Annotated in this window: 48 protein-coding genes and 1 pseudogene (2 of these 49 only partly in view); 44 read left to right on the plus strand and 5 right to left on the minus strand. The window is 48.6% G+C overall.

Translation table 11 applies throughout. The features are described 5' to 3' along the window. The 10 genes and pseudogenes from DWZ45_RS05205 to DWZ45_RS05255 all read left to right on the plus strand — a co-directional run. Nucleotides 1–718, plus strand: the 3' portion of a protein-coding gene (locus tag DWZ45_RS05205) for a YegS/Rv2252/BmrU family lipid kinase (RefSeq protein WP_107000161.1). The gene continues 203 nt to the left of window position 1, outside the view; only the last 718 of its 921 coding nucleotides appear in the window; its start codon lies off the left edge, out of view; it ends in the stop codon at nt 716–718. 304 nt (nt 719–1,022) lie between these two features. Continuing rightward, nucleotides 1,023–2,150: an RNA polymerase sigma factor RpoD gene (gene rpoD / locus DWZ45_RS05210; protein WP_022359808.1), complete on the plus strand. Its 1,128-nt coding sequence runs from the start codon at nt 1,023–1,025 to the stop codon at nt 2,148–2,150. A 262-nt stretch (nt 2,151–2,412) separates the two neighbouring features. Further along, nucleotides 2,413–3,105: an epoxyqueuosine reductase QueH gene (locus DWZ45_RS05215; RefSeq protein WP_022359809.1), complete on the plus strand. Its 693-nt coding sequence runs from the start codon at nt 2,413–2,415 to the stop codon at nt 3,103–3,105. A 268-nt stretch (nt 3,106–3,373) separates the two neighbouring features. Further along, nucleotides 3,374–4,057 carry an HAD family hydrolase gene (locus DWZ45_RS05220; protein ID WP_118468006.1) on the plus strand — a complete coding sequence of 228 codons (684 nt, stop codon included), beginning with the start codon at nt 3,374–3,376 and terminating at the stop codon, nt 4,055–4,057. Nucleotides 4,058–4,231: 174 nt separating this feature from the next. Then, a complete protein-coding gene (locus tag DWZ45_RS05225; RefSeq protein ID WP_309402781.1) occupies nt 4,232–5,443 on the plus strand; it encodes a zinc ABC transporter substrate-binding protein in 1,212 nt (403 codons plus the stop codon). Between the two features lie 89 nt (nt 5,444–5,532). Next, a pseudogene (locus tag DWZ45_RS05230) lies at nt 5,533–6,234 on the plus strand (ABC transporter ATP-binding protein); the annotation flags it as partial. Nucleotides 6,235–6,381: 147 nt separating this feature from the next. Next, nucleotides 6,382–7,209, plus strand: a complete 828-nt coding sequence (locus tag DWZ45_RS05235; RefSeq protein WP_107000157.1) for a metal ABC transporter permease — start codon at nt 6,382–6,384, stop codon at nt 7,207–7,209. A gap of 418 nt (nt 7,210–7,627) precedes the next feature. Continuing rightward, nucleotides 7,628–8,962: an MATE family efflux transporter gene (locus tag DWZ45_RS05245; protein ID WP_118468010.1), complete on the plus strand. Its 1,335-nt coding sequence runs from the start codon at nt 7,628–7,630 to the stop codon at nt 8,960–8,962. 244 nt (nt 8,963–9,206) lie between these two features. Continuing rightward, nucleotides 9,207–10,403 (plus strand): CobW family GTP-binding protein, encoded by a 1,197-nt coding sequence (locus DWZ45_RS05250; protein ID WP_118468012.1) that lies wholly within the window; start codon nt 9,207–9,209, stop codon nt 10,401–10,403. A gap of 18 nt (nt 10,404–10,421) precedes the next feature. After that, complete coding sequence (locus DWZ45_RS05255) at nt 10,422–11,357, plus strand: GTP-binding protein (RefSeq protein WP_022359817.1); 936 nt, start codon at nt 10,422–10,424, stop codon at nt 11,355–11,357. 141 nt (nt 11,358–11,498) lie between these two features. Here DWZ45_RS05255 and DWZ45_RS05260 read toward each other — a convergent pair whose 3' ends face one another. Further along, nucleotides 11,499–12,959: a polysaccharide deacetylase family protein gene (locus tag DWZ45_RS05260; protein WP_118468014.1), complete on the minus strand. Its 1,461-nt coding sequence runs from the start codon at nt 12,957–12,959 to the stop codon at nt 11,499–11,501. Nucleotides 12,960–13,182: 223 nt separating this feature from the next. Here DWZ45_RS05260 and DWZ45_RS05265 point away from each other — a divergent pair, with 223 nt between their 5' ends. Further along, entirely contained in the window at nt 13,183–14,649 is a 1,467-nt protein-coding gene (locus DWZ45_RS05265) for a D-alanyl-D-alanine carboxypeptidase family protein (protein ID WP_227589518.1), read from the plus strand. A 192-nt stretch (nt 14,650–14,841) separates the two neighbouring features. Here DWZ45_RS05265 and DWZ45_RS05270 read toward each other — a convergent pair whose 3' ends face one another. Then, nucleotides 14,842–15,858, minus strand: a complete 1,017-nt coding sequence (locus tag DWZ45_RS05270) for an ABC transporter substrate-binding protein (protein WP_118468016.1) — start codon at nt 15,856–15,858, stop codon at nt 14,842–14,844. A gap of 28 nt (nt 15,859–15,886) precedes the next feature. After that, complete coding sequence (gene brnQ / locus DWZ45_RS05275; RefSeq protein ID WP_118468018.1) at nt 15,887–17,272, minus strand: branched-chain amino acid transport system II carrier protein; 1,386 nt, start codon at nt 17,270–17,272, stop codon at nt 15,887–15,889. Between the two features lie 275 nt (nt 17,273–17,547). Between brnQ and DWZ45_RS05280 the strand changes: the two genes are divergently transcribed. From DWZ45_RS05280 to DWZ45_RS05320, 9 genes are all read left to right on the plus strand, one after another. Next, complete coding sequence (locus DWZ45_RS05280; protein ID WP_118293263.1) at nt 17,548–18,450, plus strand: LysR family transcriptional regulator; 903 nt, start codon at nt 17,548–17,550, stop codon at nt 18,448–18,450. 192 nt (nt 18,451–18,642) lie between these two features. Next, nucleotides 18,643–20,058 carry a Wadjet anti-phage system protein JetA family protein gene (locus DWZ45_RS05285; RefSeq protein ID WP_118468020.1) on the plus strand — a complete coding sequence of 472 codons (1,416 nt, stop codon included), beginning with the start codon at nt 18,643–18,645 and terminating at the stop codon, nt 20,056–20,058. 3 nt (nt 20,059–20,061) lie between these two features. Continuing rightward, nucleotides 20,062–20,748, plus strand: coding sequence for a DUF4194 domain-containing protein (locus DWZ45_RS05290; RefSeq protein ID WP_117796428.1), 687 nt, complete (start codon nt 20,062–20,064; stop codon nt 20,746–20,748). Then, on the plus strand, nt 20,723–23,983 hold the full coding sequence (locus tag DWZ45_RS05295; protein WP_118468022.1) for an SbcC/MukB-like Walker B domain-containing protein: 3,261 nt from the start codon (nt 20,723–20,725) through the stop codon (nt 23,981–23,983). Before DWZ45_RS05290 ends, DWZ45_RS05295 begins: the two co-directional genes overlap by 26 nt. A 16-nt stretch (nt 23,984–23,999) precedes the next feature. Next, nucleotides 24,000–25,277 (plus strand): Wadjet anti-phage system protein JetD domain-containing protein, encoded by a 1,278-nt coding sequence (locus tag DWZ45_RS05300; protein WP_118468024.1) that lies wholly within the window; start codon nt 24,000–24,002, stop codon nt 25,275–25,277. 246 nt (nt 25,278–25,523) lie between these two features. Then, on the plus strand, nt 25,524–26,228 hold the full coding sequence (locus DWZ45_RS05305) for an FCD domain-containing protein (RefSeq protein ID WP_118468026.1): 705 nt from the start codon (nt 25,524–25,526) through the stop codon (nt 26,226–26,228). Nucleotides 26,229–26,431: 203 nt separating this feature from the next. Next, nucleotides 26,432–27,220, plus strand: coding sequence for an electron transfer flavoprotein subunit beta/FixA family protein (locus DWZ45_RS05310; protein WP_118468028.1), 789 nt, complete (start codon nt 26,432–26,434; stop codon nt 27,218–27,220). Between the two features lie 11 nt (nt 27,221–27,231). Beyond that, the gene (locus tag DWZ45_RS05315) at nt 27,232–28,419 is read left to right on the plus strand and encodes an electron transfer flavoprotein subunit alpha/FixB family protein (RefSeq protein WP_118468030.1); all 1,188 of its coding nucleotides are present in this window, start codon (nt 27,232–27,234) and stop codon (nt 28,417–28,419) included. A 28-nt stretch (nt 28,420–28,447) separates the two neighbouring features. After that, nucleotides 28,448–29,854, plus strand: a complete 1,407-nt coding sequence (locus tag DWZ45_RS05320; RefSeq protein ID WP_118468031.1) for an FAD-linked oxidase C-terminal domain-containing protein — start codon at nt 28,448–28,450, stop codon at nt 29,852–29,854. Between the two features lie 212 nt (nt 29,855–30,066). On the opposite strand, the gene DWZ45_RS05325 is transcribed toward DWZ45_RS05320, so the two are convergent. After that, nucleotides 30,067–30,669, minus strand: a complete 603-nt coding sequence (locus DWZ45_RS05325) for a YcxB family protein (protein WP_182426634.1) — start codon at nt 30,667–30,669, stop codon at nt 30,067–30,069. 454 nt (nt 30,670–31,123) lie between these two features. On the opposite strand from DWZ45_RS05325, the gene dctP reads away from it, so the two are divergent. From dctP to nadA, 15 genes are all read left to right on the plus strand, one after another. Continuing rightward, on the plus strand, nt 31,124–32,200 hold the full coding sequence (dctP, locus tag DWZ45_RS05330) for a TRAP transporter substrate-binding protein DctP (RefSeq protein ID WP_107000141.1): 1,077 nt from the start codon (nt 31,124–31,126) through the stop codon (nt 32,198–32,200). Nucleotides 32,201–32,597: 397 nt separating this feature from the next. Then, nucleotides 32,598–33,098, plus strand: a complete 501-nt coding sequence (locus DWZ45_RS05335) for a TRAP transporter small permease (RefSeq protein ID WP_107000140.1) — start codon at nt 32,598–32,600, stop codon at nt 33,096–33,098. Then, entirely contained in the window at nt 33,098–34,408 is a 1,311-nt protein-coding gene (locus DWZ45_RS05340) for a TRAP transporter large permease (protein WP_181357154.1), read from the plus strand. Before DWZ45_RS05335 ends, DWZ45_RS05340 begins: the two co-directional genes overlap by 1 nt. Nucleotides 34,409–34,606: 198 nt before the next feature. Beyond that, nucleotides 34,607–35,308: an MgtC/SapB family protein gene (locus tag DWZ45_RS05345; RefSeq protein WP_107000139.1), complete on the plus strand. Its 702-nt coding sequence runs from the start codon at nt 34,607–34,609 to the stop codon at nt 35,306–35,308. A gap of 125 nt (nt 35,309–35,433) precedes the next feature. Beyond that, entirely contained in the window at nt 35,434–36,873 is a 1,440-nt protein-coding gene (locus DWZ45_RS05350; RefSeq protein WP_117796434.1) for an NAD(P)/FAD-dependent oxidoreductase, read from the plus strand. A 2-nt stretch (nt 36,874–36,875) separates the two neighbouring features. Next, the gene (locus DWZ45_RS05355; RefSeq protein ID WP_022359839.1) at nt 36,876–38,141 is read left to right on the plus strand and encodes an FAD-dependent oxidoreductase; all 1,266 of its coding nucleotides are present in this window, start codon (nt 36,876–36,878) and stop codon (nt 38,139–38,141) included. Next, on the plus strand, nt 38,141–38,503 hold the full coding sequence (locus DWZ45_RS05360) for a DUF1667 domain-containing protein (RefSeq protein ID WP_117796435.1): 363 nt from the start codon (nt 38,141–38,143) through the stop codon (nt 38,501–38,503). The genes DWZ45_RS05355 and DWZ45_RS05360 overlap by 1 nt, the downstream gene beginning before the upstream one ends. A gap of 220 nt (nt 38,504–38,723) precedes the next feature. Beyond that, a complete protein-coding gene (locus DWZ45_RS05365; protein WP_118468035.1) occupies nt 38,724–39,536 on the plus strand; it encodes an HAD-IIA family hydrolase in 813 nt (270 codons plus the stop codon). A gap of 1 nt (nt 39,537) precedes the next feature. Continuing rightward, nucleotides 39,538–40,098 carry a glycerol-3-phosphate responsive antiterminator gene (locus tag DWZ45_RS05370; RefSeq protein WP_107000135.1) on the plus strand — a complete coding sequence of 187 codons (561 nt, stop codon included), beginning with the start codon at nt 39,538–39,540 and terminating at the stop codon, nt 40,096–40,098. A 388-nt stretch (nt 40,099–40,486) separates the two neighbouring features. Further along, nucleotides 40,487–42,091, plus strand: coding sequence for a phosphoenolpyruvate carboxykinase (ATP) (gene pckA, locus DWZ45_RS05375; protein ID WP_118468037.1), 1,605 nt, complete (start codon nt 40,487–40,489; stop codon nt 42,089–42,091). Nucleotides 42,092–42,520: 429 nt separating this feature from the next. Beyond that, nucleotides 42,521–44,065: a DNA methylase gene (locus DWZ45_RS05380; RefSeq protein ID WP_118468039.1), complete on the plus strand. Its 1,545-nt coding sequence runs from the start codon at nt 42,521–42,523 to the stop codon at nt 44,063–44,065. Continuing rightward, complete coding sequence (locus DWZ45_RS05385; protein WP_118468041.1) at nt 44,066–44,614, plus strand: hypothetical protein; 549 nt, start codon at nt 44,066–44,068, stop codon at nt 44,612–44,614. Nucleotides 44,615–44,622: 8 nt separating this feature from the next. After that, the gene (locus tag DWZ45_RS05390) at nt 44,623–44,862 is read left to right on the plus strand and encodes a hypothetical protein (protein ID WP_147353101.1); all 240 of its coding nucleotides are present in this window, start codon (nt 44,623–44,625) and stop codon (nt 44,860–44,862) included. Between the two features lie 171 nt (nt 44,863–45,033). Continuing rightward, nucleotides 45,034–45,765, plus strand: coding sequence for a hypothetical protein (locus DWZ45_RS05395; RefSeq protein WP_117796440.1), 732 nt, complete (start codon nt 45,034–45,036; stop codon nt 45,763–45,765). 467 nt (nt 45,766–46,232) lie between these two features. Beyond that, entirely contained in the window at nt 46,233–47,144 is a 912-nt protein-coding gene (gene nadA, locus DWZ45_RS05400; RefSeq protein WP_117796479.1) for a quinolinate synthase NadA, read from the plus strand. Nucleotides 47,145–47,267: 123 nt separating this feature from the next. On the opposite strand, the gene DWZ45_RS05405 is transcribed toward nadA, so the two are convergent. Continuing rightward, entirely contained in the window at nt 47,268–47,774 is a 507-nt protein-coding gene (locus DWZ45_RS05405) for a flavin reductase (RefSeq protein WP_107000129.1), read from the minus strand. A 431-nt stretch (nt 47,775–48,205) separates the two neighbouring features. On the opposite strand from DWZ45_RS05405, the gene DWZ45_RS05410 reads away from it, so the two are divergent. From DWZ45_RS05410 to speD, 9 genes are all read left to right on the plus strand, one after another. Next, the gene (locus tag DWZ45_RS05410; RefSeq protein ID WP_107000128.1) at nt 48,206–48,481 is read left to right on the plus strand and encodes a transcriptional repressor; all 276 of its coding nucleotides are present in this window, start codon (nt 48,206–48,208) and stop codon (nt 48,479–48,481) included. Nucleotides 48,482–48,658: 177 nt separating this feature from the next. Beyond that, nucleotides 48,659–48,973 (plus strand): DUF6110 family protein, encoded by a 315-nt coding sequence (locus DWZ45_RS05415; RefSeq protein ID WP_022359851.1) that lies wholly within the window; start codon nt 48,659–48,661, stop codon nt 48,971–48,973. A gap of 105 nt (nt 48,974–49,078) precedes the next feature. Next, the gene (locus DWZ45_RS05420; RefSeq protein WP_118468044.1) at nt 49,079–51,178 is read left to right on the plus strand and encodes a heavy metal translocating P-type ATPase; all 2,100 of its coding nucleotides are present in this window, start codon (nt 49,079–49,081) and stop codon (nt 51,176–51,178) included. Between the two features lie 327 nt (nt 51,179–51,505). Further along, nucleotides 51,506–52,447: an aminotransferase class IV gene (locus DWZ45_RS05425; protein ID WP_118468046.1), complete on the plus strand. Its 942-nt coding sequence runs from the start codon at nt 51,506–51,508 to the stop codon at nt 52,445–52,447. Nucleotides 52,448–52,574: 127 nt separating this feature from the next. After that, nucleotides 52,575–53,984: a Na+/H+ antiporter NhaC gene (nhaC, locus tag DWZ45_RS05430; protein ID WP_118468048.1), complete on the plus strand. Its 1,410-nt coding sequence runs from the start codon at nt 52,575–52,577 to the stop codon at nt 53,982–53,984. A gap of 118 nt (nt 53,985–54,102) precedes the next feature. Continuing rightward, nucleotides 54,103–55,443 (plus strand): Na+/H+ antiporter NhaC family protein, encoded by a 1,341-nt coding sequence (locus DWZ45_RS05435; protein ID WP_118468049.1) that lies wholly within the window; start codon nt 54,103–54,105, stop codon nt 55,441–55,443. 53 nt (nt 55,444–55,496) lie between these two features. Then, nucleotides 55,497–56,195, plus strand: coding sequence for a FadR/GntR family transcriptional regulator (locus tag DWZ45_RS05440; protein WP_118468051.1), 699 nt, complete (start codon nt 55,497–55,499; stop codon nt 56,193–56,195). Between the two features lie 39 nt (nt 56,196–56,234). After that, entirely contained in the window at nt 56,235–57,002 is a 768-nt protein-coding gene (locus DWZ45_RS05445) for a prolipoprotein diacylglyceryl transferase (RefSeq protein WP_117796442.1), read from the plus strand. Between the two features lie 659 nt (nt 57,003–57,661). Then, nucleotides 57,662–57,671 carry the 5' portion of an adenosylmethionine decarboxylase gene (gene speD, locus DWZ45_RS05450; RefSeq protein ID WP_118468053.1) on the plus strand. It continues 758 nt past the right edge of the window, so only the first 10 of its 768 coding nucleotides appear in the window; it begins with the start codon at nt 57,662–57,664; its stop codon lies off the right edge, out of view.

Consider the following 57,671-nt stretch of genomic DNA (forward strand, 5'->3'; position numbering starts at 1 on the left):
CAACGAGGTGGTATCGGGGCTGATGACGATCACCCCGGAAAAGCGTCCGGAGTTAGGGTATATCCCGTCGGGTTCCACGAATGATTTCGCATCCAGTCTGGGACTTCCGAAAAATATGCGGAAAGCGGCGCAGACAGCTGCGCTGGGAAAACCATTTCTGGTGGATGTCGGTGTATTCGGCAAAAACCGGTATTTCGTCTATGTGGCGGCGTTCGGAGCATTTACGGAGGTATCCTATTCGACCCCGCAGGAGACGAAAAATATTTTGGGGCATCAGGCATATATGCTGGAAGCCATCAAACGCCTGACAGGGCTTAAATCCTACCGGATGCGCCTTACGTGGGAACATCTGGGGGAGCAGAGAGAATTGGAAGAGGAATTTATTCTGGGAATGGTGACCAATACGACCTCGATCGGAGGTTTTAAAGGACTGGTTGGTATGGACGTGGCGCTGGATGACGGGGAGTTTGAGGTGCTTCTGGTCCGGAAACCGCGCACGCCGCTTGACATTGCAAGTATTGCTGCTTATCTGATTCAGAGAGAGGGCGAAAATGAATGCGTATTCAAGTTCCGCACCTCGAAACTGACGGTACAGTCGGAGGAGCTGGTGGACTGGTCGCTGGACGGTGAGTTTGGCGGAAGCCAGACAGAGGTCGTGATTGAAAATAAACCAAGAGAGATTGCGATCAGGGTGCCTGAAGTTACTGTTCGCGGGTAGGCACTTTTGGAACCGAAAGTGCCGTAAGAGAACGTGGTGGCAGCAGGAATTTGCCGTATTTAAATGCGAAGCCACGGCAAATTCCATTACTGTGCACGTATGCGTGAACAGTAATTGCCTAAATAGAAATAGATCGAAAAATTTCGAAAATTGTTGAAAAATAGAATTTAATCGTATATAATGTACTTTCGGGATATTGCAGGGAAAGGTGCAGGGAAATAAAAGCACACAAACAATCGAGGGACAATATCACGTTAGATATAAAGAAACTTCTAAGCGAAATAAATCGAAAGGACGTTAATTCGTGGAGAAAGAAAATTTTTTAGGTAAGTTAAGGAAACTGGTAGAGTTAGCAAAGTCCAAGCAGAACGCGCTGGACGTGACAGAGATCAATAACTTTTTTATGGGCGATAATCTGCAGACAGAGCAGATGGAGCAGATTTACAATTATCTGGAGCAGAATAATATTGATGTCATTCCGGAGGTGATCGATGATTCGATCCTCAAGGAAAATGATTCGATGCTCGATGATGATGTGGATGATGAATTCCTCAAGAACGAGGAAGAGGATATCGATCTGGATGCGATCGATCTGTTAGAGGGAATCGGCACGGAAGATCCGGTCCGCATGTACCTGAAAGAGATCGGTACCGTTCCGCTTCTGAGCGCGGAGGAGGAGATCCGCCTTGCAAAGCGCAAAGCAGAGGGTGATGTGAATGCAAAAGAGCGCCTGATTGAGGCAAACCTGCGCCTGGTTGTCAGCATTGCAAAGCGCTATACAGGACGCGGCATGAGCTTTCTGGATCTGGTTCAGGAAGGCAATCTGGGTCTTATTAAGGGCGTTGAGAAGTTTGATTATACAAAGGGTTATAAGTTAAGTACATATGCGACCTGGTGGATTCGTCAGTCTGTTACAAGGGCTCTGGCGGATCAGGCGAGAACTATCCGTGTCCCGGTGCATATGGTAGAGACGATCAACAAGATGTCCAAGATGCAGCGTAAGCTGACGCTGGAACTGGGCTATGAGCCGTCGGTGGCAGAGCTTTCCGAGGCGCTTGGCATGTCCGAGGATAAGGTCATGGAGATCATGCAGATCGCACGTGAGCCAGCTTCCCTGGAAACCCCGATCGGTGAGGAAGACGATTCCAATCTGGGTGATTTCGTAGCGGACGGCAACGTGGTAACGCCGGAAGGGAATGTAGAATCTGTTATGCTGCGTGAGCATATCGATGCATTGCTTGGAGACCTGAAGGAGAGAGAGCGTCAGGTTATTATTCTCCGGTTTGGTCTGGAGGACGGACATCCGAGAACCCTGGAAGAGGTCGGAAAAGCATTCAACGTAACGAGAGAGCGTATCCGCCAGATCGAGGCAAAAGCACTTCGTAAATTAAGAAATCCGGTCCGGAGCAAGCGGATTCGCGATTTCCTGTAAGAGTTGTATCATTTTGGTAAAAAGGGAAATTTGTTTGGAATTTCCTGAAAGGTTTAATAAAAAGATAAAGCAGTTTGTACCCGTCCGTGGGTACAGGCTGCTTTTTCAAGTTTTGGAGAATATGAATTATTGTGCATATCTTCATATGACGTCTAAGAATGGAAATGATGTTTGTCAGGAAAGAAGCGTTTCGGATAGAAGTATCGTGTGCTGGAAGGAAAATGCACGGACAGATGGGAACTTATAGAAAGAGGAGAGAAAAATGTCGGAACCAATGAAAAATCCGCCAGCCAGAAAGACACAGACGGCGAAACGGAATTATCAGAAAGAAATGGAAAAAGTGCTGGATGCAGCAGTCCGGGACGGTAGAGTTCCGACTTTATTTCTTCACAGCTGTTGTGCGCCGTGCAGCAGCTACGTGCTGGAATATCTGTCGCAGTATTTTTCGATTACGGTGTTCTACTACAATCCGAATATTTCACCGAAAGAGGAATATGAGGCGCGCACGGAGGAGGTACAGCGGCTGATCCGGGAGCTTCCAGCGGTGCATCCGATCCGGTTTGTAGAAGGAAAATACGACCCGGAATGCTACTATGAGGCAGTCCGGGGGCATGAGAAGGATCCGGAGGGCGGCGAGCGCTGCGGTATTTGTTTTGAGATGCGCCTACGGGAAGCGGCGAAGCTGGCAGCCGAGGGCGGCTATGACTGGTTCACGACGACCCTCACGATCAGTCCGCTCAAAAATGCCGGGCGCCTCAATACGATCGGGCAGGCGATGGGAGAAGAGTATCATGTGGCATTTCTGCCGTCGGATTTCAAGAAAAAAGAGGGATATAAGCGCTCGATCGAGCTGTCGGCGCAGTATCATCTATACCGGCAGAATTACTGCGGATGCGTGTTCTCGAAGCGGGAGCGTGAAGAGCAGATGCAGAAGGAGAGGCAGGAAACATCGTGATTTGCGGGGCGATATGTTTGGTTGAAGATGAGTTTGTATGGATGATTGCCTGTAGCTGTGAAAGTATGAACCGGCTGTGAGGGGAAAAAGTGGTACTGTTCACAGGTAGGCACTTTTGGAACCGAAAGTGCCGTAAGAAAACGTGGTGGCAGCAGGAATTTGCCGTATTTAAATGCGAAGCCACGGCAAATTCCGTTACTGAGCACGTATGCGTGAACAGTAACAAAAAAGTTACAAGAAAAGATGGAAACAGAAAGGAAGAAACGCAATGTACCGCTTATGTATATTTGATTTGGATGGAACTCTTTTAAATACGGTTTATGCGCTGACTTATGTGACAAATTTAACATTGGATGCATTCGGACTGCGCCATGTTACACCGGAGGAAACGAAACGGATCGTGGGAAATGGATACCGGATGCAGATGAAGCGCGCGCTGGTGCTGGCGGGGGATGAGAAGCTGGTTCATTATGAAGCGTCGCTTCCGATGTATATGGAGAATTTCTCTAAATATTGCCTGAAAGACGTAGAGCCATATGACGGTATCCGGGAACTGCTGGCGTCGTTAAAAGAGGTGGGTGTACATGTGGCTGTCCTTTCGAACAAGCCGCATGAGCAGGCAATTGTGAATATTGAGACATTCTTTGGGAAAGGATATTTTGATGTGGTGCGCGGCGAGCAGGCGGGAACGCCGAAAAAACCGGCTCCAGACGGGGCGTTCGCCATTTGCCGGGAACTGGGTATAAAACAGGAAGAGTGTCTGTATCTGGGCGATACGAATACAGATATGGAAACTGGGCTGAATGCCGGAATGGACACGGTCGGCGTGCTCTGGGGCTTCCGTGACCGGGAAGAGCTGGAAGGCTGCCATCCGCAGTATATTGTGGCACATCCGTCGGAAGTAGCGGAGATTGTGAAGAAAAAGAATGAGTCACATGGAAGAATGGAGTAGTGTCTGTGTTTGTTCATAGCTGTGAAAAGAGAAACAGTTGTGAAAGAAAATGATATTTGAAATAGTAATTCGAAATGTTTATTGAAAAACATTTACTGAAATAGAAGAAGTTAAGGGTAAAAAAGAAATATGGTAAAACACAAGAATGGATTTAAATGTAAATGGATATCATGGATGCTTGCTTTTTTGCTTGTCTTTTCCTGTGTTCTTACAGCGTGTACGCCACGGCGGGGAACTGCATCGTCTGATTCATCGTCGAATCCGTTAAAAGGGGCAGATGTGTCTGGTGATACGCGCTTAAACGTTGTGACAACGCTATTTCCGTATTACGATTTTCTCCGGCAGATTGCCGGGGATTCGATCCGGCTGACGATGGTTGTTCCGGCGGGCATGGACAGCCATTCGTTCGAGCCGACGCCGGCGGACATGATCACGATCCAGAATGCAGATCTGTTAGTCTGCAACGGCGGTACGATGGAACAGTGGCTTTCGCAGGTGCTTGATTCCTTCGGGGAAGGCACTGGACCGAAGCGCGTCGTGACGATGATGGACTGCGTGGATGTAGTGCAGGAGGAGATCGTCGAGGGCATGGAAGATGGAGAGGCGCACGGTCATGGACATACGCATGTTCATGCGGATGGAACAGTTCATGCGGGTGATCACGATCATGAGTCGGAAGATCATGCTCACAGTGAAGAAGAACATGAGCCAGAGGACCATGTTTACAGTGAAGAAGAACACGACACAGAAGAGCATATTCACAGCGAGGATGAGCATGATATGGAAGATGTGGCGGTTCATGATGAAGATCACGCTCAAGAGTATCTGGATGAGGACGATGGTCACGGCGTCGAGATTGAATATGACGAGCACATCTGGACATCCCCGGTCAATGCGAAAAAGCTGGCCGGAGTGCTGGCGGAGGTGCTGGCACAGGAAGATCCGGCGCACGCGGCTTACTATGCGGAAAACTGCGCGTCCTATCAGGATAAATTGACGGAATTGGATGCAGAATTCAGAGAAGTTGTCTCCCATGCCAAGCGCCGTCTCGTCGTTTTCGGTGATAAATTTCCACTCCGGTACTTTTTCGATGAGTATGGGCTGGAATACAGGGCAGCATTTTCAGGATGCAGTACGGATACGGAGCCGAGTGCCAAGACCATCGCCTACCTGATCGATAAGGTGCGGGAGGAACAGATACCAGCCGTCTATTACCTGGAGCTTTCCAGCCCGCGCGTGGCGGAGATCATCGGGGAAGAGACGGGCGCGGAACCACTGTTGTTCCACTCCTGCCACAATGTGACGAGACACCAGTTTGATTCGGGCGTTACCTATCTGGAATTGATGGAGCAGAACGTAAAGAACTTGAAAAAGGGATTGTCATAAAAAGAATAGATGATTATGGGAAAAAGTCTTTAGCCATGGTGAATGTTTATGACAATAGAAGAGTAGAGCAGTAGTGAAAGGAATTATAGATGGGATTACTCTTAAAATGTGAGCATGTAGGTTTTGGTTATGAAAACCAGGATGCGGTGCTGGATGTGAACCTGGAGGTAAATGAGGGCGATTATATTTGCATTGTCGGGGAAAATGGTTCGGGAAAAAGTACCCTGATGAAGGGTATTCTGGGACTTTTAAAACCGACTTCGGGCAGGATTGAATATTCAGAAGAATTAAAAAAAGCCGGTATTGGTTACCTGCCGCAGCAGACCGACGCGCAGAAGGACTTTCCAGCGACTGTGTTTGAGGTGGTTATCTCCGGGTGCCTGGGAAAACGCGGCAGCCGCCCGTTTTATTCGATGAAAGAAAAGAAAGAGGCGCGGGCAAATCTGGATCGTCTGGGAATCCGCGATCTGGAAAAAAGCTGTTTCAGAGAGCTTTCCGGCGGTCAGAAACAGCGTGTTCTGATCGCGCGGGCGCTCTGTGCGACGGATAAGCTGCTGATTCTCGATGAGCCGATCACGGGACTCGATCCGTCGGCGATTCTGGACTTTTACCAGCTGATCCGGAAACTGAATCAGGAAGAAAAGGTTGCAATCCTGATGGTTTCCCATGATATGGCAAATATTGTGCATCAGGGAGGAAAAATTTTGCAGATGCGGCAGAAGCCGCTGTTCTGGGGTACGATGAAAGAATATGTGAAGAGTGAGATTGCTCATTCTTTCCTGGGACGGGAAGAGCTGGCAACTCTGGGGCACAGATGCGGAGTGCCGATGCAGAAGGATGGAATCAGGAAGATGCAGAAGCCGGAAATGGGTTCGGAAACTGATTCTGAAACGAAACAGCATTTGAAAGACAGGAATGCGGAGAAGGAGGTGTAGAAGATGGGAATTATATCTGAAATGTTATCATACCCGTTTATGGTGCGGGCGCTGATCGGCGGTCTTTTAGTCTCTCTCTGCGCCTCTCTGCTGGGTGTCAGCCTGGTGCTCAAACGCTACTCAATGATTGGAGACGGTTTATCCCATGTTTCGTTCGGATCCCTTTCGATCGCACTGGCGGCAGGCTGGTCGCCTTTAAAGGTTTCGATTCCGGTGGTCGTGCTGGCGGCATTTTTCCTGCTGCGGATCACGGAACATGGAAAAGTAAAGAGTGACGCTGCGATTGCGATGATCTCGGCCAGTGCGCTTGCAATCGGTATTATCGTAACTTCCCTGACAACCGGTATGACGACCGATGTCAGCAGCTATATGTTTGGAAGTATTCTCGCGATGAGCCGGGAAGATGTCCAGTTTGCGGCGGTGCTTTCCATGGTGGTGCTTGGATTATATCTTTTTTGCTATAACAAAGTATTTGCGGTTACCTTTGATGAGAGCTTTGCCAAGGCGACCGGCGTCAATGTGTCGCTCTATAACGTGCTGATAGCGGTTCTGACCGCGATCACGATCGTGATTGGAATGCGGATGATGGGCGCGATGCTGATCTCCAGTCTGATTATTTTCCCGGCTCTGACCTCCATGCGGGTGTTCAAGAGCTTCCGGGGCGTGGTCGTCGCATCGGGGATTCTGTCGCTGATCTGTTTCTTTGGAGGAATGGTGATGTCCTACACGTACTCAACACCGGCGGGCGCGAGCGTTGTTGTGGTGGATCTGGCGGCGTTTCTGCTCTTTTCGCTGATACAGAGAGGGATAGCTGCTACTGCCCGCAAATAGGATGTTTTTTGTAGAACATACACATTCTGTATGCTCATGTTTCTGTTCACGGGTAGGCACTTTTGGAACCGAAAGTGCCGTAAGAAAACGTGGTGGCAGCAGGAATTTGCCGGGGAGTGGTTGACAAATAAAATGGCTTGCGGTTATAATAATATCCGGTTGCCGGAATGGGCAGATCGCCAGCAAAAGCTTGCAGAGTTGCTGGTCGGCGATAGAAAACGAAAATCGAATAGCTTGTCTAAGCGTTAAAGAGACTATAGGGTTTGTACTGTTTCTGAGATAAACAGTAAAGTCCGTAGTCTCTTTTTTATTTGATAAGAAATGCTTTGCAGAAGAAACCCAGGTGTTTTTTCTGCGAAGAATGTGTCAGAAACGTTCATGAAAAGTGAAAAATAAAAAAGGGAATGGAGATGGAAAAATGGATCAGACCTACATGAAAGAAAAACCAGTTGTCCCGCTGCTGCTTTCGATGGGAATCCCGGTCATCATATCGATGATCGTCGGGGCACTCTACAATATCGTGGACAGCATTTTCGTGGCAATGATCAGTGAGGACGCGATGACGGCGGTTTCGCTTGTCTATCCGATCCAGAACCTTGCGCACGCAGCCGGGGTTGGGTTTGGCGTTGGTATCAATGCGATGGTGGCGAGACGCCTTGGCGAAGGAAAAACACGGATGGCGAACCAGACAGCATCGCAGGGAGTATTTTTAAGTGCCTTACATGGAATGATTTTAACGATTTTAGGAATGGCGGTGATTCCGTATTTCCTGCGGATGTTTACGAGCGATGAGGTAACGATTTCCTACGGACTGACGTATTTTCGCAATGTGTTTCTGTTTTCAACGATCGACACGATGGGAATGGCATATGAAAAGGTCTACCAGTCGGTTGGAAAGATGAAAATATCGATGGCAGCCGTCTTGATTGGATGCGGCGTCAATATCGTGCTGGACCCGATCTTTATCTTTGGATTAGGCCCCATGCCGGAACTGGGAATCCGCGGTGCGGCGTGGGCGACAGGAATCGGGCAGACGGCGTCGCTGCTGTTTTATTTGATTTTAAACCATGTGAAACCGTTAAATGTGGAGATTTCGCTGCGGGAAATGCGTCCGTCGAAGGAGATCTGCGGCGGTATGTATTCAGTCGGAATCGCGGCAACACTCAATATGGCGCTGACATCCCTGCTTCTGACGGCGCTCAATGCGATTCTGGCACCATTTTCGCAGGTATATATTCTGGTGCTGGGTGTTTACTACAAGCTGCAGGCACTGCTTTATCAGGGAGCCAGCGGCGTGGTGCAGGGAATGCGCCCGCTGATCGGTTACAATTACGGTGCAGGCGAGCAGGAGAGGGTGAAAAAGATCTTCCGCGCGGCCTTCATGATTGTTGGCATTATCATGACAGCGGGAACCCTGCTTGGCGAGCTGGTGCCGGATTTCCTGATGGGGCTGTTTACGCAGACGCCTTCGACGGTGGAGATCGGCAGAACGGCGCTCCGGCTAATCAGCCCGGGCTTTGTCATGTCAACGGTTTCCGTCATTGCTTCTGGCGCGTTTGAGGGACTTGGAATGGGACTTAAATCTCTGAAAATTTCCCTGATGCGCTATGCTGTGATTATCATTCCGATCGCATTTGTGCTCAGCCGGATCATCGGTCCTATCGGTGTCTGGCACGCGTTCTGGCTGGCAGAGCTTATCACGGCAGTGTATGCTGGGGCGAGCTGGAAGCGGACGATTACTGTGTCTTTATAGGGCGTTTTTGGTCTCAAAAAGGCTGCATATATGTGAGGCTAAAAAAGTTACTGTTCACACGCGCCCAGTAACGGGATTTTGCCGATGCTTGACTTTACTAGGTATTTGTGTAAAATAATAAGTGGCTGATCGGAACTTCGGCAGATTCGGGCGATGTAAAGCTATGCATTGCCGGGATGCCAGGTACCGGGCGGACAATGATTTACAGTCAGTACACATTTGTACAGAAAAGAAGGTAAGTAAAATGACAAAGATTGATATTATTTCCGGTTTCCTGGGTGCAGGAAAGACTACGTTTATTAAACAGCTTTTAAAAGAAGCAATTTCAGGCGAGAAAGTCGTTCTGATTGAAAATGAATTTGGACAGATCGGCATTGACGGCGGTTTTTTAAAAGACGCTGGCATCGAGATCCGTGAGATGAACTCCGGCTGTATCTGCTGCTCTCTGGTCGGCGATTTTGGACGTTCCCTCGAGGAAGTTCTGACCAAATATCAGCCGGATCGTGTTATCATCGAGCCGTCAGGCGTCGGCAAGCTGTCTGATGTTATGAATGCAGTAAAAAATGTAGCTTCTGAGATTGAGGTTATGTTAAACAGTGCGGTTACCGTGGTAGATGTCAACAAATGCCGTATGTATATGAAGAACTTCGGTGAGTTTTTCAACAACCAGATCGAAAATGCAGGCACGATCGTGTTAAGCCGTACCGATGTAGCGGATCCGAAGAAGGTACAGGGCGCGGTTGAGATGCTTCGCCAGCACAATGCAAAGGCAACCATCGTGACCACTCCATGCAGCGAGCTGACCGGCGCACAGCTTCTTGAGATGATCGAGCAGGAAGATGATATGGCAGAGGAGCTGATGAAAGAGGCAAGAGAGCATATGCATGAGCATCATCACCATCATGATCATGACGATGACTGCGATTGCGGCTGCCATGACCACGATCATGAGCATCACCACCATGACGATGACTGCGACTGTGGCTGCCATGATCATGATCACGAGCATCATCACCATGACGATGACTGCGATTGTGACTGTCATGATCACGATCATGAGCACCATCATCATGACCATGAGCATCATCATCACGACCATGATGACGAGTGTGGCTGTGGCTGCCATGACCACCACCACGATCACGAAGGACACCATCATGCAGATGATGTATTTACAAGCTGGGGCTTGGAGAATGTCGGCGTGATGAAGAAAGAAGATCTGCAGAAGATTCTGGATGATCTGGCTTATGGTGATAAATACGGCGAGGTTCTGCGTGCGAAAGGCATGGTTCCGAGTGAAGAAAAGGGCGTATGGCTGCATTTTGATATGGTTCCGGAGCAGGCTGAGATCCGTGAGGGAGCACCGGATTTTACCGGAAAGGTGTGCGTGATCGGTGCCGAGCTGGACGAAGAGGGTCTGAAGGCAGCGTTCAACGCGTAAATACAAGGAGAATGAACTATGAATGAAGATAAGATGCCGTTGTTTCTCATCAATGGTTTTCTGGAAGCTGGAAAAACCCAGTTTATTAAATTTACAATGCAGCAGGATTATTTCCAGACCGAAGGAAAGACACTTCTGATTGTCTGCGAAGAGGGCGAGGAAGAGTATGATGAGGAGCTTTTAAAGCAGACTCATACAGCGGTTGTCTATATAGAGGAAGCGGAAAAGCTGACGCCGGAATACCTACAGGATCTGGAGCTCCTTTACAATCCGGAGCGAGTTCTGATGGAGTGGAACGGTATGTGGAATCTGGATGCCCTGAAACTTCCGAACGATTGGGATCTGTATCAGCAGATCACGATCATCGATGGTTCCACATTTGATTTATACCTGCAGAACATGAAACCATTGATTGGTGCCATGGTCCGCAACACGGAAATGATTATCATGAACCGTTGCGACGAGATCGAGGATCTGGATGTATACCGCCGTACTTTAAAGGGCATGAACCCGCAGGTTCAGATCGTATTTGAGGACGCAGAGGGCGAAATTGAGGAAGTGACCGAAGCGGATCTTCCATTTGATGTCAATGCCGAAGTGATCGAGATTCCGCCGGAGGCATATGGTATCTGGTATATTGATGCGATGGATAAACCGGACCGTTACCGTGGAAAGACCGTTGAATTTACCGGCATGGTACTGAAAACCCCGGATTTCCCGAAGAACAACTTTGTTCCTGGACGTATGGCGATGACCTGTTGCGAGGCAGATATGACGTTCTTAGGTTTCATGTGCAAGGCAAAAAATGCCCGTCTGCTTGAGACGAAAGACTGGGTCAAAGTACGTGCCCGCGTAGAATATGAGTATATGCCGGAGTATGAGGGTGAAGGTCCGATGCTTTATGCAGATTACGTGGAAAAGGCAGAGCCGATTGAGGAGATTGTGCAGTTCTAAGATTTGCAACAGAAAGCTGTGCTTGAAAGAAAAGGTGTGCCCCGGAGTGTGGAAGACTCCGGGGTTTTTAAAAAAGAAAGAGAAATCGAACAAATGCTCGATTTCTCTTTCTTTTATTTAAAATTGGATTACAGCTTTATCTTACTCCGTCATCTTCGGCACCGGAGTAGGTCTTGACCGGTCAAATACCTCGTTGACATCAAACAGGTCACTCAAATGGTCGCCGCCGACTCCACTTTCCGGAAGGTCATAATACATCCGGTAGCCGTCGAGGTTCCGGCGCCCCTGTCGCATATAATCGTCGCCGATCTGGACGAAATACTGGGAGGAATCTACGTTACAGAAGTAACGGAATCCCTTGTTGTACAGGTACTGGAAGCGCTCGCTGCTTGTATCATACGGATGCCAGTCCCCAATATCGCTTCCAAACGGGAAGAGGATGATATCACACGGACCGGTCAGCGTTTCGACTTCATTTGCCCATTTATCGGTATCTTCACGGAATTTATCCATGGAGATCGTACCCATGTTGCGGTGTCCCCAGCTGTGGGAGGCAATTTCAAAACCGTCGTCGCGCAGGCACTGGACGACTTTTGCTGCGTTGGCGCGTTCTTCCTCAAAGTTGAAATCCGGGTGTTCCGCTTTGTACTCGTCAGTATTGTAGGCGGAATCGGTGCGGTAGCCCAGGATGCCATTGTAACCGGTAAAAGCAATGCACGCTTTTGCGCCGCGGTAGGAGAAATCCGGGTGCTCTTTGATGAAATCATCCAGTAACGGCACCAGATCATAGGAACCGACGGAAACAGAACCGTCGTCCATCTTCATCTCGTTCGTTGGCTTGCCATCCTCGCCGATAATCATACGGGAGGCAAAGCCATCGCCATCCATGTATTCGTAGTAGCAGACATCATCCTGTGACATGACGAACGGCTTCTTACCTTCCGGAAGCATGATATCGCCCTCCTGGAAATGTTTGGAACCGTCCTCTGCGGTCACCTCATATGCTACATCGTGCAGACGTACCAGAACGAAACCGCGCTCATACATCGACTGGAGAATCTTCATAAATTCATCCTTGGTCGTCATGACCTGATTATAACCCTTTTCGCGGCTGTCGCCGTCAAATGCTTTCGAGGTATCCATAATCAGTGTATGGAAGAATACATGCGTTACCTTACGCGGATCAGCGCGCACCAGTGTTTCTTTGGTGGCGTTGTATTCGTCGATCGCTGCCGTCACGGACTCGTCAGATGCGTATGTACTGCTGGACAGGAGATTGATTGCCCCGTCATAGTCATAACCGTCTGCCAGAAGCTTTGCCTGAGCGATGACACCCTCGAGGCTGTCATCAGCAGGTGCAGATGCATTATCAAGGGAAATTACTCCATTTTCAGAATCCGTTTCGGTTGTCGCTGGAACCGAAGATACATGTGCTGCCGGAGAGCGGCGCACCCAGAGGAACGCGGCAATTCCAAGCAGTACAATCAGAATGCCGATTAAAATTAAATACGGAAGTTTGGAGGAACTGCCGTGCCGTCGCCTGGAACGTCCGCCACGTGCAGAAAATCCAACGCTTCCAAGGGAGGAATTTCTTCTCATCATAGTTTTCACCTTTTGTTTATTCATATTTATCTGTCGTTTTTTGCGTCAGATAGTAATAACAGGCCGAGAAAGTTTGCCACCGACTCGACACAGCAAGAAAGAGAGCGGAAAACGTTTTTATAAGCCTGTCTGTGTTCTTATAGTATACCATAAAAAGGAAAGGTGGTCTATGACAGTTTCTTACAATTCTCTTTGGCATAGGGACGGGCGGATATGCCATATCTTGAGAAGAGAGTATGTGCAGACGGAGGAAGATATGAATGAAAAATGTATCATGCAGGGAGAGGCGTGGTATTTGAAATGGAAGCGTGTGGAAAAATGGTGTTGGTTTGTGAAAAAGAAGCTGTTTCGGGAAAAAGGATGTATGTGTTGGGACGAAGGGGGCAGAGACAGGAGAAGAGTGTATTTAAACAAAAATGCTTGGAGAGGGCTGACAGCGATTGGTGTAGTGGTTGTGCTTACGATGGGAGAATGTGTGTCAGGCATACAGCTTGGAATTGGTAAATTGGGGGGAAATGGTATGCTCACATCTTACGCGGAGGAACTGTGGATTCCCGTTTCAGTAACCGCAGAGACAGCGCAGGCAGCAGAAAATGCCGCTGAGCTTCCCGTCCAGGCACCGGAGGCGATCCTTATGGAGGCCTCCACCGGAACTATTTTGTACGAAAAAAATGCGGACGAGGCGCGAAATCCAGCCAGCGTGACGAAGATTATGACGCTGCTTCTGATTTTTGATGCGTTACATTCGGAAAAAATTCATTTGCAGGATGAGGTCACGACCAGCGCGCATGCGAAATCCATGGGGGGATCCCAGGTGTTTTTGGAAGAAGGGGAGGTACAGACGGTCGAAACGCTGATCAAGTGCATCGTCATTGCATCGGGAAATGATGCCAGTGTGGCAATGGCAGAGTATATCGGCGGCAGTGAAGAGGCATTTGTTGCGATGATGAACGAGCGGGCGAAAGGGCTTGGAATGGAGACAGCAAAGTTTGAGGATTGCTGCGGTCTGACGGCGTCTACGACGCACGCGATGTCGGCGCGCGACATTGCCCTAATGTCGCGGGAATTGATCACGAAGTATCCGGAAATTTTTCAGTATTCAACGATCTGGATGGAAAATATAACGCACCGGACCAAGCAGGGAGAGAAAGAATTTGGACTTTCCAATACGAATAAGCTGCTGAAAATGGTGACAAATTTTGAGGTGACGGGACTGAAAACAGGTTCTACATCGCTGGCAAAATATTGCCTGTCCGCAACCGGGCGGAAAGATGGCGTTGATCTGATTGCCGTCATTCTGGCAGCACCGGATTATAAGGCGCGGTTTGCGGATGCGGTCACATTATTAAATTATGGGTTTGCAAATTGTCATCTTTACAAAGATGAAAATCCGGGAGCTGTGCCGGAAACGACGGTGGCAGGCGGCATCCAGGAACAGGTTGCAGGGCGTCTGCGGGGAACCTTTTCTTACCTTTCGATGGGAGGAGAGAATCTGGATGGAATCGAAAAAGAGTGGATGATGGAAGAATCCCGCAAAGCGCCGGTTCGGGAAGGTGATGTGATCGGACATCTGGTCTACCGGTTGGATGGACGGGAATTGGGAAGTGTGGAGATAGAAGCGGCAGAAACGGTGGAGAAAGCGGGACTCTGGGACTATTTTAAGAAGGTAATGGGAGTGTTTGCGGCATAGAAATAAAGAGCTGTCATGTTTGAATAGTGATACATGACAGCTCTTTTTTGTGTAATAGGAAATTCCTTGGAATTTCCTATTACACAAAAAGGCACTAACGTGCCAATGATGCGCACTCGCGCGAAGATGTAGGTTGTCGCAAGCGACCGCGCGAGACGCCCGGATGTGCCAAGGCACATTCTTTTTTGCTGGTTATTCATTCTGCAATCCAGCCGCTTTTTCAGAATACGTGGTCGTTACCAGTTTTTCATAAGGAATCCGTTCCTTGAGTTCACCTGCTTCTTCCAGAATATTTTCCAGAAGCTCAAAGCTGTCCCTGTGGAAAATGGTATCATTTTTCCAGGTGTCCTGCGCTTTGTAGCGGTCAACGATGCGGGCGATTGCCGCGCGGTCTGTTTCCGGAAACTGAGGTTGGATTGTCTCGGCGATTTCATCCGCACTGTGGGAGTTGACGTAAGCTAAGCCCTTCTGGATGGCATTCGTGAACGACTGGATAATTTCCGGATGCCTATTTAGATAGCTCTGCTTTGCACAGTAGGCGGTGTAGGGGACATAACCGGAATCGACGCCGAGCGAGGCGACAACGGTGCCATTTCCTTCGGTTTCAAGGGTGGTGGCGAAGGGCTCGAACTCGACCGTGTAATCCGCATCATTACTCGTAAACGCCGCCGCTGTCAGCCCGAAATTGATACTCTGATCGATGGTCAGGTCATTTTTTGGATCGATGCCATTTTTCTTTAAAATATACTCAAAGACCATTTCCGGCATTCCACCCGCGCGCCCGCCAAGCACCTTTTTGCCTTTCAGATCCTGCCAGGAAAAGTCTGGTTCGGCACTTCGTCCAACGAGAAAGTTTCCGGCACGCTGGGTCAGCTGGGCAAAATTGACAGCATAATCGGCGGAACCTTCCTGGTAGACATAGATACTTGCCTCTGAGCCCATGAATCCGATATCGGCATCCCCGGAGATGAGCGAGGTCATAACCTTGTCGGCACCGGCACCGTTTACGAGTGTCAGAGCGATGCCTTCATCCTTAAAATAGCCCAGCTCGATCGCGGCGTACTGTGGCGCATAAAAAATCGAGTGGGCTACCTCATTGAGTGTGACCGGTTCAAGCGCCCCGTCCGCCTCCTTCGCCTGTCCACACCCGGTCAGGGTGGTAAGCAGAGTGAGCACAGCCAGGGCAGCTGCAAATTTAGTTCGTTTCATGGTTGCCTCCTGCGGTTCGTTCATACTATTAAGATATGGGGAATACAGGAAGGTGTGAGCGGTCTGCTGATTTTTCTTTCTGTCTCCAGAGAAGTCCAATACAAAGCCCGACAAGCGACGGCAGAATCCATCCGAGGTTCAAATTAAACAGCGGAAGCGTCTGTCTGGCAAATGCGATGACGGGTTCCAGATGTAGGGCAGACTGCATTTCGTCCGGCAGAGCTGCTAAAAAGTCAAAGATGGAAGCTGCCCAGGAACAAATGGTAACGCAGACATAGACTTTTTTGTTATGCTGGAATGCATTTCCAACCAGCGCGAGGAGAATCAGCGTGATGGCTGGCGGGTAAATCAGCATCAAAACAGGAACCGAGTAAGTGATGATAGCGGACAGCCCCACATTTGACACAATGAGTGAAAAAAGGGTAAAAACGACCGCCCATGCACGGTAGGAAAGGGTATGGGGAAACAGTTTCACAAAGGTTTCCGCACAGCTCGTTACAAGCCCGATGGAGGTCTTGAGGCAGGCGAACGTGATCGCGATGGCGAGGATCCAGGTGCCCATCCGTCCAAGGTAGTAGTCTGCAATCTGGGAGAGGGCGATGCCGCCGTTTTCTGAAAGTTCGAATTGTCCCAGTGACTGTACTCCAATCAGGATGGTAAGCAGATAGATAAATGCCATCAGAAGCCCAGCCAGCATACCGGAATGCAGAACCTCTTTTGCAATGGTTGAATCTTCCCGCACGCCCATCTGGCGGATAACCGAAATGACCACGATCCCGAATGCGAGTCCGGCAATCGCATCCATGGTTTCATAGCCCTGGGAGAGCGCGGAAAAGAAAGCTCCATTCTGATAAGAGGCATCGGGAACTGCCGCTGAAACCTCGATGCTCGGATGAAGCAGGGCAGTCACAATCAGAACGCCTAGAAACAGAAGAAACAGCGGATTGATGATTTTTCCGATCCAGAGCGTGATGCTGCCTGGACGAATGGAAAATACAAACACCAGCGCAAAGAAGATCAGCGAAAACAAAAGCAGCATAGTCTGTTCGGAAAGCTGTGTTCCTAAAAGGGGTCTGACTCCGGCGGTAAAGGAGGTCGTAGCGCACCGCGGAATAGCGAAAAACGGTCCGATTGTCAGGTAGAGCAGACAGGTAAAGAAATAGCTATATCTGTGTCCGACGCGGCGGGACAGATCCTGAAGTCCCTCCGAATGCGTGCTTCCGATCGCGGCAACACCCAGGATCGGAATGCCGACGGCAGTCAGAATAAATCCAATCGCTGCCGGTAGAAACTGGCGTCCGGCAAGCTGACCGAGGTGCACCGGAAAAATCAGATTTCCGGCGCCGAAGAACATGCCGAATAAAGTTCCGGCAACTAAAAGCCGCTGCTTATGGGAAAGACAGGTCTGCGTCATAGATGCTCACTCCTTTTACATGAAAATTGAAAGTTACTGTTCACGCATACGTGTCCAGTAACGGAATTTGCCGTGGCTTCGCATTTAAATACGGCAAATTCCTGCTGCCACCACGTTTTCTTACGGCACTTTCGGTTCCAAAAGTGCCTACCCGTGAACAGTAACAATTGAAAACTCTTTTCTAATCATCATTATAAAGCCTTCCTTGTGGTTTGTGAAAATCTAGTTTATAATAGAAATATGACAAAATGTAATATTCTAAAAGGAGGTGCGGCATGGATGCCAAAAAACTGGAAATATTGATGACGGCGGTAGATCTTGGAAGTTTTTCGAAAGCATCCGAGGTAGTTGGCTACACGCAGTCGGGGCTGACCCATCTGGTGGACAGCCTGGAGCGGGAGATTGGATTTCCGTTGATCCGCCGCAGTTACAGCGGCATCGCGCTGACGGAGGCGGGAGAAAACCTGTTGCCGGATATCCGCCAGTTTTTGCAGGCAAATGCCACCCTGGAAAATAAGATTCAGGCGGTGCGGGAACAGCAGGAGGAGTCGATCCGTGTGGCGGCATATGCGAGCATCGCGATGTACTGGATGCCGGAGATTTTATACCGGTTCCGCCGCCTCTGCCCGAAGGTGGACGTTGATCTCCGCATGGTCGATCATGCGCTGGAACCATTTGAATTATTACAGAGCGGAAAGACGGATGTCATTTTTGCGAGCAGACAGAAAGAACCGAAATGCGAGTGGATTCCGCTGTATCATGAACTTTTGTATGCGATTCTGCCAAAGCAGTATCCCTTAAATGGGCGCAAAGAATTTCCGCTGCGTGAATTTGAAGGAAAAGATTTCCTGATGCCGTACGGGCGGTTTGACATCGATGTACACGCCGCATTTGCAAAAGAGGGAGTCAGGGCAAAGGAGCAGTCCGTCTATGTGGATGACGAGACGGTGATCCGCATGGTGGGAAAAGGACTGGGCATTTCAATGATGTCTGAACTGATGATCCGCGGAAATACCGAAGATGTCTACTGCGTTCCGGTTTCCCCGACCTGCATCCGGGAAATAGGAATGGGTATGAAGCCGGGGGCGGAGGAAAGTGAAAGCATTGCGAAGCTGACGAAATGTGTGATGCAGTTTGTGAGTACGTTAAATAAAGGGGGAAACGTCTCTTTGAAATAACCGGAATCAAAGTCCAAACAGTCCCAGCCTTGCCATTTTCCCGGTATAGAGTATATAATTATTAAGAAGAAACGACTGAGACTGCCGGCTTTTCGTTTTTTGGAAGAGCTGGTAGTTAGGTGTTTTCAGATATTGAAATATTCAGGAAAATCAGAAACATAAATACAGATAAATATATGGAAGGAATACACCGTGAGCATAAATAAAAACCTTTTTGACGCTCTTCCAATCGGCTTTTTCAACTGCCTGGCAAGCGGTAGCAGCAACCGCATTTATTCGGACTGCCTTCTGCTCATTTATCATGAGTATGACCGGGAGATCACCTACCGCATTGCCCGCAGCCGCATCCGGGATGCGCTTGCCATTTATCTTCTGGAAAATCACATTGATTATTTGGACGATGAGATGACAACCGACCGGAATTACAACCAGCTTGCCAATTCCGTGATCCGCAAATTCTGCTCGAAAGAGGTCGGATGGCTGGAGGAGGACACGGACGATGCGACGTATGAGAAGCATATCATGATGACGGAGCAGGGCGTCTTTCTGGCAGAATTTCTCCAGAAGATGATGAAGCCGGAGTGGGAAGAATTTTCAAGTTATATTTTCAATATTTATAATATTTTGCAGAATCCCGACCAGTGGGAACCGGATATCTATGTCAATGCGCTGCGCTCGGTCTACCGCAACGCGAAACAGCTCTCCGGTGCGCTCAAGCGCCTGGCGACCTTTATCAAAAAAATCATCGAGCGGATGGTGCGCGAGGAAAGCCTGGAAAGTCTGACCGAGAACGTCCTCGAATACTGTGAGGGCGATTTTATCCGCGAGTACGCGCGTCTGACAAAACAGCAGAATATTCATATGTACCGTTCCTTTATACGGTCAAAGCTGGAAGCGATGCAGAACCGGCAGGAGCTGTTTGAGGGTCTGGTGGCGGGATGCGCGAAGGAAGAAGAACTGGAACACATTGAGGCGGAGAATAAGGTGCTGGATATGATCCAGACGATTCTGCAGTTTTTCTCAGTCGATTACGACCAGATCATGCGGGATATCAAGCATAAAATTAATATCTATTTACAGATTGCGATTGGACGCGCGAGATTTCTTCAAAACCGGGACAGCGATGTGCGCGGGCATGTCGAGCAGACGATCCGCGTGATTGCGGCGGAGATGAACACACTCGGTTGGAAGGAAGAACTGCCGGAGTCGATGAACGGGTTGTTTTTGCTGGAAAATAATGAGTTTATCGATACCGACTCGATCCGCTATCCGCGACGGGAGCAGATGATCCGCGAGGCAACCTATGCAAAGCTGGAAGAAATGACACAGGAGGACATCGATCGTGCGAGGGAGGCACAGGAGAGGGAGGCAGAGAACCCGTATTCGAAGGATAAGATGAAGAATTATCTGGAGGCGCTTTTAGGAGATCGGACGGAGATATCCAGCGAGGAGGTTCCGATGAAGAGCAAGCGGGATCTTTTAAGCGTGCTCTCGGCGGTTGCCTATGGTTCGGAAAATGGGTATGAGATACAGGCGGAGGATGGTTATCTGGAAACGCAGCAGATGCTTCTGCGGCGCTTTAAAATCGAACGCCGGAAGGAGAAATAAAACATGGGATTTGAAGAAATATGGAATGAATATACATCCTCTGAGAAGGACATGTTCCAGAAAAGTGTCAGGCGTCTTCTGAAGCAGACCTTTATCGTGCGCGACCGTGACGAGGACAGCAAAAAAGCGTACTATTTTGTCTCCAAGCGTTCGGAACCATTTTCAGCGTACCTGGGATATATCGGATACGATATTGTAATTGACCGGGAAAATGGTGTGATTATGCTGCAGAACTGCCGGGATCTCGGCGAGAATGGAAAACTGCAGATCAACCATGTGACACTCAAAAAGATGGAGAGTGTGGTTTTATGCTGCCTCTGGACTCTCTATGCGGACCGGGTGCGTTCTGGAAGTCTTTCGAAAAATATTGAGATTTCGGTGACCGATCTGCGCTATGAGATGGAAAAATACGGCATTCGGGATCAGATTGACAAGAGCAGTTTTGCATCGATTCTGACGCTGTTTACCAAATATCAGCTTCTGCAGGTGATTGGAAAGCTCGGCGAGGAGGACTGCCGGATCTGTCTTTATCCGTCGATGCAGTTTGTGCTGGAACCACAGGAGTTTGGCAAATTTGTGGAAAATGTCAACCGGCGGATGCAGGAAAAGTGGAGCCGTGAGGACGAATGGGAAACGGAGCTGACAAAAGAGGAGGAAGACGGCGATGAAGAATCAGACGATCATGAATAGGAAATCGGCGAAAAAACTTTTGATGGTCCAGTGGTCGCGTTTCCAGAATGTCTGTATCGAGCTGGAAGGTTCGACCCTGGTGACCGGTGTCAACGGAAGCGGAAAATCGACGGTGCTTGATGCGATGACCTATCTCCTGACGGGCAACACGCAGTTTAACAAGGCGGCGAAGGACCGAGACCGGACGGTGCTTGGCTATGTGCGCGGCGACACGCGCAGTAATGGCGAGGCGCGTTATTTGAGAAATGGCAGCGTTGTCAGCTATATTGCGATGGAATTTTCCGATCCGACGCTGGGAGTGCCGCTCACGGTCGGAGTATGCATTGAGTCTCCAAGTGAGTCTGGCAAGCCGGTCAGCAGCTGGTTTATCTGTCCTGGGGCGGCGATTGACGATATCGATTTTACACGGATTGAGGGAAATGCACTCCGCATCACGCCGAAAAATGAGCTGACAGTGAATGGCGAGGCGATGAAGCTTTCCTCTTTTATGGGACGGGACCGCGGCACGGAGGCGGTACTCCGGGCACTGGGACTCCGCGTGGACGCAGTCAAATACCGGACAAAGCTTCTGAAAATGATGGCATTTAACCCGGAAAATAATATCGACCAGTTTATTCAGGACTGTGTCCTGGAACCGGGAAAAGTCCAGTCGCTGGAGGAACTGCGCGAGCAGAAGCGCCAGTTTGAGCGCCTGCGGGAACTCTATGAGAGTCTCAGACAGGGCAAAATCCAGCTCGAAGAGGTGCTTCGCCAGAGTGACGAATACGAGAAGAAAAAGCGGGTACTCCGCATCCGGGAGCTGATGCTTTCGTACCAGGCACTCCGGGAGAAGGAAGAGGAAGAAAAGCAGACGAAAAACCGTTATCAGGCTTTAAAAGACCAGTACGGGCGCCTGACCGAGCGGGCGGGAGAGCTCGCAAGACAGCAGGAAGCCGCACAGGAACGCCTGCGAATTGCAGAAAATAACGATATGGTCAAGGGAATGCAGGAAAGCCTGGATTCCCTGAAACGCCAGATCGAGGAAGCGGATCGTGAGAAAAAGAACTGGGAGGACAAGCTGGCGCAGATTTTGAAATTGAAGAAGAAGATAAGCGCGCTTATCAAGCTTCTGGAAGCAGATCTTCCGTCCTTATCCTCGGAAAACACCTATCTGGAGACACTGGAACAGGCGGATGGGGAGACGGCGAAGAAGCGGGAGGCGTTTGACGCATTCCGCGAGAAGGTTCACCGTCAGGACGGCATCTATGAGGAAAATAAGATCCACCTGCAGGATCAGTGTAAAGAGCGTGAAAAAGAGATAGGGGCGCTGCAGGAGAAGATCCGCCGTCTGGAATCGAATATCCTTGTGTTCCCGGCGGAGGTGGAAAATGCCCGGAATAAGATTCAGAGAGGGTTAGAAAAACAGGGTATCCAGACCGAGGTCCACATTTTTGCCGAATTGGTCCAGGAGGTGACCGCTCCGGAGTGGAGAAAGGCGGTTGAGACATTTCTGGGAAGAAAGCGTTTCTATATCATCGTGGACGGCGCGCACTGCCATAAGGCGATGCAGATTTTACAGAAAGAGCGGATCTATGATGGAAATGTCGTGATCACGGATAAGCTTCCGGAAACAGAGGCGGTGGAAGGTTCCGCGGCGGAGATTCTGCGGATCCCGAACGTCTATGCGAGACGTTACGCCAATTATCTGTTAAACGGCATTCATCTCTGTGAAAATCTGGAAGAGCTGCATGAATACCCGAAGGGCGGACTCATGCGGGATGGCATGCTGGCGAAGAGCTATGCGGTTGCGATGATGGATATGAGACGGACCGAGCTGTGTCTCGGCGCAGACGCGATCCGCTGCCAGCTGGAACAGTCCAGAAAAGAACTGGAAGAATTACAGGTGGTTCAGCGGGCCGATAAAGAGGCACTTTCACAGGTTATCAAATACCGTGATGCGATCAAGGAGATCGACTGGGACGGCGGACACTACGATTTCGGCGCGGCATATGGGCTGAAGGACTGCAAAAAGCGCAGGGACAGCCTGGTAAAGGACCGCGAGGAGATCGAGGCAAATCCGGACTTTACCGCAGTCCTGAAAGAACTGGAGACGGCGGGACGGCTGGCACGCGAGGCAAATGAGAGTGTGAACCAGAACCAGAGTGAGCTTGGCGGCTGTAAGAATGATTTAAAGGGCTGCGAAGGAACACTGAGCCGTATCAGCACGGAGATCTATTTATGCCAGAAGGCATATGAGGAAAAATGCCTTGTCAACATGGAACTCAAAGAGGCGATGCTGGAGGAATATAACCGCGAAAGCGAGAAGCGCGGCACGATCCGCGTGACGACACAGCTTTCCATCGACAAGAGCAAAAATATGCTGGCAGAGCGGGAGCGCCAGCTGGAGGACGCACAGCTGGCGTATTGCCGCCTGGCGGGAATCGACGTCGGAAAGCGCGGCATTGGTTACATCCCGTGGTACCGGGAAGAATACCGGAACCTGGCGCACGTCAAGGTGGAGGAAGCCCAGCAGAAGCTGCAGGAGCAGGCAGGACGGCTGGAGAGCGCGTTTATGAACGATTTCGTGGCGGAGATTGACGAGAATGTCCGCGAGGCAAAACGTGAGATGGACGCGATCAACCGTGAACTGCGCCATATGCCGTTTGGCAACGATACCTACAAGTTTGTGATGAAAGAAAAGCCAGACCGCGCTCTCTTCTTCCGCATCTGCAGGCGTCTGGAAAAATATATGAGTTCCCCGCAGGTCTATATGAATTCGGCGCGCGACGACGAGGAGATGGAGAATGATATTCAGGAGTTTATGAGTATCATTCTGGCGGAAGAAGATGAGTGGGAATACACGGATTACAGGAGATATTTCTCTTACGATATGGAGATCAGCAGCCGTCAGGGACAGACTGAGATCACGGCAGAGTTATCAAAAAAACAGGGTTCCGCCAGCAACGGCGAGAAGCAGACCCCGTATTTCATCATTCTGGCGGCGAGTCTTTTGCAGTGCTACCCGGCAAACACCTGCTGCGCCCGTCTGGCATTCATTGACGAGGCGTTCTCGGCATTGTCGAGAGAGCGGATCGAGCAGATGGTCCATTATTTCGAAGAAAATCACTTCCAGGTATTCTATGCAGCCCCGCCGGAGAAGATCAACAGTATCGGTCAGTTCATCGATTCAACTGTCAGCCTGATCGTGACAGGACGGTATACGAATGCGGTAGAAGGATTGGTGAAGCAGGCATAGGAAACGAGGAGAAAAAATGGCGGATCGGAAAGAGTGGAAAGAACAGCTTTTAAGTAAATTGCTGGATCAATACGAAAAAAGCGTCACCTACGCCGGTGAAAACAAGGTAAAACAAGTGTTTTCGGTCAAACCATCCGATATTTTCAAGGGCTACAACAAAGATTTTCTCCCGCCGGAACAGCTTTTCCAAGAAAAAGAATTTGAACGACTGATCCGTCAGATGGAATCGGAGGGACTTATTCATGTAGTTCCTCCGAATACTGGTATTCTCCGTCAGATCTGTGCTGTCCCGGAACGTTGGGAAGATTACTATGCCTGCCTGAACCGGACAGAAAAGAATATTCTAAAAAAACGGCTGGAAGAGGTTTATCATCGCTTCTGCCAATGCGATTTATTGGAGGCATATGGAAAAGAAAAGCTTCAGACACTGAAAAACAGCCGTGCGAGAAAGCTGGATGAAAAGAGGGTAGAAAAAGAGATAACCGAGGCAGAAGCTATCTGGAATCTGGTGCAATTTTTAAAAGAAAATCAGGAAAAGCAGAGAACTACGCTGGAGCGGGAAATGTCAGAGGCAGTTCTGCATGACAGTAAACAGTGGGAAAAGATATACCGGAAAAAAGTGTGTGGAATTTTGGAGCACACGGGGCGGTATGATGAACCGCTTGCGGAGCTGGAAGAAGAACGGGAGCGGCAGACGGCGCTTCTGGAGGAATTTTACATTTATTCCAATCCGGCGTATATCTATCTGAAAGGGGATGCGCGGATCTGCCTTGAAGACGGACGCGAACTTCGGATTTATCACGATCTGCCGATGTCGATCCCTTTTGAGACATTCCAGAAGGCAAAAAGCATCCAGATCCGGGATGCGGCGTTGATGACGGTGGAAAATCTGACCTCGTTTCACCGGCTGGAGCGGGAACATATATTTTATCTGTTTCTGAGCGGCTACCATACCCGCACGAAACAGGCGCTATTGCAGCGGATCGCCAGAGAAAATCCGGGACTTTCCTGGCATCATTTTGGCGATCTCGATCCAGATGGTCTGGCGATCGCGGGGCATCTGATCCGAAAGACGGGACTGCCGTTTCAGCTGTGCGCGATGGGTGTGCAGGAATTGCAGCGGTTTCAGACATATGCGAAGCCATTGGAAGCACCCGATCGGGCGAAGGCGGAAGCAATGATAAAACAGGGCAGCAGCTATGCGGGAATATTGCGGTATATGCTGGAGCACAACTGTAAATTGGAGCAGGAGATTATAAGCTGGCAGGAGACGAGATTGGAGAGTTTTCTGTAAAAAGAATCTTTTCGGTTCAATCCGGATTTTTATCTCAGTCGAGAAGACTCCCACCTCTTCAGGTGGTGAGTAATAGCAAATTTGTCTCAGTGGGAGTTGGGTCTCCGACTGAGATAAACGCTCCGCGAGGATGCGCAGTGATTCTGATAGGAATATGTCAGCTTCGCTGACCAGAATCACGCGCCAAGTCTCACGGACGTTCGACTTGAAATATGATAAAGACAAAGTGAAAGGAATGCAGTGTCTATGGAAAAACAGGAAAAAGCCTACAAAGGCGTCATCGAATATTTCAAGAATCGCATCATGGCGGGCGAGCTGCGTCCGGGGGAGAAGCTTCCTCCGGAGCGGGAGATTGCGCAGATGCTGGAAGTCAGCCGCAATTCCGTCCGGGAAGCGCTGCGGATCATGGATATGACGGGAGTGATTTCCTCCCAGCAGGGCTCGGGGAATTACATCACTTGTGAATTTCAGAAAAGCATTGCGGAGACGATGGGGATGATGTTTGCGATGTCCCAGATTAATTATCAGCAGATCAGCCAGATCCGCTATGCGCTGGAACAGCAGGCGTTTTCCCTGGCGGTTGAACATGCGTCGGAGAGCCAGATGGACGCGCTGGAAGAACTGGTAAAACGTCTTGACCGGAGCATGGACGAGCAGGAAAACGCCCGGATTGATAAACAGATCCATTTTACACTGGCACAGGCGTCGGGAAATGTGCTGCTGCTCAATATTTTAGAGGCGTGTTCCGGCGTGATCGATACCTTCATCCGGAATATGCGCGCGGAAATTCTGCGGACAAAAGAGGCGAAAGAAGCACTGAATCTCTGTCACCGGCAGATTGCGGAAGCGCTGCGGAACAAAGATAATGCAGCGGGGAAGGATGCACTGGACCGGCATTTCCGGATGATAGATGAAATTTTGGAAAAAAATGAAAAAACACATTCTATGTGAAAAGATAAACAATCGTTGACAACCAGAACGCAGCCCACTATACTAACGAATAAAGAAAATTGGTTCTACCAAAATTCTTTTTCTTTTCAATAAATTGGTAGAACCAATATGCGGATTAAAAATTCTTTAAAATTTGTGAGGACCTGAAGAGCATCCATCATTTAAAGATTTTTACAAAGCATCCATATGAAGGAGGAAACAGAATGAAGATTCTTGTCTGTATCAAACAGGTACCGGAAAGCAATAAAGTAGAAGTCGATCCGGTTACCGGCGTGCTGAAACGAGACGGCGCGGCTTCGAAGATGAACCCATACGATCTGTACGCGCTGGAGACGGCGTTCCGGATCCGGGAAGAAGTGGGCGGAAGTGTTCACGTCATTTCCATGGGACCGCCGCAGGCGCAGCAGGTGATCCGCGAGGCATTTGCGATGGGCGCGGACGGCGGAACGCTTTTATCGGATCGCAAATTTGGCGGTGCGGATGTACTGGCGACCAGCTATACACTTGCGCAGGGCATCAAGAGCTGCGGCGATTTTGACCTGATCCTCTGCGGCAAACAGACAACGGACGGCGACACCGCGCAGGTTGGTCCGGAGATCTCCGAGTGGCTGAATATCCCGAGTGTGGCAGATGTTGTCAAGATCAATCAGATTGCTGAGGACGGCATCACCGTCAGCATGGATCTGCCGGAAGAGGTCGAGGTGGCGAAAGTGCAGTTTCCGTGTCTCTTAGCCGTTGACAAGGACATTTTTCAGCCAAGACTTCCTTCGTATGTCCGGAAAATGAACACGAAAGACCGTGAAATCCGGATTCTTTCCCTGGCGGATATGGACGATAAAGACGCGATGCACTATGGACTCAATGGTTCCCCGACGCAGGTTCAGCGCATTTTTCCACCAGCTGTCAATGACAAAAAGGAAATGTGGGACGGAAGCGGCGAAGAGCTGGCAGACCGGCTGTATCAGAAGATCGTGGATATGAAATTCGTGTAGGAGGTGGAAGCATGGCTGAGTTAATCATACATCAGGACAAAATCCCGGATAATCAGGAACTTATCAAGCTCTGTCCGTTCGGGGCGATGGAAGAAAAAGACGGAAAGGTGACGATCAGCGCCGCCTGTAAAATGTGCCGTCTCTGCGTGAGAAAAGGTCCGAAGGGCGCGGTTGAATATGTAGAAGACGCGGTAAAACCGAGCGTCGATAAGAGTGCATGGAAGGGCATTGCCGTTTACGTAGATCACGTGGATGGAAAGGTGCATCCGGTTACATTGGAGCTTCTTGGAAAAGCGAGAGAACTTTCCAAGGTAACGGGACATCCGGTTTACGCCCTGTTTATGGGAAATGGAATCAATGCGGCTGCACACGAACTGCTTCATTATAATGTAGATAAAGTATTCGTCTATGATGCACCGGAACTGGCACGTTTCCAGATCGAGCCGTACACGGCTGTTTTTGAAAACTTCATCCAGACAGTAAAACCATCGTCTATTCTCGTCGGTGCGACCACGGTCGGCAGACAGCTGGCGCCGCGTGTGGCTGCCCGTATGAAGACAGGCCTGACCGCGGATTGTACGATCCTGGAAATGGATGAAAATACTGATTTATCCCAGATCCGACCGGCTTTTGGCGGCAATATCATGGCGCACATCAAGACTCCGAACCACCGTCCGCAGATGGCGACCGTGCGCTATAAGATCATGAACGCACCGGAGCGTGCCGAGAAAGAGAGCGGTGAGATTGTGGTCTGTACAATTGAGAAGGAAAAACTGCTTTCCCACGTGAGGGTTCTGGATATCGTAGAAAAGCCGAAGGAAACCTTTATCGAAAATGCTGACGTCCTGGTGGTAGCCGGACGAGGCGTGAAGAAGCCGGAAGATTTGAAAATGCTGGAAAAACTGGCAGATCTGCTGGGAGGTCAGCTTGCCTGCACCCGTCCGATGGTGGAAGCCGGATGGCTGGATGCCAAGTGCCAGATCGGTCTGAGTGGCCGTACGGTCCGCCCAAAACTCATCATCACCTGCGGCGTGTCCGGTGCGGTCCAGTTTACTGCCGGCATGAATCACGCGGAGACGATCGTCGCGATCAATAAAGATCCGAAAGCGCCGATTTTCAAGACGGCACATTACTGCCTGACTGGTGATCTCTATGAGATTCTCCCGAGACTGATTGAGAAGATTGAGATGGGAAGATAAAGATTCACAGGAAGGAGAGCAGGATATCATGGGAAATTACAAGAAAATAGATAAAGATGATATTTTATATATAAAAAACACAATTCAGGATGACGAGCGTGTTCTCGTAGGTGAAAATATCAACGAAGAGTACAGCCACGATGAGCTGAGCGGCACCAGCAGTTATCCGGATGTGGTGGTAAAGGCAAAATCAGCCGAAGAGATCGCGGCGATCATGAAATATGCATACGAAAATACGATTCCGGTGACACCGAGGGGCGCCGGAACGGGGCTGGTTGGTTCTTCGGTTCCGATGGAACATGGCATCATGATCGATACCACCCTGATGAACCAGATTCTCGAATTGGATGAGGAAAACCTGACGGTCACGGTGGAACCGGGCGTCCTTTTGATGGAATTGTCCGCCTATGTAGAAGATCACGATTTCTTCTACCCGCCGGATCCGGGTGAGAAATCAGCGACCATCGGCGGCAACATCAGCACGAATGCGGGCGGTATGCGTGCGGTCAAATACGGTGTGACGAGAGACTATGTCATGGGGCTGGAAGTGGTTCTGCCGGATGGCACGATCACTCAGTTTGGAGGCAAAGTCGTAAAGAATAGTTCAGGCTATGACTTGAAAGATCTGATTATTGGTTCCGAGGGAACGCTTGGCTTTATTACCAAGGCGATCTTAAAGCTTCTGCCGCTTCCGAAGCGTGTCATCAGCCTTCTGATCCCGTTCCCGACCCTGAAACAGGCGATCGACACCGTCCCGGTTATCATCAAATCTAAGACGATCCCGACCGCGATCGAGTTCATGCAGCGGGAAGTGATTGAAGACGCCGAGGAGTATTTAGGAAAAGCGTTCCCGGATAAACAGTCGGATGCGTATCTGCTTTTGAAATTTGATGGGAATTCCACCGAGGAGATCGAAGAAGCGTATGACAAGGTGGTCAAACTCTGCCTGGAACAGGGCGCACTGGACGTGCTGATTTCCGATACCCAGGAGCGGGAGGAATCCATCTGGAAAGCCAGAGGCGCTTTCCTGGAGGCAATCAAGGGATCCACGACTTACATGGATGAGGTCGATATGGTTGTTCCGAGAAGCCGTGTCAATGAGATGGTGACGTATCTGCACGATCTCCACAATGAAATTGATATCCGCATCAAGAGCTTCGGTCATGCGGGCGACGGAAATCTGCACGCCTACATCCTGAAAGACGATTTGAGTGATGAAGAGTGGGAAAAACGGATGTCTGCTGCAATGGAGAAGATCTATCAGAAAGCCCATGAACTCGAAGGTCAGGTGTCCGGCGAGCACGGCATCGGATATGCGAAAAAGCCGTATTTAAGAGAATCCCTGCCGGAGAAGAACCTGGATCTGATGAACGGAATCAAGAAAGTGTTTGATCCGAAGAATATTCTGAATCCGCATAAGGTGGCGCAGAGATAGAAGAAAATAACTGCATTGATATTTTTTAGCCACAAGTGTTGCAAAAACGTTTGAGCACCACGCGGTAAGGCTGATTCTAGGAACTGCAGAAGATTTTTGGCAGAAAAACAGAATAGAACAGCAGGTTTTTGAGAAAGCCACGATCTGAATCAAAGAGTTCAAATCGTGGCTTTTTATAGTTGTTGAACTATTTTATAGTTTATATCTATCGACTATCTTTTCTTCTTCAACGCCTGCATCACCCGAACCAGCGGAATCGTCTTCCTGTAAATCCGTTTCCCACTCTTATTTTCCAAAAATTCCCGAAACGCGCCAATTGATTTCAAATTCTGGCTCTCATCCGAATTTGAACGGGACCCCGCGCTTGCGTCAATCCCCTTTTTCGGCACCATATACCCGCCGTAGGAATCGCGGAACAGATAGAAATAATCGCGGTCCTCACCCAGCTTTTCAAATTCATTGTAAGCCAGTGTGCTTTCGCGGGTGTTTTTCGGAAGAGAATAGACTTCCAGATGATTTTCACGGAATTCATAGCGGGACGCCGGGAACGGCATGCCGCTTTTTTTGATCTGTTCGGCGAGCTTGTGGGCGGTGTGGTTGGCGGAGCTGTAGGTGCTGGTCGTCAGATAGCAGCCGTAGGCGGCTAAGAGGATGCCCCACCACTCGCTTAGATTGATGATACCTCCGGCGATGAACAGGATGCTTAAGATCGTCCGCGTGATCCGGTTGGAAGCGCAGAAGAGATCGTACTGCATCCGGGACAGGGATTCGAAGGTTTTTTCGTTGTGGTGCATTTCTATCTTATAGTAAATCATGGTAAGCCCTTTCATATAAAAAATCAATCATCACCTATATAAAAACAGTATATAGAAGCATAGAAAATATCTTAAGAAGTAGTATACTGTTTCTTCCCTGTTTCCGCAACTGGATCTGTTAAATCTGTAATGTTGATAAAAAATAAACAAGATTGTTACAAAAATATCACATAAAAATCGACTAAAATCGAGAAAAATTATATAATTTCGACAAAATAGCTTGCCTAATCGTAAAATAAGTGTTAAAATTAGGTAAAAGATGAATAAAGGACCAAAAGCAGAGACGAAGAGATGCGCCATGGTTAGAAACAGCTGGAAAAGACTGTTTTTTAAAAATGGTGCTATTTTTTTGCCTAAATGCTGAAATGGTAATTTATTTAGAAAGTAGTAGAAACTGTTGATGAACCGGTCAGAAAGATGACTGGGGGAGGTTAAGAAAAAGGAGAGAAAACGTATGAGAAAAGTATTATCAGTAGTACTGGCAGCAACGATGGCGATGAGCCTGGCGGCCTGCGGCGGCAGCGGCGCAAAGACTGACACAAAGGCAGCAGACGCAGGAACGGCAGCAGGTGACGAGGCATCTGCGGATGATTACTACATCACCATCAAGTTTTCCAACGTATTTCAGCCGGCAGAGTGGAACTACAAAGCCAGCGAATATCTGGCAGACCTGGTAAAAGAGAAGACCGATGGTCATATCACTCTGGAGTATTACGGACAGAACCAGCTTGACTGCTACGCGGAGTCTGTAGCACAGGCACACAACGGCGCTGTCTGGATGGGTCTGGAGGAGCCGTCCTACTTTGCTGATTACATCGGCGATTACAACGTATTAGTTGGACCGATGCTTTACAAGAACAATGCAGAGTATAATGCAGTGATGGATTCTGATATTGTAAAAGATCTGAATGCAAAACTGGCAAGCGAGCACAACATCCACGTTCTGGATACACATTATTCGTTCGGATTCAGAAGCGTATGTACGAACAAGGTAGTTGAGAAACCGGCTGACTTAAATGGTCTGATCATGCGTTCGACCGAGTCTCCGCTGTTTGTTAAGACGATCACCTGTCTGGGTGCTACCCCGTCTGCAATGAGCTTTACGGAGTGCTTATCTGCTATGTCCAGTGGTGTTGTTGATGGTTTCGAAGGTTCCATCTCCACCCTGAAGGATACAGGTGCTTATGAGTACACCAAGAAAGTTGCAAACACGAACCACTTCATCGCAACCCGTTGGTTATTCATGGCTGAGGACGTATATCAGTCCATCCCGGAAAAATGGAGAAACATTCTGGATGAGTGCTGTGTAGAAGCTGGTAAGTGGGAGCAGGAAAATGCTGAGAACGACGAAGCTTCCATGATCGAGTTCCTGAAAGACAAAGGCGTTGAGTGGAACGATGTAGATATTGACGCATTCACAGAGGCTTGTGCTCCGGTTTATGACTGGATCGTAGACGAGTACGGCGCAGATCCGGAACTTCATCAGAAACTGGTTGATTTCCTGAATGACTACCGTGCAAAGAACGAATAATGTAGATTGTTCCGAGCAAATACAGTATTTTAAAGCAATTATGAAATGGTAAAACGTAACGGTTATCAGAACCGCTGCAAAGAAGAAAGTATATCTGCCCGGGCTGTCAGAACAAAGAAGATTGTCTGAGGTCCGGGCAGACTTCCGACAAACGTATAGTGCCGGAAATATGAAACTGCTGGTAACTGTTCAGTAGGTCTGCGCATTTACTGCGCTGACCGTACGAAAACATGGGCCAGCAGGCAAAAATCCCATTGCCGTAGGCAATTTTTAATGGATTTTTGCGCGTGACTGTGAAGGTACTGAACAGTTACAACTGCTGGAAAGATGGCTGTATGACAGAACAGTCGTCGGTTATGCAAAACTGACTGCCATTATGAATGCATGAGGATAGACTATGGAAAAGAAAAAAATCACACTGGGGTCGGTGCTGGTAAACCTGGATGCAATTATTACCTGCGTGACACTGACACTCTGTACAATCGTTGTAAACGCAAACGTCCTTATGCGCTATTTCCTGAAAAGACCGTTGTATTGGTCGGAAGAGGTCGCTACGGGGCTCTTCGTCTGGACCGTCTTTATTGGAAGCGCATATGCGTACCGTAAGCACGCACATCTGGGCGTAGACATCCTGATCAACATTCTTCCGGAGAAGATAAGAAAAGTTGTTAAGGTTATTATGGATCTTCTGGAGCTTGTTACTCTGATTATGCTGACCAGAACAAGCGTCCAGTATGTGATGAACACGATGGATAAGCTGACGAATACGCTGCGTGTTCCGAGTTGGTATATTTCCGGCGCGGTTCCGATCGGATTTGGGCTTTCACTGATTTTCTGTATTTACTTTTTGGTTAAGGATATTATCAAGGTATTTAAAGGGAAAGGGGGAAATAACTGATGGGACTCGAATTAATTGAACTCGTTCCGATTTTTATGGTATTTATTCTCTATTTCCTGGGAATGCCGATTGTATATGCACTGTTTGGTTCAACCTTCTTTTATTTTACATTTATTGATACAACCAGTAAAAACTGGCTGATCTTACAGAAGGTTATGACCTCTACACAGTCGTTCTCGATGTTAGCGATTCCATTTTTCGTTATGGCTGGTTCCGTCATGAACTACGGCGGCATCAGTGACAAGATGATGGATTTCGCGGAAGTGCTGACCGGTCATATGAAAGGCGGTCTGGCACAGGTAAACGTAGTACTTAGTATGCTGATGGGCGGATGCTCCGGTTCGGCCAACGCAGATTGTGCGATGCAGTCCAAGATGCTGGTTCCGGAGATGGAGAAGAGAGGTTACTCCAAGGCGTTCTCCGCAGCGATCACAGCGGCTTCCTCGGCTGCTACACCGGTTATTCCGCCGGGAGTAAACCTGATCGTTTTTACACTGATTGCACAGATTTCCCTGGGTCGTACGTTTGCGGCTGGTTATATTCCGGGTATTCTGATGGCAATCTCGATGATGATCGTTGTTTCGATTATTGCACATAAGAGAAACTACCCGACCACCCGTGAAAAATTCCCGTCTCTGAAAGAGATCGTGAAACAGGGTATTACCTCTTTCTGGGGTCTGTTCTTCCCATTTGGTATCATCCTGGGAATGCGTTTTGGCATGTTTACCCCGTCTGAGGGCGGTGCGGTAGCCGTTCTTTACTGTATTATTATCGGACGTTTCGTTTACAAGAAACTATCCCTGAAAGAGCATCTGGTTCCGATCCTGCTTGACAGTATCGCCGGTACTTCCAGCGTTGTCCTGATCATGGTTGCAGCGAATGTATTCGGTTACTACATGACCTGGATTAACCTGCCGAGAGTCGTGGCAACTGGTATGTTAAGCCTGACAACCAACAAGTGGCTGTTCCTTATGGCATGCAACGTAATTCTTCTGATTATGGGTATGTTCCTGGAAGGCGGCGCGGCGCTGATGATTATTACACCTCTGCTGCTTCCGGTTGCAAGACAGCTTGGAATCAATGATTACCACTTTGGACTGGTAGCGATCGTTAACATCATGATCGGTGGTATTACACCTCCGTTCGGTTCGATGATGTTCACGACCTGTGGTATCACGGGATGTCCGATCAGTGAGTTCCTGAAGGAAGTATGGCCATTTATCGTGTCCCTTCTGGTTGTTCTTCTGCTTCTGACCTTCTGCCCGTTCTTAATTACATGTGTACCGGATCTTCTGTACGGCGCAGCATAGAAACAGATTGACAAAACGTTAATAAATTGGATATAATAAAGCCTGTGAGATTAAGAGCAGAAAGGCAAACGTAGAAATACGGATGCTTTCTGCTCTTTTTTGTTCCATAAAAGATACCGGTATCGGTCATGGAAGAGTCTTGTGGAGCGAAAAAGAGCTGTGTTCTAGAAGCTTTACGGGCTTGCAGAGGGAGAAAAAATGGCAGTTTGGAAATGGATTGTGGAGACGGCGGCGACCTGGACAGCGGTCGGCATCTGGATTCGCCTGCTGTTTTCGCTGGCGGTGGGAATGTTCATTGGAATTGACCGTGGCCTGAAACGGCGCGGTGCGGGCATCAAGACGCATGTGCTGGTCTGCCTGGGTTCAGCGCTTGTCATGTTGACGAGTGAATATATGTTCCGGACATTTCCATCTGCAAAAGCGGACATGGCGCGGATGGGCGCGCAGGTTATCAGCGGTGTCGGATTTTTAGGGGTTGGCACGATCATGGTAACCGGGCGTAATCAGGTGCGTGGATTGACTACAGCGGCGTGTCTCTGGGTCTGCGCCTGTGAAGGACTGGCAGCCGGTATCGGATTTGTGGACGGTGCGGTTTACGGTCTGATTCTGATTGCGGTTACCTTGAAACTCCTGACACGTGTGGATACAATGATTCATGAGCATGCAAAGGTGTTCGATTTCTATCTGGAATTTACCAGCAGCCGGTGTGTTGGGGCGTTCATGGATACCATGCGTTCTAAGAATGTGAAAATCGTGTCTTTTGATATTGCCAAGAATAAGTTAAAGGGCGAGGGTCCCTCCGCGACGATGTCGGTGGAAGTGCAGGACAAGTCGCTTCGAAAAACACTTCTGAGCGATATTCAGGCGATGGAGGAGATCCGGTTTGCAGAGGAGCTGTAGCAGCTAAAGGGTTCAGATGGGCTTACGCACGAAATGCAGCAGAAATAGGATGAATTGTCTAAACAAACAGGATAGTTGAAACGAGAACAAGAAAACATTTAGTATAAATAATGGAGGATCACAGTATGAACGGAAATACATACGACGTAGTGATTATCGGAGGTGGCGTCATCGGCAGCAGCATCGCCAGAGCGCTTTCGAAATATGAGTGCCGCACCGTGCTTCTGGAAAAAGAAGAGGATGTCTGCTCCGGCACATCGAAGGCAAACAGTGCTATCGTCCATGCGGGCTATGACGCAAAGACAGGTTCTTTAAAAGCAAAGCTCAATGTAAAAGGCAACGCCATGATGGGAGATTTATCCAAAGAACTCGATTTTGATTTCAAGCGGAATTCCTCCCTGGTACTCTGCTTCGCGCAGGAGGACCTCCCGGCGCTGCAGGCACTCTATGAGAGAGGCGTGGCAAACGGTGTGCCGGATATTTCCATTCTGACCGGCGATGAGGTCCGCAAGATGGAGCCGAACGTCAGCGGGGAGGTTGTGGCAGCGCTCTATGCACCGACTGGCGGCATCGTATGTCCATTTGGTCTGACGATCGCGCTGGCAGAGAATGCCTGTGATAACGGCGTTGAATTTGTATTCAACACAAAAGCAGAAAAAGTTGAAAAAACGACAGAAGGATACCGTGTGATAACCAACAACGGTGTCTTCGAGACAAAATATGTCGTGAACGCAGCCGGCGTGTATTCTGACGAGATCCACAACATGGTTTCGGAAAAGAAGCTTCACATTGTGCCGCGCCGCGGCGAGTACTGCCTGCTCGATAAAGAGGCAGGCAACCACGTATCAGCGACTGTCTTCCAGCTTCCGGGCAAGTATGGCAAGGGAATCCTCGTCAGCCCGACGATTCACGGAAATCTCTTAGTCGGACCGACCGCGGTGGATCAGGAAGATAAGGACGGAACCTACACGACCGCCGAGGGACTGGCAGAGGCATGTGAGAAGGCAGCCAAGAGTGTCAACAACATTCCGTTCCGTCAGGTCATCACTTCCTTCTCCGGCCTGCGTGCCCATGAGGACGGCGATGATTTCATCATCGGTGAGGCGGAGGACGCACCGGGCTTCTTTGATGCAGCCGGAATCGAGTCTCCGGGACTTTCCTGCGCACCGGCGATCGGTGAATATCTGGCTGGGATGATCGAGGAAAAAGCTGGATTTGGCAAGAATCCGAATTTCAATCCGATCCGCAAGGGCATCGTGAAAGCAGCACGTTTAAATACGGAAGAACGCGCAGAACTGATCCGCAAGAACCCGGCATACGGCGCAATCGTCTGCCGTTGCGAGACAATCAGCGAGGGGGAGATCGTGGATGCGATCACCCGTACACTCGGCGCACGCTCGATGGATGGCATCAAACGACGCGTCCGTCAGGGTATGGGACGGTGTCAGGCAGGCTTCTGCACTCCGAGAGCGATGGAAATTCTCTCCCGTGAGACGGGAATCCCGATCACAGAGATCTGCAAAAACCGCAAAGGTTCCGAAATGATAAAAGGTGAGGAGGCATAACCATGATTCAGCATGACATTGTAATTATCGGCGGAGGTCCGGCTGGACTGGCAGCGGCAGCAGCGGCAAAGAAAAGCGGCGCAGAGGATATTCTGATTCTGGAGCGCGACAGCGTGCTGGGCGGTATCTTAAATCAGTGTATCCACAATGGTTTTGGTCTTCATACCTTTAAAGAAGAACTGACCGGACCGGAGTATGCGGCACGTTATGAGGAAGAAGTGAAAAAGCTGGAAATTCCGTACCGCTTAAACAGCATGGTACTGGATATCAATAAAGACAAAGAGATCACAGTCGTAAGCCGCAGCGAGGGACTGGAGCTCATCAAGGCAAAAGCGATTATCCTGGCGATGGGATGCCGCGAACGTCCGAGAGGCGCCCTGAACATTCCGGGGTATCGTCCGGCAGGTATCTACACTGCTGGTACGGCACAGCGTCTCATGAACATCGAGGGACATATGGTCGGTAAAGAGGTTGTCATCCTCGGTTCCGGCGATATCGGACTGATCATGGCGAGACGTATGACACTGGAGGGCGCAAAGGTTAAGGTTGTAGCGGAGCTGATGCCGTATTCGGGCGGTCTGAAGAGAAATATCGTACAGTGCTTAAATGACTTTGATATTCCGTTGAAGTTAAGCCATACGGTTGTGAATATCGAGGGAAAAGAGCGCGTGAAAGGCATTACGCTGGCACAGGTCGGACCGGACCGCAAACCGATTCCGGGTACCGAAGAGCACTATGACTGTGATACGCTTCTGTTATCCTGTGGCCTGATTCCGGAGAATGAGCTGACGAGAAATATGGGCGTGGCGATGAACCCGGTTACCTCCGGCCCAATGGTCAATGACCGTCTGGAAACAGGCATCGAGGGTGTATTTGCCTGCGGCAACGTGCTTCATGTACATGATCTGGTTGACTATGTATCCGAGGAGGCGGCGCTGGCAGGACAGAACGCAGCGAAATATGTGAAATCCGGCGAGACGAAGAAAGGTCACAGCGTGACACTCAAGGCAGAAAATGGCGTCCGCTACACGGTACCGCAGTCGATCGATACCGAGGCGATGGCAGACAAGCTGACGGTTCGTTTCCGTGTGGCAGATGTTTATAAAAACCGCAGCATTTCCGTTTATTTTGACGGAGAGCGTGTGAGCAGCCGCAAAAAACGCGTGCTGGCACCGGGTGAGATGGAGCAGGTAATCCTGACGAAGGAAAGTCTGGAGAAATATCCGGATCTGAAAGAAATAACCATTTGCACGGAGGTGGATGAGTGATGGAAGTAAGAGAACTGACCTGTATCGGATGTCCGCTGGGCTGTCAGCTCACTGTGACGATGGGAAATGACGAGATCAAGGTAGAAGGAAATACATGCCCGCGCGGCGAGGCGTATGCAAAGAAAGAGGTAACCAATCCGACGAGAATCGTTACCTCAACGGTACGCGTCGAGGGCGGCACGATCGAGAGAACAGCGGTCAAGACGGCTTCGGATATCCCGAAGGGCAAAATCTTTGATTGCATGAAGGAGATCCGCGCCGTGAAGGTGGCTGCTCCGGTGCATATCGGGGATGTGATCATTGATGACTGCGCTGGAACTGGGATTGCAGTTGTGGCGAGCAAGAATGTAGAGCGGGCGTAAGGAATCGTGAAGGTGACACCGACAGCCCCGACACAGAATATAGGATGAGAGATGGGAGGTTGTACAGACTCATAGAAAAAGTTTGTGCAGCTTCCCATTTTTGAAATTGAAATATATGAAAAACCTGCTTGCATATTTGGGCAGGATTGGATAAAGTTGTTTTGAAGAAAATCTTTTTTACAGGTACATATTTACAGAGATAAATTACAAGGAGAGAGGCATGGAAAAACGTGAAATTTTAAAGGAGACAGAGCTGTTTGTCCTCGATATGGACGGGACGTTTTATCTGGATACGGATGTGCTCGACGGGGCGTTGGATTTCCTGGAGGAAGTGAAGAAAGCAGGGAAGAGATATGTGTTTTTTACGAATAATTCGTCGAAATCTCCGAAAACATATATTGACAAACTGGCAAAAATGGGGTGTTATATTAAAAGAAATCAGATCATTACATCCGGGGATGTGATGATTCAGTATCTGAAAGAGTATTATCCTGAAAAGAAAGTCTATCTGGTGGGAACGCCGGACCTGGAGGAGAATTTCCGTGAAAATGGCATTCTTCTGACAAGGGAGATGCCGGATGTGGTCGTGATTGGCTTTGATATGACATTGACCTATGAGAAGCTGGAGCGCGCCTGCACGTATATCCGCAACGGCGCTGTGTTCCTGGCAACGCATCTGGATATCAACTGCCCGACGAAGGATGGTTTTATCCCGGACTGCGGCGCAATGTGCGCGGCAATCTCCTTATCGACTGGAAAGAAGCCGAAGTATGTCGGAAAACCATTCAAGGAGACCGTGGATATGGTTCTGGAGATGACCGGGGCAAAGCGCGAGGCAATGTCGTTTGTCGGCGACCGGATCTACACGGATGTGAAAACCGGCGTGGTAAATGGGGCACACGGAATCCTGGTGCTGACCGGCGAGACGAAGCTGGAGGATGTACCGAAGGCGGATGTCGTGCCGGATGCGATTTTCACAGGGCTGAAAGAGATGGGAGAAATACTCAAGACTATGAGAGAAGAGGAAGCATAGAATGACAATGCTTGAATTACTGGAGGAATCTCCGATAATCGCAGCGATTAAGAGCTGGGAAGGGCTGGAAAAAAGTCTTAAATCTGAATGTAAGGTAGTATTTGTGCTGTTTGGCACGATCTGTGATATTGATCAGATTGTAGCGCGCATCAAGGACGCCGGGAAGGTGGCGATCGTCCACGTGGATATGATCCAGGGACTGAGCACCAAGAGGGTGGCGGTCGATTTTATCGCCCACAATACGCGGGCGGACGGTATTATCAGCACAAAAAATACACTGGTGGAGCGCGCGAAGGAGATGGGACTTTATGCGATCCAGAGAACCTTTGTTGTGGATTCGATCGCACTCGATACATTGAAAAAACAGATCGAAATGTTCCGACCGGATGCAGTCGAGATCATGCCGGGGGTGATGCCGAAGATTCTTAAGATCATGCGCGAGTACACCGATATTCCGCTGATCGCCGGGGGACTGCTGTCTGACAAAAAAGATGTGATGGCGGCCTTTGAGGCGGGTACGGATGCCATTTCAGCGACGAATGAAGCGGTGTGGTACGTGTGATTTTAAAACTTAAACGATTTAGACGCTGTGAGTGACAGATATATTTGAAATAATGAAATTGATAAAAAAATATCAATCATTTCGCGATTTCGCTTGATTTTTTACCATGAATGCATTAGAATGATGAAGTAATCTCTTTTGGTAAAAATAGATAAAGAGAAGAAAAGGCGAGTTTTCGCATTGTACAAAATATAAGAACCGTGAAAAGGTAAAGCGGTTGCAAACTATACACATGTACAGTGGGGGACACTGAAATCCCCGGTTCGGTGAGAAATGTCAGACAAAATTTAAGTCGAACGTCCGTGAGACTTGGCGCATGATTCTGGTCAGCGAAGCTGACAATTTCACACAGACGGGAGCCGCCGGATAACAGGAAAGGGGTATTAAGATGGCTAAGATCGATTTAAGCAAGTACGGAATCACAGGAACAACGGAGATTGTTTACAACCCTTCTTATGAGATGCTGTTTGAAGAAGAAACCAAACCGGAGCTGGAGGGCTATGAAAAAGGTCAGGTCAGCGAGCTTGGTGCAGTAAACGTTATGACAGGTATTTATACCGGACGTTCCCCGAAAGACAAATTCATCGTTATGGATGAGAACTCTAAGGACACAGTATGGTGGACTTCAGACGAGTACAAGAACGACAACCATGTAGCATCCAAAGAGACCTGGAACGCAGTAAAGGATATCGCTTTAAATGAGCTCTCCAACAAGAGACTGTTTGTAGTAGATGCTTTCTGTGGCGCAAATAAAGACACCCGTATGGCGATCCGTTTTATTGTGGAGGTTGCTTGGCAGGCTCATTTCGTAAAGAATATGTTCATCGTTCCGACCGACGAAGAACTGGCTAATTTCGAACCGGACTTCGTAGTATACAACGCTTCCAAGGCTAAAGTTGAGAACTACAAAGAGCTTGGATTAAACTCTGAGACAGCTGTTGTCTTCAATATCACAAGCCGCGAGCAGGTTATCATCAACACCTGGTACGGTGGAGAGATGAAGAAAGGTATGTTCTCCATGATGAACTACTACCTTCCGTTAAAGGGCATCGCTGCTATGCACTGCTCTGCTAACACCGACTTAAATGGCGAGAACACCGCTATCTTCTTCGGACTTTCCGGAACCGGCAAGACTACCCTTTCTACCGACCCGAAACGTCTTCTCATCGGTGATGACGAGCACGGCTGGGATGACAACGGTGTATTCAACTTCGAGGGCGGCTGCTACGCGAAGGTTATCAACCTGGATAAAGAGTCTGAGCCAGATATCTACAACGCTATCAGACGTGATGCACTGCTTGAGAACGTTACCCTGGATGAGAACGGCAAGATCGATTTCGCTGATAAGAGCGTAACCGAGAACACCCGTGTATCCTACCCGATCGATCATATTCAGAATATTGTACGTCCGGTATCCTCTGCACCGGCAGCTAATAACGTTATCTTCCTGTCTGCAGACGCATTCGGAGTACTTCCGCCGGTATCTATCCTGACACCGGAGCAGACACAGTACTACTTCTTATCCGGATTTACAGCAAAACTGGCTGGTACCGAGCGCGGCATTACCGAGCCGACCCCGACCTTCTCCGCTTGCTTCGGACAGGCTTTCCTGGAGCTGCATCCGACCAAATACGCAGAAGAGCTGGTTAAGAGAATGGAGAAGAGCGGAGCAAAAGCTTACCTCGTAAATACAGGCTGGAACGGAACCGGCAAACGTATCTCCATCAAAGATACCCGTGGTATCATCGATGCTATCTTAAACGGCGATATCCAGAAAGCTCCGACCAAGAAAATCCCGTACTTCAACTTCGAAGTACCGACCGAGCTTCCGGGCGTAGATCCGGCTATCCTGGATACCCGCGATACCTATGCAAACGAGGCTGAGTGGGAAGAGAAAGCAAAAGATCTGGCAAGCCGTTTCATCAAGAACTTCGCTAAATACGAAGGAAACGAAGCTGGCAAGGCTCTGGTAAAGGCTGGTCCGCAGTTATAATGCCAGAAATAAATGGTAAATAAATCCAAGAGGTAAACTTGGTGAGATAGAAAACCTCCAGTTTGTTTGGATGAGAAATGTGATTCTCATTCGAATGGACTGGAGGTTTTTTGTTTCATAGGAAATACGTCCTATGAAACCCAAAATGCTCCGCGAGGATGCACACTCGCGCGAAGCAGAAACATGTCGCAAGCGACCGCGCGAGACGCCCGGATGTGCCAAGGCACATTTTTTATTGCTGCTGCAAAACACATGTTTGGATTTGAGTATTTCGTGAAGCTGATGGTTATGCTATAATAGAAGCACTTAGTGAGTTTTTAACTGGATTTTCATGTGTACGCTCGGAATCTTTCTGTGCTTGATTTTGTGAGATGATTTTTTACCAGTGGCGCTCAAATTTTAAATTCATAGAGAAGGGAGGAGCCTGCCATGCAGAAAACAGTTTCCAGGCGCGCGTACATTGCCATTGATTTAAAATCGTTCTACGCATCGGTCGAGTGCGTCGAGCGAGGTCTGGATCCGTTGACGACGAATCTGGTCGTGGCGAATCCATCGCGGACGGAGAAAACGATCTGTCTGGCGGTATCGCCGCCGCTGAAATCCTATGGTGTGCCGGGGCGTCCCAGGTTATTTGAGGTGATTCAGCGGATTAGGGAAGTCAATGAGGAACGCCGCAGACGAGCGCTGGGACGCCAGTTCCGGGATAAATCGTGGAGAAATGATGAATTAAAGGCGGATCCGTCGCTGGCGGTCAGCTATCTGGTTGCGCCGCCGAGAATGGCGCACTATATGAAATGGAGCACGCAGATCTACCAGATTTATCTCCGGTATGTGGCACCGGAGGACATCCATGTGTATTCGATCGACGAGGTATTCATGGATGTTACGGAATATCTGGGAATTTACAAGGTTTCGCCGCGCGAGCTGGCAAAGCGCATCATCCGCACGGTGTTAAAGGAAACAGGCATCACGGCGACGGCGGGGATCGGGACGAATCTGTATCTGTGCAAGGTGGCGATGGATATTGTGGCGAAGCGCGTGGAAGCGGACAAGGACGGCGTGCGGATTGCCGAGCTGGATGAGCAGAGTTATCGGGAGCTTTTGTGGACGCATGAGCCGCTGACTGATTTCTGGCGGGTTGGACCGGGCTATCAGAAGAAACTCTGGCAGGCGGGACTTCGGACAATGGGCGATATTGCGCGTTGTTCACTGGGAAAACCGGGCGAGTTTTACAGCGAGGAACTGCTGTACCAGATGTTCGGCATCAACGCCGAGCTTCTGATTGACCATGCGTGGGGCTATGAGTCGTGCACGATCGCACAGATACGGGCGTACAAGCCGCAGAGCAGCAGCCTGGGCTGCGGACAGGTGCTTCACTGTCCGTACACGGCGGACAAGGCGCGGATCGTGGTTCAGGAGATGATTGACGGGATCTCGCTGGAGCTGGTGGAAAAACGGCTGGTGACCGATCAGCTCGTTCTAACGGTCGGATATGACATCGAAAACCTGACCCGCCCGGAGATACGGAAAGTATACAAGGGACCGGTAACAACCGATCGCTACGGGCGGCGTGTGCCGAAGCATGCACATGGAACGTGGAATCTGCCGCGTGCGACTTCGTCCTCAAGCGAGCTTCTGGAGGCGATGGCGGCTCTGTATGATAAGATTGTCAACCCGGCGCTTCTCATCCGCCGGATGTCGCTCTCGGCATGCCATGTGGTAAATGAGAAAATGGCGAAAGAGCGTGAACAGAAGGAAACATTTGAACAGCTTGATTTGTTTACCGATTACGCAAAAAAGGAAGCAAAAGAGAAGGAAGAACAGAAAAAACGCGAGCGGGAGCGCCGGATGCAGGAAGCGCTTCTGACGATCAAGAAAAAATATGGAAAAAATGCGGTGCTGCGCGGGATGAACTTTGAGGAAGGCGCGACCGCCAAGGAGCGGAACGGGCAGATCGGGGGGCATCAGGCATAGATGGAAGATCAATATAGAGTGAATGAATTTGAAAACTTAAAAGGTGGACGAAGCCAAACCCAAAAAGGGCAGGAAAGTGACGCCCAGCGCCGCTACGGCGATATCCTCGGTCATTCTTACCCATTTCCCTTGCGCCATGCACGGATGCCGGTGGAGGACCGGGCGGCGCAGTTCGCCTCGTTTGCCGCACTGAATGGCTATGAGGAGGCGGTAGAGGAGGAGGCGCGTCTGACCGAGCGGGAGATCGATCTGGATGACAGCGTGCGTGAGATGATCAATCAGACGCTTGTGGAAGCGGAGGAGCAGCTGATGCGTGGCGAGACGGTTCGGCTTTCTGTGACCTGGTTCCAACCGGACGTGCACAAGGATGGCGGCGCTTACCGAACGGCAGTAGGACGATTGAAGAAAATCGACTATTACCAGCAGGTTTTGTGGTTGGCGGAAATAAGGAGTGGAAATCAGCCTGGACTTGAAAATATAGGCGGGGAGATCGCGGTAAATTTTCCACAGATCTGCCGTGTGGAGCTGATAGAAGAGGAAGTGGAGTGAAATGTTACATGGCAGCACAGTTGCTGAAGCTTTGTATGGACCTCCTGACCGGCAAAGGAAAATATCGTTACTGTAGGCACTTTTGGAACCGAAAGTGCCGTAAGAAAACGTGGTGGCAGCAGGAATTTGCCGTATTTAAATGCGAAGCCACGGCAAATTCCGTTACTGGGCATGTATGCGTGAACAGTAATAAAATATCAGAAATCCGTAAGAAAAAAGCACTTTTACTTTTGAATGAAATAGGGTAGACTGTTAGAACAGAGAAAACCAGATAGAAGAGCTGAATACAGAGTATAAAGAAAAATATTTCACTGGTTTTAGAAACTAAAAAGTGCCTGGGAAGTTTTGAAAAATTTCAGAGAAGTCCCTGGGAACAGATAGGGAGCAGGCATAAGAACAGTCGGAAGGAGATTCAAATTATGAAAAAAAAATCGTTATATATTGCGGGGATTTGTGCAGCACTGTCGGTAGGTGCGCTTGGGTGCGCTTCCAGTGCAAAAGCGGGCGATGAGGAGAATAAGACGGCTGTCGAAGATACGAAGGCAGCTGGGGAGACTACTGCAGCGGAAACCAGCGAGAGTAATACGGTTATCGAGAAAAACGCCCCGTCCGGCCCGGCATCCGGTACAGGAAAGAAGGTTTCATCCGAATTTATTTGTGTTTATGGTCCGGTTTCGGAGGTTACCAGTGATTCCGTCACGATTGACAATCAGTCGGGAATCAGCAGTGCCGGCGAGATGGTGATCACATTTTCACCGGAAACGCCGATTTTTGACGCAGAGACAGGCAATCCGGTCGATATGACCGAGGCGGAGACGGGAACCGTTGTATATGCCTACATCGGGGAGGCGATGACGATGAGCGAGCCGCCTATCACGAACGGACAGCTCTTCTTCGTCCATGTAACCGATGTGAGCGCCGTGCCGGTTTACACAGAGATCGAGTCGGTGAAAAAGAGTGCCGAGAATGATGATACCGTCTATGTGAAAGCAGAGGATGGCGTGACTTATACTATCAGCGCTGAGACACATATTCTGCCGTATTTAACCCGGAACATCGTGACCGCAGACGATCTGGAATCGGGAAAGAAATGCGCGATCTGGGCGGATGCGGAAGGAAAGGTATCGAGATTGGTGCTGTTTCAGCAATAAGGGCGGATGTGCATAAAGCGATAAAATTATAAATATGTCATGTAGATCGGACGGTTTGAACAGTGAAAAACACAGCGAAAAACCGTCCGATTTTTGGTTTGACTTTTTGTTGCACAGTAAAATACATTTGTGAAACAAAAAAATTGCATAAATGCATATTGGCTGCTCTGGTTGAAGCGCCGGAAAAGCAGACGTTCAGTCTGTATGTAGATGAATTGCTATATGACAAGACAGATGTAATAAAAAGTGTCAAAATTTCATTGACACAGCTTTTCTCTTAGAGGTATAATCACAGAAGTTTACCGTGTGGAAGCTATATGGACAGAGAAATATGGCGTGGCAAAGATGTCGGATACATAGTAAAGAAGAAAATGAACCGCAGCTGTCGGAAAAATGGTATGGTTTCTGTCAATCGATGGGGATTCGGAAGCGTGAACAGAGCGGTGAAAAAAGGAGAGGGAAAAGAGATGGATCAGGAGATAAAGCAGCGGATCGAGACATTAAAAAAAGAGAAGGATGCCGTGATTCTGGCACATTATTACGTAGATGGAGAAGTGCAGGAGATTGCCGATTATGTGGGCGATTCGTATTATCTGGCGGAGCTGGCGACGACGGTGCCGCAGAAGACGATCATTTTCTGTGGCGTGTCATTTATGGGCGAGAGTGCGAAGATTTTAAGCCCGGAGAAGACGGTTATCATGGCAGACCGGAGCGCGGACTGTCCGATGGCTCACATGGTTGAGGTGGAGAAGATCCGCGAAGTACGCAAAGAGTATCCGGATGTAGCCGTTGTCTGTTATGTGAACTCGATGGCGGAGATCAAGGCAGAATCGGATGTCTGTGTTACCTCATCGAATGCACTCAAAATCGTGAAAAAACTGCCGAACAAGGATATTTTCTTTATTCCGGATGAGAATCTGGGACGTTTTATCGCAAAAAAAGTGCCGGAGAAACATTTTATTTTCAATGACGGTTTCTGCCATGTACATAAGAGTATTCATGCGGAAGATGTAAAGAAAGCAAAAGAGCTGCATCCGGAGGCAGTTGTGCTGGCGCATCCGGAGTGTACCGGCGATGTGCTGGAGCTGGCAGATTTTGTCGGAAGTACCTCCCAGATTATTGATTATGCGACGAATTCGGATGAGAAAGTCTTCCTGATCTGCACCGAGATGGGCGTGTTCTATGAACTGCTGCAGAAGAACCCGGAGAAGAAGTTTTTCTCCGTAGGTCACCGTCAGTTTTGCCCGAATATGAAGAAGATTCATCTGGACAGCGTACTGCGGGCGCTGGAAAATCCGGAAGAGGAAGTGGAGATGGATGAGGCGATGCGGCAGAGGGCGGTTGGTCCGCTGGCGCGGATGCTGGAATTGGCAAAATAAAGGAATAAATAAAGACACAATATAAACAAATAGACCCAAAAGGATCATTCAAAGGATTCCCACAGAAAATGCTGCAAATCAGCGTTTCCTGTGGGATTTAAATTTTAAATGGAGCGGCTCTGCTTATTCAGCCACAACCGCTTTCACAATCTCCGCAATATACATATCATGATAGTCCTTCTCCGGATAGAACTTGCTGTCAGCGTCCTTATCGATAAAATCTGCCGGATTCATGGATGTGCGGTACATTTTGCGGCAGATGAGGATGGTGTCAGCTTCTTCAAATGCCGGTACGCCGTCGATGAAGACCGGGGTCAGGCCGGCTTCCTTGATTTTGTCGTGGTCACGGCCGGATACGGAGCCGCAGAGTTTGAGGGCATCGCGGTGTCCGTCTTTTAAAAAGCTGACGGAGAAGAGTTCTTCTTTGTCTATAAATTCTTTGGTGTAGCGCTGGGGACGGATATAGCAGGTAACAGCCGGTTTGCCCCAGAATACGCCTGCGCCGCCCCAGCTGGCAGTCATGGTGTTGAATTTATCCTCGGTGCCGGCGGTTAAAAGCATCCAGTCGGAACCGATGCGGGTAAACGGGTTAAAATTTAATTCTTCTGGCTTTATTTCTTTGAAGCTCATCGAAAAATCCTTCCTTTCCTGTCTGAATTGATTATTCTGTGAGTACCTTACCATTATCAGAGAAGAAAATCAAATATATTTTCGAAAATTCATTGACAGATGAGAAAAAAAGAGGTAGTCTTTAAATTAAGGTTAGAGACATCTAACTTGAGTTGCGGCATTCTAACCTGAGTTTGTTCATGCTAATTATGTTTTGTTTTTGATGAAACACAATATAATATGAGCACTTAGTGCGAGTCGTATCTAAGGACTTAATGAGGCTGAGCCAGAGGCAAAAGCGGAATTTAGTACTTGCAAAAAGAGTGGCAAGCAGAGTATGCTATATATTTTAAACGAACAGTTAGTCTGCGCTAATAAAAAGCCGGGTTGTGGACGGAAACGGCAGATGTGCGGAAAAATAATTTAGAAGATATGGAAAGAGAGATGATACGATGCAGCAGAGAGAGCAGATTATCAGCGAACTGAAGAGACGGGGGAAACGGATGACCGATCAAAGAAAGATCATGTTGGATGTGATCCTGGAGGGAAGATGGAGCAGTTGTAAGGAGATCTACTACGAGGCATCCAAGCGCGACCCGGGGATCGGCAAGGCAACGGTGTACCGGATGATTGCAGTGCTGGAAGAAATCGGCGTTTTAAACCGTTGCCGCCAGTATTCTCTGCGGAATGAGGATGAGCTGTCAAGTATAACTTCGGATGCCAGTTGATAAAAAATCTCAATAAGGAAAGTTAGGTTTGACTATCATGGGGGTAAGCTGTTACCATCTACTTGTACCTCAGAAATGAGTCATTAAACGCAGCTATATTCGCATTTGAAATGGAATAAATAGTTTTCAAAAATCATATGTGAATATAATTTAGATAATATCAGAGGAGGAGTAATCATGATGGACATTTTCAAATTAAAAAAATTAGGTTTATTTGCAGGCGGCGTTTTGTTCGGAACAGCAGGTGTTAAGATTCTTGGCAGCGAGGATGCAAAGAAATTTTACGTAAACTGCGTAGCAGCCGGACTTCGTGCACGTGATTGTGTGATGACCACCGCTACCAATATTCAGGAGAACGCTGAGGACATCCTGGCTGAGGCAAAGCAGATCAACGAGGCTCGCGGCTATGAGAGCTTTGGTGAGGATGAGGATTTCAACGAGACTGCTGAGGCAACCGAGGCCGCACCGGAGGCTGAGAAGGCAGAGCAGTAATAGCAACTCCAAGAATACATGAATCTAAATAACAGGGGGGCTGCCGCAAGATAGCATGGGATGCTGTCTCGCGGCAGCTCTTCTATAACCGGAGGAAGATGAATCATGAAATTCATTATAAAGCATGAAATCAAAGGAAGAATCCGTATCAGCCTTGCCCGGAAATTCCATACCGTGCGCGAAGCGGATGTTCTGGAACAGTATCTGCTTGGTCTGGACGGCGTGACGGCGGCTAAGGTGTATGAGCGGACAGCAGATGCGGTTATCTATTATAAGGAGGATCGGGAGGCGGTACTCGTACAGGTAGCGGCGTTTGATGGTCAGATTACCGAAAAACAGGAGATGGCAGTTAAAAGCAGCGGACGCGCCCTGAATCAGGAGTACAAAGAAAAGCTGATTCAGAAGGTACTGACCCGCTTTGCGACGAAGACATTTCTCCCGGCGCCGGTCCGTGCGGTATACACGTCCGTGCAGGCGATCCGTTATATCGTGAAAGGTATCCACTGCCTCGTATTTAAGCGCAAGCTGCATGTGGAGGTGCTGGATGCGACGGCGATCAGTGTTTCCCTTCTGCGCCGCGATTTCAATACGGCTGGCTCCGTTATGTTCCTGCTCGGCGTCGGTGAGCTTCTGGAGGAGTGGACACATAAGAAATCCGTTGGGGATCTGGCGCGGAGCATGTCCTTGAACGTGGAGAAGGTCTGGAAAAAAGTGGACGGGACCGAAGTCCTTGTACCGCTTTCGGATGTTACCGCGGGCGACGAGCTGACCGTCCATATGGGTACAGTGATTCCACTGGATGGTGTCGTAGTAAGCGGCGAGGCGATGGTAAACCAGGCTTCGATGACCGGCGAATCCCAGCCGGTCAGAAAAGAGCCGGGCAGCTATGTTTACGCAGGAACCGCGCTGGAAGAGGGAGAGATTACCTTCAAGGTAGAAAAATCCGCCGGTTCCACCCGTTATGAGCGTATCGTACAGATGATCGAGGATTCGGAGAAGCTCAAATCATCCGTTGAAGGCAAGGCGTCGAACCTGGCAGATGCACTCGTTCCGTGGAGTCTGGGCGGTACCGCGCTTACCTATCTGCTGACCCGCAATGCGACGAAAGCACTGTCGATCCTGATGGTTGATTTCTCCTGTGCACTGAAACTGGCAATGCCGCTTGCAGTCCTGTCTGCGATGCGTGAGGCAAGCCAGCATCACATTACGGTCAAGGGCGGCAAGTTTCTGGAGGCTGTTGCCGAGGCGGAGACGATCGTATTTGACAAGACCGGAACCCTGACCAAGGCAAAACCGGTTGTATCCGATGTAGTATCTTTCAACGGCATGGAGAAGGAAGAACTGCTTCGTATCGCAGCCTGCCTGGAAGAACATTTCCCGCATTCGATGGCAAACGCGGTCGTACAGGAAGCGAAAAAACGTCATCTGGTACATGAGGAGATGCACTCGAGAGTGGATTACATCGTAGCGCACGGTATCGCTACCTATGTGGGCGAAGAACGCGTCGTGATTGGAAGCCACCATTTCGTATTTGAGGATGAGAAGTGCACACTGCCGGAGGATGGAAAAGAGAAGTTTGAGAACCTTCCGGAAAATTGTTCCCATCTTTACATGGCAATCGGCGGACAGCTTGCAGCCGTTATCTGCATCGAGGATCCGCTGCGTGAGGAAGCACCGTCTGTCATCCGCCAGTTAAAAGAGGCTGGATTTAAGCGCATTGTCATGATGACCGGCGACAGCGAGCGGACCGCAGCGGCGATCGCGAAGAGGGTCGGCGTGGATGATTATTTCTCCGAGGTACTTCCGGAGGATAAGGCGCGCTTTGTTGAGGAGGAGAAGGCGAAAGGCCACAAAGTTATCATGATCGGTGACGGCATCAACGATTCACCGGCCCTGTCAGCGGCAGACGCGGGCATCGCAGTCAGCGAGGGCGCGGAGATTGCCAGAGAGATCGCGGATATCACGATCAAGAAAGATTCCCTGGATGAAGTCGTGCTTCTGCGTCATCTGAGCATGGATCTGATGAAACGTGTCCATGGAAACTACCGTTTCGTCATCAGCTTCAACCTAGGTCTGATTCTCTTGGGGGTGGCTGGTATCATCACACCGTCTATGTCGGCGCTGCTGCACAACAGCTCGACACTGGCGATCAGCTTAAAGAGCATGACGAACCTGCTGCCGGAGGAAGAGCGGGAAGAGGCATAAAAATGCGCCCTGCTTAGTTGGCTTTTAATAAAATATAATAAAAATAGACGGGCAGAAAGAATGGAGAGGAAATTTTATTCTTTCTGTCTGTTTTTTTTCGTTGAATTGCGAAAAAGTAAAACTAAATACTAGACTATATTCTGTAAAAATCCAACAATGAATCAAATAACATTAGACACATAAATATGTGTTTATAACAGTTATAAATTTTAATATTGACATACAGGAGAAATGTGATATGATCATAGTGTAAATGGACTTACCAATTTACCATTATACCAAAATGACAATCAGAGAAATAAAAAGATAATTGAAGGAGGAACGGATATGTATAAGTTATCACAGTTGACAGAAGATGGTTCTATTATGTTACACGGACAGAAAATTGCAGATACAATCCTTTATGTAAATGGAGATTTTGTTAAAAAATCAGAAGCCGTTATCTCCGTATATGACAGTGGTTTTCAGCATGGAGATGGCGTATATGAAGGAATCCGTGCATATGGACGAAAAGTATACCGTCTGGATGAGCATATCAAACGTCTGTATGAGTCCTGCTACACGCTGGGAATCGATATAGGAAAGACCAAAGATGAGATGAAGGAAATTGTAAAAGAGCTGATTCGTCGAAATCTGGATGCAGGATTTACTGATTTACATATGCGTTTACAGGTGACGCGCGGATTTAAAGCACAGACAGGTATGCATCCGACTTTAAATGTGACGAATGCGTCGATCGTTATCTGTGTGGATCAGAAACCCCCTATTTTCAATAAAGAGGGAATTACGCTGGTAACAACCTGGCTGAAACGCTATTCCCCGTCTTACATGGATCCGAAGATTCATTGCTGTAACCAGCTGAACCAGATTATGGCGGCGTGTGAGGCAATCCGTCAGGGAGCGGATGAAGCAATTATGCTTGACCAGAATGGTTATGTGGCGGAGACAAACTCTACGAACTTACAGATGATTAAAGATGGAGTATTAATACTTCCGACTTTAGATTCACAGCTTCCGGGAATTACGAGAAAAACAATGATTCAGATAGCAAAAGAGATGGGAATGGAAGTACAGGTAAGAAACGTATCTGTTTCAGAGTATTATAATGCGGATGAGGTATTTATCTGTGGTACAGTCGGAGAAGTGGTTCCGGTTAAAATGATCGATGGAAAGAAGATTGGTACACAGATTCCTGGTCCGATAACAGAAAAGTTTTCACAGGAATATAAGAAGATGACAGAAACGCTGGGAGTGTCGATTGATGATTGAACATCATAAAAGAAAGTGCACTCTGTGAGGGAACGGGTAAAACCGTAAGCGTGAGATTCATATAGGGGTTTATAAAGAGGGATGGTAGAAGAGAAACATATGATTCGAGCGAAAGGACGGAATGAATATGAAAGAGAAAAGAAAACCGGGTTTTGGGGCTGCGATGCTTCCAATATTGGTGATGGCGTTCGTGTTGGGAATTGGTTTTGGAAAGTTCAGACTAAGTGTGGAAGTACTCTTACTTGTTTGTTCCTTCTTTACGGTGCTTTTAGGATTGTTTTATGGAACAACCTGGAATGAGATTGCAGATGCGGTTTCGGAAAAGATAGGAAAGTCATTTATGGCGATTTTTATCTTTGTATTTGTTGGAATGATTATCGGAACCTGGATGTTATCAGGAACAATTCCTATGTTGATTTATTATGGCCTGAAGCTCTTAAATCCACAGCTGTTTCTGATATCGGCTTTTGTGATTACAGTAATTGTTTCTGTGTGTACGGGAACCAGTTTTGGCTCAGTTGGAACCGTCGGGCTGGCACTTATCGGAGTAGCTCAGGGATTGGGCGTTAATCTTCCGGCAGCAGCGGGCGCAATTATTTCAGGTGCTTATTTTGGAGATAAAATGTCACCGCTTTCAGATACGACAAATCTGGCTCCGGTAGCAGCCGGAACCACATTGTTTGAACACATCCGGCATATGTTTTATACGACGGTCCCGGCGGCGCTTGTCTGTTTAGTGGTATATTTTATAGCTGGACGTACTGGAATGGTGGTTTCATCGGTCGATGCATCTGCGGCAAATGAGATGACGGAGGGACTCGCTTCTATTTATCATTTTAATGTGTTTTTATTGCTTCCTCTGGTGGTTGTGCTGGTTGGTTCAGCGATGGGAAAACCAACGATTCCGGTTATGTTTACAGCATCGGTTCTGGCAGGAGTGTTAGCGATTGTATTTCAGGGAGCGACGGTTGCAAAGGTAATTTCGGCAGCATATAGCGGATTTTCTTTATCGATGCTGGGGATTGATCCGGAAACAGTGACAGGAAGCATTAAAATGCTGGTAGAGCGGGGCGGAATGACAAGCATGATGGCAACGGTGCTGAAAGTGCTCTGCGCATTTCTATTTGCAGGTGCTATGAGTGCGGCTGGTTTTATGAATGCAATCTTGGAAAAATTGAAAACATTCGTACACAGTGACGGAACTTTGATTCTGGTAACGGTTATTTCAGTCTTGATTATTGCGCTGATTGTTGGAAATGCATATATTCCGATTTTGATGGGCGGAGAATTGTTCAGTGAGTCCTTTAAGGAAAGAAATCTGGCACCGCAGAATCTTTCCAGAACACTGGAAGATGCAGGAACCTGTTCCATTCCTCTGGTTCCGTGGTCAGCGGGCGGCGCGTATATGTCGGGAACGCTGGGAGTCTCTACGTTCGCATATGCTCCGTGGGCAATCTTTTGTTACGCAGGTTTTTGTTTTGCGGTTCTCTGGGGCTTTACCGGGTTTGGAATCAAGAAATTAAACAAGGATAAATAAGACATTTCATTAAGTAAGTCAAACAGATGTAGGATGGGGAGAGAAAAACTGTTCTACATCTGTTTTTCTAATTAAAAGGGTTATTTGAACATTGCAGTGGAAAAAAGAAACAGGAGGAATGATGGGGGCGGAAAAATTAGATAAAAAACGATCGGGAGCTTTGGTGGGAGGAATTTTCCTGATTCTGGCAGTTCCAGTATGCGGAATCCAAGTACCGGTGCAGGCATTCTTTTTTCTTGCATGGATCTACGTGATTCTGTTTTTAGAAGCAAATTCTTATTCTTGGAATGAGCTTCAGGAAGCAATGGTTCATTCTTGCACAAGGGCAGTTTCACCTATCTTTTTTCTTTTATGTGCAGGAGCGATGACAGGAATATGGAATCTGTCAGGTACGATTCCAGGACTGACGTATACAGGAATTTTGTGGATTCGTCCGGAATGGTATCCGGTCACCGCGTATGCAGGATGCTTTCTGTTTAGTTTTCTGACTGGCAGTGTGTTTAGTTCCTGTGGAACCATGGGAATCCTATTTTTAAATATTGGAACAAGTATGGGATATGAAGAGAAAATAGCAGCAGCTGTTATAATAGCCGGAGCATTTTGCGGCTATGGGATTTCTCCGATGTCGGATTTTGTGAATTTACTTTCATCCAGTGTTGAAATAGAACTGGCGAAAACCTTGAAAGCAGAACGAAATAGTATCATTCCAACTATATGCGTTTGTCTGGCAGGCTGTTTTTATGCGGGATGGAAGAATGCAGAACTGGCAGGAATATCGATACAGGAAAGCAGTAAAATGATTCAAATATTCGGGGAAATGTGCCTGGGAATGCCCGTGTATATACCGGCTGCAGTGGTTCTTATATTTATGTTAATGAGAAAAAACGCCATCCATGCGTTGATGGCAGGCTGCGTGTCCGGGATGGCAGTGGCATTTTTTTACCAGAAATATCGATGGCAGACAATTTTGAATGTTTTATGGAATGGACCGGACCAAGGATCCTATTTTCACAGCGGAGGTATCAGCAGCATGGCTGGGACGGTTCTTTTGTTCCTTTTAGCGTTTAGTTTGTTTGGAATGCTTGAAAAAAGCGGGGCGATCCGATGCATGATGCAGCCGTTGTTTAAGTGGGCAGATACAGAGAAAAAAGGAAATATAGCAGCAATTTTATTTGCTTTTGTAGTAAATGTTTTTTCAGCATCGGCGATGTGTTCCCTGGTGATATCCGTCTCCTGCCTGATGCCGGTGTATGATGAAAAAGGCTGTAAACGGGAGAAAATGATTCATTCGCTCTTTCTGGGCGCTTTATACATGAGTCTTCTGGTCCCGTGGCATTCCAATGTTGTAACGCCGATGGGACTGTTGGGAGTAGCACAGGGAGGCGCTTGTATTTTTTGGATTGTGCCGGTGCTGGAGGTTGTCTGCTATCTATTAACATTTGTTTTTTCACATAAATAATGATATAATCGATAGGCGTTAGGGAACGTAAATCAGCAGGAGGGAGACTGAGAATGTTTCAGCCAATCGAAGAAAATGTTTCAGTATATAAGAAGGTAGTCGCACAGATCCAGGAAATGATCATGCACGGCGAATTAAAAAAAGGTGACCGGCTTCCGCCGGAGCGCCAGTTAGCCGAGATGCTCGGAGTTGGGCGACCGGCGCTCAAGCAGGCGATCAGTGCGCTGGAAGTGCTGGGGATTATCCGCAGCCGTCAGGGAGACGGCAATTATATTACGGCGGACACGGTCGAGGTGATCAATCCGCTGGCAATGCAGTTTTACTTAAAAAACGGCAAGATGGATGATATTCTGGAATTCCGCTATATCATGGAGGTGCAGATGGCGTCGCTTGCGGCCGCCAAGATCACGGAAGAGGAGATCGGGGAGTTTCAGGCGCTGATGGATTCGATGAAAGAGGCGATTGCGGGCGGAGCCGATCTGAAGACGCGCCAGTATTACAATAACCTGTTCCATTTCCGGGTGGTGAACCTTTCTGGAAACCAGCTGATCCGCCTGATTTATTCGAGCATCATGGATCTGGTGTCGGATCAGATCCGCCAGACGGACGGCATGTATTTCTATGAGAGCCATCTGAAGATTTTCGAGGCAATCAAGAACCGGAACCCGAAAGAAGCGGCGTACTATATGGCAGAACACTTCCAGAATAAGTTCCCAAATTATCAGTATTATATGGATGTTCATGCGTTGTAGGAAATTGTAGGAAAGAAGAGAACGGAGGACAAGTATTTCATGAAAAATGACTTATTCACAATCGGCAGCATCACGATCCACGGCTACGGTCTGATGATTGGCATCGGCATTATCGCTGCGTATTACCTGGCAGAGTACCGGGCAAACAAGCGGGGGATGGATGTCGATATGATCCTCTCGATCGCGATCTGCGGTGTTGTATGTGGAATTTTAGGTGCAAAACTTCTGTACTATGTCACAATCTTTGACGAAATTCTGGCAAACCCGAAGAAATTGTTAGATATCAGCGATGGATTTGTTGTGTATGGCGGCATCATCGGCGGCGTGCTGGGCGGCTATGTGCTGAGCCGGATCAAGCATATTTCCTTTTTCCAGTACGCAGATCTGGTCATGCCGTCGGTTGCGCTCGCGCAGGGCTTTGGACGGATCGGCTGTTTTCTGGCTGGCTGCTGCTACGGTATGCCGACCCACAGCCATTTTGCGATCGTGTTCCACGATTCGGACTTTGCTCCGAACAACATTCCCCTGGTTCCGACCCAGCTCATCTCAAGCGGTCTGGATTTTCTGCACTGCCTGCTGCTTCTTTATGCGGCGAAAAAGTGCAAAAAACAGGGGCAGGTGGTATCCCTGTATCTGATCTGCTACAGTCTGGGACGCTTCGTGCTGGAATTCTTCCGGGGGGATTTGAACCGGGGATCGGTCGGATCCCTATCAACTTCACAGTTTATCTCACTGTTTATCTTTGCGGCGGGCGTGGCGATGTTTGTGGTTTGTGGGAAGAGGACAGAAGTACCGTTAGAAAAGTAAAAATTTTTAAATGTCAACCCAAATAAAAATCATTCTTGACATTTTGCCAAAATTGCTGTATGATACCTCTGATATGGAAAATCTTAACATTTTAAGAGTCATCCATGCAAATATATCTGACCACCTGTGAAACAGGGAATGGCCATACGGACAGCCGGGTCAAATGCCGATTGGCAGTGCGAACTGCCCTATTGATTGAGTTAAAAGCTCAATTTTATAAGTTGGTTACTTTACAACCAGTGCTCATGCACATCAACTTGTAAAACGGTCAATAAGAGTGGTAAAAGTAGATATTTGCTATATAGACTCTGAATGTGAGATTTCTGTGGATAAAAAGGTTTTGCAGTATATGCGGTAAATAGAGACAAGGGAAGATTTCGTAGCTATACGGCAGATTTGTAAAAATAGAGTGAAGCAGAAAAAGAACGTTTTGCGGATGATGTGGAGACACGTCATCCGCTTTTTTTCATAGGAAATTACGTCCTATGAAAAAAACGCTCCGCGAGGATGCGCACTCGCGCGAAGCAGAAACATGTCGCAAGCGACCGCGCTCGGCGCGAGAATGTGCCAAGGCACATTCTTTTTTATGTGTAATAGGAAATTCCTTGGAATTTCCTATTACATGATCAACACCATTTATATTTCAGGAGAAGGAAGATATGGATCACA

The sequence above is a fragment of the Clostridium sp. AF32-7AC genome (assembly GCF_003477925.1).
Taxonomy (GTDB): domain Bacteria; phylum Bacillota; class Clostridia; order Lachnospirales; family Lachnospiraceae; genus Otoolea; species Otoolea fessa.

Excerpts from the sequence above, each read along its gene's own strand:
- DWZ45_RS05270 (WP_118468016.1), bottom strand. The coding sequence starts at position 15,858 with ATGAAACGAACTAAATTTGCAGCTGCCCTGGCTGTGCTCACTCTGCTT.
- DWZ45_RS05320 (WP_118468031.1), top strand. The coding sequence starts at position 28,448 with ATGGGAAATTACAAGAAAATAGATAAAGATGATATTTTATATATAAAA.
- DWZ45_RS05250 (WP_118468012.1), top strand. The coding sequence starts at position 9,207 with ATGACAAAGATTGATATTATTTCCGGTTTCCTGGGTGCAGGAAAGACT.
- DWZ45_RS05225 (WP_309402781.1), top strand. The coding sequence starts at position 4,232 with ATGCTTGCTTTTTTGCTTGTCTTTTCCTGTGTTCTTACAGCGTGTACG.
- DWZ45_RS05380 (WP_118468039.1), top strand. The coding sequence starts at position 42,521 with ATGCAGAAAACAGTTTCCAGGCGCGCGTACATTGCCATTGATTTAAAA.
- nhaC (WP_118468048.1), top strand. The coding sequence starts at position 52,575 with ATGAAAGAGAAAAGAAAACCGGGTTTTGGGGCTGCGATGCTTCCAATA.
- DWZ45_RS05420 (WP_118468044.1), top strand. The coding sequence starts at position 49,079 with ATGAAATTCATTATAAAGCATGAAATCAAAGGAAGAATCCGTATCAGC.
- DWZ45_RS05345 (WP_107000139.1), top strand. The coding sequence starts at position 34,607 with ATGGCAGTTTGGAAATGGATTGTGGAGACGGCGGCGACCTGGACAGCG.
- DWZ45_RS05220 (WP_118468006.1), top strand. The coding sequence starts at position 3,374 with ATGTACCGCTTATGTATATTTGATTTGGATGGAACTCTTTTAAATACG.
- DWZ45_RS05260 (WP_118468014.1), bottom strand. The coding sequence starts at position 12,959 with ATGATGAGAAGAAATTCCTCCCTTGGAAGCGTTGGATTTTCTGCACGT.
- DWZ45_RS05290 (WP_117796428.1), top strand. The coding sequence starts at position 20,062 with ATGGGATTTGAAGAAATATGGAATGAATATACATCCTCTGAGAAGGAC.
- DWZ45_RS05305 (WP_118468026.1), top strand. The coding sequence starts at position 25,524 with ATGGAAAAACAGGAAAAAGCCTACAAAGGCGTCATCGAATATTTCAAG.
- DWZ45_RS05335 (WP_107000140.1), top strand. The coding sequence starts at position 32,598 with ATGGAAAAGAAAAAAATCACACTGGGGTCGGTGCTGGTAAACCTGGAT.
- DWZ45_RS05440 (WP_118468051.1), top strand. The coding sequence starts at position 55,497 with ATGTTTCAGCCAATCGAAGAAAATGTTTCAGTATATAAGAAGGTAGTC.
- brnQ (WP_118468018.1), bottom strand. The coding sequence starts at position 17,272 with ATGACGCAGACCTGTCTTTCCCATAAGCAGCGGCTTTTAGTTGCCGGA.
- DWZ45_RS05410 (WP_107000128.1), top strand. The coding sequence starts at position 48,206 with ATGCAGCAGAGAGAGCAGATTATCAGCGAACTGAAGAGACGGGGGAAA.
- DWZ45_RS05350 (WP_117796434.1), top strand. The coding sequence starts at position 35,434 with ATGAACGGAAATACATACGACGTAGTGATTATCGGAGGTGGCGTCATC.
- dctP (WP_107000141.1), top strand. The coding sequence starts at position 31,124 with ATGAGAAAAGTATTATCAGTAGTACTGGCAGCAACGATGGCGATGAGC.
- DWZ45_RS05245 (WP_118468010.1), top strand. The coding sequence starts at position 7,628 with ATGGATCAGACCTACATGAAAGAAAAACCAGTTGTCCCGCTGCTGCTT.
- nadA (WP_117796479.1), top strand. The coding sequence starts at position 46,233 with ATGGATCAGGAGATAAAGCAGCGGATCGAGACATTAAAAAAAGAGAAG.
- DWZ45_RS05385 (WP_118468041.1), top strand. The coding sequence starts at position 44,066 with ATGGAAGATCAATATAGAGTGAATGAATTTGAAAACTTAAAAGGTGGA.
- DWZ45_RS05300 (WP_118468024.1), top strand. The coding sequence starts at position 24,000 with ATGGCGGATCGGAAAGAGTGGAAAGAACAGCTTTTAAGTAAATTGCTG.
- DWZ45_RS05295 (WP_118468022.1), top strand. The coding sequence starts at position 20,723 with ATGAAGAATCAGACGATCATGAATAGGAAATCGGCGAAAAAACTTTTG.
- DWZ45_RS05405 (WP_107000129.1), bottom strand. The coding sequence starts at position 47,774 with ATGAGCTTCAAAGAAATAAAGCCAGAAGAATTAAATTTTAACCCGTTT.
- DWZ45_RS05310 (WP_118468028.1), top strand. The coding sequence starts at position 26,432 with ATGAAGATTCTTGTCTGTATCAAACAGGTACCGGAAAGCAATAAAGTA.
- pckA (WP_118468037.1), top strand. The coding sequence starts at position 40,487 with ATGGCTAAGATCGATTTAAGCAAGTACGGAATCACAGGAACAACGGAG.
- DWZ45_RS05445 (WP_117796442.1), top strand. The coding sequence starts at position 56,235 with ATGAAAAATGACTTATTCACAATCGGCAGCATCACGATCCACGGCTAC.
- DWZ45_RS05355 (WP_022359839.1), top strand. The coding sequence starts at position 36,876 with ATGATTCAGCATGACATTGTAATTATCGGCGGAGGTCCGGCTGGACTG.
- DWZ45_RS05395 (WP_117796440.1), top strand. The coding sequence starts at position 45,034 with ATGAAAAAAAAATCGTTATATATTGCGGGGATTTGTGCAGCACTGTCG.
- DWZ45_RS05425 (WP_118468046.1), top strand. The coding sequence starts at position 51,506 with ATGTATAAGTTATCACAGTTGACAGAAGATGGTTCTATTATGTTACAC.
- DWZ45_RS05390 (WP_147353101.1), top strand. The coding sequence starts at position 44,623 with ATGGCAGCACAGTTGCTGAAGCTTTGTATGGACCTCCTGACCGGCAAA.
- DWZ45_RS05415 (WP_022359851.1), top strand. The coding sequence starts at position 48,659 with ATGATGGACATTTTCAAATTAAAAAAATTAGGTTTATTTGCAGGCGGC.
- DWZ45_RS05365 (WP_118468035.1), top strand. The coding sequence starts at position 38,724 with ATGGAAAAACGTGAAATTTTAAAGGAGACAGAGCTGTTTGTCCTCGAT.
- DWZ45_RS05340 (WP_181357154.1), top strand. The coding sequence starts at position 33,098 with ATGGGACTCGAATTAATTGAACTCGTTCCGATTTTTATGGTATTTATT.
- DWZ45_RS05360 (WP_117796435.1), top strand. The coding sequence starts at position 38,141 with ATGGAAGTAAGAGAACTGACCTGTATCGGATGTCCGCTGGGCTGTCAG.
- DWZ45_RS05435 (WP_118468049.1), top strand. The coding sequence starts at position 54,103 with ATGATGGGGGCGGAAAAATTAGATAAAAAACGATCGGGAGCTTTGGTG.
- DWZ45_RS05280 (WP_118293263.1), top strand. The coding sequence starts at position 17,548 with ATGGATGCCAAAAAACTGGAAATATTGATGACGGCGGTAGATCTTGGA.
- DWZ45_RS05315 (WP_118468030.1), top strand. The coding sequence starts at position 27,232 with ATGGCTGAGTTAATCATACATCAGGACAAAATCCCGGATAATCAGGAA.
- DWZ45_RS05215 (WP_022359809.1), top strand. The coding sequence starts at position 2,413 with ATGTCGGAACCAATGAAAAATCCGCCAGCCAGAAAGACACAGACGGCG.
- DWZ45_RS05235 (WP_107000157.1), top strand. The coding sequence starts at position 6,382 with ATGGGAATTATATCTGAAATGTTATCATACCCGTTTATGGTGCGGGCG.
- DWZ45_RS05370 (WP_107000135.1), top strand. The coding sequence starts at position 39,538 with ATGACAATGCTTGAATTACTGGAGGAATCTCCGATAATCGCAGCGATT.
- DWZ45_RS05325 (WP_182426634.1), bottom strand. The coding sequence starts at position 30,669 with ATGATTTACTATAAGATAGAAATGCACCACAACGAAAAAACCTTCGAA.
- DWZ45_RS05255 (WP_022359817.1), top strand. The coding sequence starts at position 10,422 with ATGAATGAAGATAAGATGCCGTTGTTTCTCATCAATGGTTTTCTGGAA.